Source organism: Streptomyces sp. NPDC004610 (assembly GCF_040609715.1).
Taxonomy (GTDB): Bacteria; Actinomycetota; Actinomycetes; order Streptomycetales; family Streptomycetaceae; genus Streptomyces.
The window spans coordinates 56,545-112,973 of record NZ_JBEXLA010000035.1 but is presented as its reverse complement, the minus strand read 5'-3'; the positions used below and the strand labels follow the sequence as shown (position 1 = coordinate 112,973).

The following is a 56,429-nucleotide window of genomic DNA, read 5'->3' as shown; positions in this document are numbered from 1 at the left end:
TCGTCCGAGTCGGCGATGTCGTGCTCGCGGGTGTCGGTGTTCTTGGCGGCGACCTCGATGCGGCGGTAGGCGGTCTCCATCTCGTCGCGCGCCGGGCGGCCGTCCAGGTCGCGGCCGTAGGCGTAGCCGCCCCAGAGGGTGTAGACCTCGGCGAGGTCGGCGTCGGAGCGCCAGTCGCGGGAGTCGATGAGCTGGAGGAGCCCGGCGCCGTAGGTGCCGGGGCGGGAGCCGAAGATGCGGGTGGTGGCCCGGCGTTCGTCGCCATGGGCGGCGAGGTCGGCCTGGACATGGGCGCGGACATGGTTGGCGTCGGCGGGTTCGTCCAGGGACGCGGCGAGCCGTACGGCGTCGTCCAGCAGGGCGACGGTGTGCGGGAACGCGTCGCGGAAGAAGCCCGAGATGCGCAGGGTGACATCGATGCGGGGGCGGCCGAGTTCGGCGGCCGGGATGGGTTCCAGGCCGGTGACGCGGCGGGACGCCTCGTCCCAGAGGGGGCGGATGCCGAGCAGGGCGAGGGCCTCGGCGACATCGTCGCCCGCGGTGCGCATCGCGCTGGTGCCCCACAGGGACAGACCGACGGAGGTGGGCCAGTCGCCCTGGTCGGTGCGGTAGCGCTCCAGGAGGGAGTCGGCGAGGGCCTGCCCGGTCTCCCAGGCGAGGCGGGAGGGGATGGCCTTGGGGTCGACGGAGTAGAAGTTGCGGCCGGTCGGCAGGACGTTGACCAGGCCGCGCAGCGGGGAGCCGGAGGGGCCCGCGGGGACGAAGCCGCCGTTCAGGGCGTGGACGGTGTGGTCGAGTTCGGCGGTGGTGGCGGCCAGGCGCGGGACGACCTCGCGGGCGGCGAAGTCCAGGACGGCGGCGACCTGCTCGCCGTGTTCGGCGGGGACGGCGGCCGGGTCCCAGCCGACGTCGTCCATGGCCTGGACGAGGGCGCGGGCGCGGGCCTCGGCGTCGTCGGCGGTGGTGCGGGTGGCGGCGGACTCGTCCAGGCCGAGGGCCTCGCGCAGTCCGGGCAGGGCGGTGGCGCCGCCCCAGATCTGCCGGGCGCGCAGGATGGCGAGGACGAGGTCGACGCGGGCGGTGCCGGTGGGCGGGGCTCCGAGGATGTGCAGACCGTCGCGGATCTGGGCGTCCTTGACCTCGCAGAGCCAGCCGTCGACATGGAGGAGGAAGTCGTCGAAGCCGTCGTCGTCGGGGCGGTCGTCGAGACCGAGGTCGTGGTCGAGGCGGGCGGCCTGGATGAGGGTCCAGATCTGGGCGCGGATCGCGGGGAGCTTCGCCGGGTCCATGGCGGAGATCTGCGCGTACTCGTCCAGGAGCTGTTCCAGGCGGGCGATGTCGCCGTAGGACTCGGCGCGGGCCATGGGCGGGACGAGATGGTCGACCAGGGTGGCGTGGACGCGGCGCTTGGCCTGGGTGCCCTCGCCGGGGTCGTTGACGAGGAACGGGTAGACGAGCGGGAGGTCGCCGAGGGCGGCGTCGGGCCCGCAGGCGGCGGACAGGCCCGCGTTCTTGCCGGGCAGCCACTCCAGGTTGCCGTGCTTGCCGAGGTGGACCATCGCGTCCGCGCCGAAGCCGCCGTCGGCGACGGGGGCGGCGATCCAGCGGTAGGCGGCGAGGTAGTGGTGGGAGGGCGGCAGATCGGGGTCGTGGTAGAGGGCGATGGGGTTCTCGCCGAAGCCGCGCGGCGGCTGGATGAGGATCAGGAGATTGCCGTAGCGCAGCGCCGCGAGGACGATGTCGCCGTCCCCGCCCCGGCTGCGGTCCACGAACAGCTCGCCCGGCGGCGGGCCCCAGTGCTCCTCGACCGCGTCCCGCAACTCCTGCGGCAGGGTGGCGTACCAGCGGCGGTAGTCGGCGGCGGGCACCCGCACCGGGTTGCGGGCGAGCTGCTCCTCGGTGAGCCAGTCCTGGTCGTGGCCGCCCGCGTCGATCAGCGCGCGGATCAGCTCGTCGCCGTCGCCCGAGGCGAGACCCGGGACGGGCGTATCACCGAAGTCGTAGCCCTCCTCCCGCAGCCGTCGCAGCAGGGCGACGGCGCTGGCGGGGGTGTCCAGGCCGACCGCGTTGCCGATCCGGGAGTGCTTGGTCGGGTAGGCGGACAGCACCAGGGCGAGGCGCTTGGCTCCGGCCGGGATGTGGCGCAGCCGGGCGTGGCGTACGGCGATCCCGGCGACGCGGGCGGCCCGCTCGGGGTCGGCGACATAGGCGGGCAGGCCGTCGGCGTCGATCTCCTTGAAGGAGAACGGCACGGTGATCAGCCGCCCGTCGAACTCGGGTACGGCGATCTGGCTGGCGGCGTCGAGCGGGGAGACGCCCTCGTCGTTGCCGGCCCAGGCCGCGCGCGAGCCGGTCAGGCACAGCGCCTGGAGGATCGGTACGTCCAGGGCGGTGAGCGCGCCGGCGTCCCAGGACTCGTCGTCGCCGCCCGCGGACGCCTCGGCGGGCCGGGTGCCGCCCGCCGCGAGGACCGTCGTCACGATCGCGTCGGCCGCCCGCAGTTCCTCGATCAGCTCTGCTTCGGGGGCGCGCAGGGACGCCACGTACAGGGGCAGGGGGCGGCCCCCGGCGTCCTCGACGGCCGTGCAGAGGGCGTCCACGAAGGCGGTGTTGCCGCTCATGTGGTGGGCTCGGTAGTAGAGGACGGCGACGGTCGGGGCGTCGGCCGCGGGCACCCGGGCGGCGCGTTCCAGGGGACCCCAGGAGGGGGCGGATGCCGGGGCCTCGAAACCGTGGCCGGTGAGGAGCACCGTGTCGGACAGGAAGCGCGCGAGCTGCTCCAGATTGGCGGGGCCGCCGTGCGCCAGATAGGCGTGCGCCTCGGCGGCGATCCCCACGGGCACCGTGGAGGCGGCCATGAGTTGCGCGTCCGGGGCCTGTTCCCCGGTGAGGACGACGACCGGACGGCCGTCCGCGAGCAGGGTCGCCAGCCCGTCCTCCCAGGCCCGCAACCCGCCCAGCAGCCGTACGACGACCAGTTCGGCGTCGTCGAGAAGCGCGGGCAGATCGTCCAGCGGGAGCCGGGAGGGGTTGGCGAAGCGGTACGGGACCGGGCCGGTCGCCGCGCGGGCGCTGAGCAGGTCGGTGTCGGACGTCGACAGCAGAAGGATCATGCGGCGTCGGCCTTCCTCGGGGTGTCCGCGCCCCGGGCGGTGTCGGACGGCGGGAGTTCCTGACTCGCCCGGCCAAGTGGCCGGACTCACAGTGGCGGGACCGCGCCGGAGTCGCACCGGGCTTCCTCCCCTGGTCGCCGTCATGGCGATGGTGTGGATCTGATGATCCACCGAGGAGCATAGTAAGCAGCCCAGTAAGGGGCGGGAAGCGCGGGCGGGCGATACCGCCGGAATGACGATAGGTATGCTCGCCGCCATGTCCACGGCTACCTCCCGCCCATCTCCCCAGGCCACAGCGGCGCGGGAGCGCGGCGACGCCTGTCCGGGGGCCCTGCGGCTGCACCCGGCGGACGACGGGGCGCTCGCCCGGGTACGGATTCCCGGGGGTGTGCTCACCCTCCCGCAGGCCGAGGCCCTCGCCGACGCGGCCCGGCGACTGGGCGACGGGGATCTCCATCTGACCTCGCGCGGCAATGTGCAGCTGCGCGGACTGGCCGAGGGGTGCGGGGCGGAACTGGCCGCGCTGCTGGACGCGGCCGGACTGCTGCCGTCGTCCGCGCACGAGCGGGTGCGCAATGTCGTCGCCTCCCCGCTGTCCGGCCTCGACGGGCGCGGGTGCGGTGAGGTGCGGCCCTGGCTCACCGCCCTGGACGGGGAGTTGTGCGCGAGCGGGCCCGCCCGGGAGCTGTCGGGACGGTTCCTGTTCGCGCTGGACGACGGGCGCGGGGATGTGGCCGGGCTGGGCGCGGATGTAACGCTGCGGGCGGCGGCGGACGGGGGCGCGGTGCTGTGGGCGGGGCCGCTGGACGAGGAACGGTATGTCGCTGAACGGGTGTGGGTGGCCTGGCAGGACGCGCCGAGGGCGGCACGGGTGGCTGCGGAGGCGTTCGTGGGGGTTGGCCGGGGTGGGGGCGGGGTTGGTGGGGACGGGGTTGGTGGATTCAGTGGGGACGGCGGCGGGTTCAGTAGGGCCGGGGGCGGCGGGGGCGGGGGCGGCCGGGACGCCGGCGGCGGGTTCGGGCCGGACGGGGGCGGGTCCCGCCGGGACGGCCGCGGCGCTCCGGTGTGGCGGGTGGCCGAGCTGGGGGACGCGCGTGGTGCGCTGAACCGGGCGATACGGGCCCGGCTCGCGGACGCCGGGATCGGCTTCCGGGCCGCCCACGGGGAGCCCGTCGCCACGCCGGACAGCGCGGGGCCGCCGCCCGGAATCGCCGGGTCCGCCCTGTCCGTCCATGTCCCGCTGGGCCGGATCACGCCCTCGCAGTGGCGGGCGCTCATCGGTACGGCGGGGGCCGGGGAGCTGCGGCTGACACCGTGGCGCGGGGTGATCGTCCCCACGGCGGAGACGGCGTGGTCGGACAGAGCGACGCGCACGGGGACGGAACGGGGCGCCGACTTCGCAGTCGCGTCGGCCCGGCTCTCCGCCACCGGCCTGGTCACCGCGCCCGGTTCGCCCTGGTCCCGGGTCGGCGCCTGTGTCGGACGGCCCGGCTGCGCCAGGTCCCGGGCCGATGTCCGGGCGGACGCGGAACGGGCCCTCGCCGGGGCGGCCCACGCCCCGCTGCCGGTGTACTGGTCGGGCTGCGAACGCCGCTGCGGACATCCGGCGGGCGACCACATCGACGTGGTGGCGACCGCCCCGGACGGCCACGGCCGGGGCGACGGCCAGAGCTATGACGTGTCCGTGGTCACCGGCGGCCACCGGGCGCCGCCCGTCCGGGCGACCGGCCCCACCGACCTCACCACCGCCCTCACGGCCCTCGCCCACTGAGCGCCGTACGACCATCGAGAGCAGCGAGAACACCATCGTGAGCACGCACGACCACGGCCATCCGCCCGCCTACGCGTACGAGAAGGACGGCGCGGCCATCTACCGCCAGTCCTTCGCCACCATCCGCGCGGAGGCCGATCTGACGGGACTGCCCGCCGACGTCGCCCAGGTCGCCGTCCGCATGATCCACGCCTGCGGGATGGTCAATCTGGTGGCGGATCTGGCGTACTCGCCGGAGGTGGTGGCCCGTGGCCGCGCGGCGCTGCGGGCCGGTGCGCCCATCCTCTGCGATGTGCGGATGGTGGCGAGCGGGGTGACCCGCAAGCGGCTGCCCGTGGACAACGAGGTGCTGTGCACGCTCTCCGACCCGGCCGTCCCCGCACTGGCCGCCCGGCTCGGCACCACCCGCAGCGCCGCCGCGCTGGAGCTGTGGCGGGACCGGCTGGACGGCGCGGTCGTCGCCGTCGGCAACGCCCCCACCGCTCTCTTCCGGCTGCTGGAGATGATCGACGAGGGGGCGCCCCGCCCGGCGGCGGTGATCGGTGTCCCGGTCGGTTTCATCGGTGCCGCCGAGTCCAAGGACGCGCTCGCGGCCCACCCGTCCGGCCTGGACCACCTGGTCGTGCGCGGCCGTCGCGGGGGCAGCGCGCTCGCCGCCGCCGCGCTCAACGCGATGGCGAGCGAGGAAGAATGAGCGGCGGGACGAACGACACGGGGCGGCTGTACGGCGTCGGGCTGGGGCCCGGTGATCCGTCGCTGATGACCCTGCGGGCGGTCGAGGTGATCGCGCAGGCGGATGTGGTCGCGTACCACAGCGCACGGCACGGGCGCTCCATCGCCCGCTCCATCGCGGCGGGTCATCTGCGCCCCGACCAGATCGAGGAACCTCTGATCTACCCGGTCACCACGGAGACCACCGACCACCCCGGCGGCTACCGGGGCGCGATGGAGGACTTCTACGCCGAGGCGTCGGCCCGGCTCGCCGCGCATCTGGACGCGGGGCGGACGGTCGCGGTGCTCGCGGAGGGCGATCCGCTGTTCTACGGGTCGTACATGCACATGCACAAGCGGCTGGCCGACCGGTACCCGACGGAGGTGATCCCCGGGGTGACCTCCGTGTCCGCCGCGGCGGCCCGGCTGGGGACCCCGCTCGCGGAGGGCGAGGAGGTGCTGACCGTGCTGCCGGGCACGCTCCCGGAGGAGGAGCTGACCGCCCGGCTGGCGGCGACGGACACGGCCGTGGTGATGAAACTGGGCCGCACCTTCCCCAAGGTGCGGAGGGCGCTGGAGGCTTCGGGACGGCTGGCGGAGAGCCGGTACGTGGAGCGGGCCACGATGAGCGGGGAACGGCTGGGAACGCTCGCGGAGGTGGACGCGGACTCCGTGCCGTACTTCTCGGTGGCGGTGCTGCCCAGCCGGGTGGGGGGCGGGGTGGCCGACGGTCGGGGGCAGGTCGGTGAGCCGGGGCAGGTCGGTGGGCCGGGGCAGTCCGACGGCCCGGGGCAGTCCGGTGGGGCGGGCGGAGCCGGGGTGTCAGGCGGAGCCGGGGTGTCGGGCAGAGCCGGGGTGTCGGGCGGAGCCCGTGGGGCCGGTGCCTTCGGCGCGCCGGGCGCTGAGTCGCCGGGCCGGGGGGACAGCGCGCCGCGTGCGGAAGCATCCCGTGTCGCCGGGCAGGTCGTGGTCGTCGGGACCGGGCCCGCCGGGCCCCTGTGGCTGACCCCGGAGAGCCGGGGTGCCCTCGCCGGTGCCGATGATCTGGTCGGCTACACCACCTACCTGGACCGGGTGCCGGTACGGCCCGGTCAGCGGCGGCACGGCTCGGACAACCGGGTCGAGGCGGAACGCGCGGAGTTCGCGCTCGAACTGGCCCTGCGGGGACGCCGGGTGGCCGTCGTCTCCGGCGGCGACCCCGGTGTCTTCGCGATGGCCACCGCCGTACTGGAGGCGGCCTCGCGGGAGGAGTACGCGCGGGTCCCGGTGCGGGTGCTGCCCGGGGTGACCGCCGCCAACGCCGCCGCCGCCCGCGCGGGCGCCCCCCTCGGCCACGACTACGCCACGATCTCCCTCTCCGACCGCCTCAAACCGTGGGACGTCATCGCCGGACGCCTGCGGGCGGCGGCCTCGGCGGATCTGGTGCTGGCGCTCTACAACCCCGGTTCGCGCAGCCGCGTCTGGCAGGTCGGCAAGGCCCGGGACCTGCTCCTGGAACACCGGGACCCCGGCACCCCGGTCGTCGTCGCCCGCGATGTCGGCGGCGCCGGGGAACGGGTACGGATCGTCCGGCTGGCGGACCTGGATCCGGCCGAGGTCGACATGCGGACGATCCTGCTGATCGGGTCGTCGCAGACCCGGGTCGTCCGGCGGGGGGACGGCGACGAGGTGGTGTGGACCCCGCGCCGCTATCCGGAGACATGAGGAGCACCGGGAGCACCGGACACGCCGGGCGGCTGTCCGGCGTACGCCTGCCTCACCCAGTCCACCGCCCGGCCCACCTCGGTCACGACCCGCGTCCCCTCGGGTACCGGCGGTCGGCGGACCACGACCACCGGGAGCCCGGCCTCGCGGGCGGCCGTGAGTTTGGGGGCGGTGGCCGCGCCTCCGCTGTCCTTGGTGACGACGACATCGATCCCGTACCGGCGCAGCAGTTCGCGTTCGCCGTCGAGGGTGAAGGGGCCGCGGTCCAGGAGGGTGTGCATACGGGCCGGGTGGGGCGGCTCGGGCGGGTCGACGGAGCGGACCAGGAACCACAGCGGGTCCGGTGCGTCCGCGAACGCGGCGAGGCCCATCCGGCCGGTGGTGAGGAACACCCTGCGGCCCAGGGCGGGCAGCAGTCCGGCCGCCTCCGCCAGGGAACCCGCCTCGTGCCAGTCGTCGCCCTCGACCGGCCGCCAGCCGGGGCGGCGCAGCGCGAGCAGGGGGATCCGGGTGCGGGCGGCGGCGCGGGCCGCGTTGTGGCTGATCGTGCCGGCGAAGGGGTGGGTGGCGTCGACGAGGGCCGAGACGGCGTGCTCGCGCAGCCAGACGGCCAGTCCGTCGGCGCCGCCGAACCCGCCGACGCGCAGGGCGCCGGGCGGGGTGCGGGGCGCGGCGACCCGTCCGGCCAGGGAGTTCGTCACCCGCAGCGCGGGCAGCGGTACGGCCGCCAGCGCTTCGGCGAGGAGCCGGGCCTCCGTGGTGCCGCCGAGGATGAGGACGTGCACGGCTGATGTGTTCCCTTCATAGGCGTCCCCGGCGCGGTGAGCGATGAGCGGCGAGGCCGGGGGCGGTCGCCACGCCCAACTCAAGCACACCGGTCTGCGGCCCGGCTGGACCACCGGTGCCTGTGCGACCGCCGCCACCACCGCCGCGTACACCGCGCTGCTCACCGGCCGCTTTCCCGACCCGGTGACGATCACGCTGCCCCGGGGGCAGACCCCGGCGTTCGCGCTCGCCGTCGAGGAACTGGCGGACGGGCGGGCGATGGCCGGTGTGGTGAAGGACGCGGGCGACGACCCGGATGTGACCCACGGGGCGCTGATCCGGGCCACGGTACGGCGGTTGCCCGCCGGGGCGGGGGTGGTGTTCCGGGCGGGGCCCGGGGTCGGCACGGTGACCCGGCCCGGCCTGCCGCTGCCGGTCGGCGAACCGGCCGTCAATCCCGTGCCCCGGCGGATGATGCGCGAGCACGTGGCCCTGGTGGCCGAGCGGTACGGGGGTGGCGGGCGCGGGGGCGGGGGCGGCGATGTGGAGATCACCCTCTCCGTCGACCACGGCGAGGAGATCGCCCGCTCCACCTGGAATCCCCGGCTCGGCATCCTCGGCGGACTGTCGGTCCTCGGCACGACCGGCATCGTCGTGCCCTACTCCTGCTCGGCGTGGATCGACTCGATCCGCCGCGGGGTGGACGTGGCCCGCGCGGCAGGCCGTACCCATGTCGCCGGGTGCACGGGGTCGACGTCGGAGCGGACGGTGGCCGAGGAGTACGGGCTGCCGGAGGACGCCCTCTTGGACATGGGGGACTTCGCGGGGGCCGTGCTCAAGTACCTCCGGCGTCATCCGGTGGACCGGCTGACCGTCTGCGGCGGTTTCGCCAAGCTCTCCAAGCTCGCCGCCGGACATCTCGATCTGCACTCCGCCCGCTCCCAGGTGGACAAGGGGTTCCTCGCCGCGCTGGCCCGGCGCGGGGGCGCTGACCCGGCCCTCGCCGCGCGCGTGGCGGACGCCAACACCGGGCTGGCCGCGCTCCAGCTCTGCCGGGCGGCCGGGGTGCCGCTCGGCGATCTGGTCGCGGTGAGGGCCCGTGACGAGGCCCTGGCGGTACTGCGCGGGGCACCGGTCGCGGTGGACGTCCTCTGCATCGACCGAGCGGGGGTGGTGGTGGGGCGGAGTGGGGTGGCTTGAGCGGGGGGGGCGGGGGCGGGGTGCGTGGGTCAACGGCGGGCGGGGCGGGGCATCGACCGACGGGCCCGGTCAGCGACGGGCCCGGTCACTGGTCGGCCTTGGTCATCAGCGGCCGGTCACCAGCGGGCCCGCAGCTCACCCCCGCCCACCGCCCACCGCCCACCACCCGGCACCCGGCACCCAGCACCCAGCACCCAGCACCCAGCACCCAGCACCCAGCACCCAGCACCTGTGCGGAGCACCCATCACCCCCTCAGCACAAACCCCTCTCCCGCTCCGGCGAGTACAGATGACTGTCCGCGAACTGCTCCGCCCCCAGCGTCCGGCCGACCATGATCACGGCGGTGCGCAGGATCCCTGCCTCCGTCATCCGCCCGGCGATCTCGGCGAGCGTGCCCCGGATGATCACTTCGTCGGGGCGGGAGGCGTAGGCGACGACCGCGGCCGGGCACTCGGCGCCGTAGTGGGGCAGCAGTTCGTCCACGACCCGGTCCACATAACGGGCCGCCAGATGCAGCACGATCAGCGCGCCGGCGCGGCCCAGGGTGGCCAGGTCCTCGCCCTCCGGCATGGGGGTGGCGCGCTGGGCGACGCGGGTGAGGATGACGCTCTGGCCGACGGTCGGGACGGTCAGCTCGCGCTTGAGGGCCGCCGCCGCGGCGGCGAACGCCGGGACACCGGGGACGACCTCGTACGGCACACCGGCCGTGTCCAGGCGGCGCATCTGCTCGGCCACCGCGCTGAACACGGACGGGTCGCCGGAGTGCAGCCGGGCCACGTCGTGACCCTCGCCGTGGGCGCGGAGGAGTTCGGCGGTGATCTCGTCCAGGGTGAGCCGGGCGGTGTCGATGAGCCGGGCGTCCGGGGGGCATTCCGCGAGGAGTTCGCGCGGTACCAGGCTGCCCGCGTAGAGACAGACCCGGCAGGCGGCCAGGGTCCGGGCGCCGCGCACCGTGATCAGATCGGCGGCGCCGGGGCCCGCGCCGATGAAGTACACGGTCATCCGTCTGCTCCTGGGGTGAGGGGATCGGGGGTCCGGGCGGGGGACGTGCCCGGGGCGTCGGCTGTCTTCCGGGCCGCCCACTGGGTGACCGGCATCGCCTGCCGCCACCCGGTGAAGCCGCCGACGGGCACGGCGTACGCCATCGCGAGCCGTACCAGGTCGCCGCCGAGGCGGCGGCGGGCGTCGGCGAGTACCGTCTCCGACTCCAGCGTCACGGTGTTGGCGACCAGCCGTCCGCCCACCGGCAGCGCCGCCCAGCAGGCGTCCAGCAGTCCGGGGGCGGTGAGCCCGCCGCCGATGAACACCGCGTCCGGCGACGGCAGTGCCGCCAGGGCGCCGGGCGCGTCCCCGGTCACCACCTCCAGGCCCGGGACGCCCAGCCGCCAGGCGTTGCGGCCGATCCGCGCGGCCCGCACCGGATCGCGTTCGACGCTCACCGCCCGGCAGGACGGGTGGGCGCGCATCCACTCGACGGCGATGGAGCCGGAGCCGCCCCCGATGTCCCACAGGACCTCGCCAGGGGCGGGGGCGAGGACGGCGAGGGTCGCGGCGCGGACATGCCGCTTGGTGAGCTGGCCGTCGTGTTCGTAGGCGTCGTCGGGCAGGCCGGGCACGGCGCCGAGCCGCAGCGCGTCCGGGTCCCGCAGGCAGTGCACGGCGACGATGTTGAGGGGATCGCCCGGTGGGTGCGCCCACCGCTGGGCGGGGGTCTCGGCGCCCATCCGCTCGCCGGGCCCGCCGAGTTGCTCCAGGACCCGCATGCGGCTCGGCCCGAAGCCGCTCTCCCGCAGCAGGGCGGCGACCGTGCCGGGGGTGGTGGCGTCCGCGCTGAGGACGAGGATCCGCCGCCCGTCGTGCAGCGCCGCGGCGAGCCGGGCCGCCGGACGCCCCACCAGGGTGACGACCTCGGTGTCCTCCAGCGGCCAGCCGAGCCGGGCGCAGGCGAACGACACGGACGAGGGGTGCGGCAGCACCCGCACTCCCCCGGCGCCGAGCACCTCGGTGAGGGCGCGCCCGATGCCGAAGAACAGGGGGTCGCCGCTGGCCAGTACGGCGATCCGGCGCCCGGTGTGGGCGGCGAGCAGCCCGGGTACGGCGGGTCGCAGCGGCGAGGGCCAGACGACCCGCTCCCCGGCGCAGCCGGGTGGCAGCAGGTCCAGCTGTCGCGGCCCGCCGATCAGCACCTCCGCGCCGAGCAGGGCGGCGCGGGAGGGCTCCGGCAGGCCGTCCCATCCGTCGGCCCCGATGCCGACGACGGTCACGACCGCGTCCGATGCGGCGGATTCGGCGCGTGGTTCGGACACAGCGGACACCTCGGGCTCGGATGGACAGCGGGGACGGGCAGCGCAGACGGACAGCGGAGACGGGCAGCAGGGACGGACAGCGGGGACGGATGGACGCGGCGGCGTCGCACAACCCGCACTCTACGGGCCCGTGGCCTGCGCATCCTCGCGAGGGTACCCATCCCGCCCGCTCTTATTGCACACTATGCGCAACAACATGGCTTAGGCAGAAAGGGCGGCGATGGCGGCTTCTCCGATCGTGCTCGGTATCGAGTCGTCCTGCGACGAGACAGGCGCGGGCCTGGTCCGCGACGGGACGCTGCTCGCGCACGCGGTCGCGTCGAGCATGGCCGAGCACGCCCGCTACGGAGGGGTCGTCCCGGAGATCGCGTCCCGGGCCCATCTCCACGCCCTGCGCCCGGTCATCGGGCAGGCCCTCGACAAGGCCGGGCTGCGCCTGGCGGACATCGGCGCCGTCGCGGTGACCACCGGTCCGGGCCTGTCCGGCGCCCTCCAGGTCGGTCTCGCCGGTGCGAAGAGTCTGGCGTTCGCGCTCGGGGTCCCGCTGTACGGCGTCCACCATCTGGCCGGTCATGTCGCCGCCGACGCCCTCGCGCACGGCCCGCTGCCCGACCCCTGCGTGGTGCTGATCGTGTCCGGCGGGCACACCTCCCTCCTGCTGGTGCGGGACCTGGTCAGGGACCGGATCGACCATCTCGGCGACACCCTGGACGACGCGGCCGGGGAGTGCTTCGACAAGGTCGCGCGGGTCTTCGGGCTGCCGTACCCCGGCGGTCCGGCCATCGACCGGACAGCGCGCGCGGGGGATCCGCGCGCTGTCCCCTTCCCGCGCCCGCTGCCGCGCGGCTACGACTTCTCCTTCTCGGGGCTGAAGACGGCCGCCGCGCGCTGGGCCGAGGGGCATGCGGGCGCGGGCCGGGAACTGCCGGTCGCCGACGGCGCCGCCGCGCTCCAGGAGGCGGTGGCCGACGTCCTGACCCGCAAGGCGGTGGCCGCCTGCCGGGAGCACGGGGTGGGGACGCTGGTGGTGGTCGGCGGGGTCGCCGCGAACTCGCGGGTGCGGTCGCTGGCCGAGGAGCGGTGCGCGGCGGCGGGGGTCGAACTCCGGGTGCCGCCGCTGAGCCTGTGCACGGACAACGGGGCGATGATCGCCGCCGTCGGTGATCTGCTGGTGCGCTCCGGCGCCGAACCGGCACCACTGGACGTGTCGATCGACCCGTCCGCGCCCCTGGAGCATGCGGCCCTGCATCCGACCGCGCGGGCGGTGGCCGCGTGAGGGAGGTACAGGTACAGGTCTTCGCCGGGGACGACGCCCTGCTCGCCCACACCGCCGCCCTGCGCTCGGTCTACGCGGCGGCGTTCTGCGCGCCGCCCTGGGACGAGGACGAGGAGAAGGCGACGGAGTTCGCCGACCGGCTCCCCGCCGATGCACGCCGTCCCGGATTCGCCGCCGCGCTCGCCTTCCGCGCCGGGGAGTTGCTCGGTTTCGCGATCGGCTGGACCACCCCCGACCCCTTCCCCGCCGACCGCTGCTATCCCCAGGCCGCCGCCGGGCTCGGCCCCGAGCGCGCCACCGACTGGCTGGTCGGCGCCCTGGAGATCGACGAACTCGCCCTCCGCCCCACCGCCCAGGGCACCGGAACGGCGGAGGCCCTGCTACGGGCCGTCAGCGCGACCGCCCCCGGGGGCCGTTGCTGGCTGCTGACCTCCGCCCAGGCGCCGCGCGCGATGTCCTTCTACCGGCGCCGGGGCTGGACCCAGGCCACCCACCCCTCCCCCGACGGCAAGGGCATCGTCGTCTTCCTGGGCCCCGATCACCCGTCGCGTGGCCTGGCGGCGCGGGACTTGTGAGCGACCGCCCCGGGCCGTCCCGTTCCTCCGCCCTGAGGCCAGCCGTAGGCCGTCGCCTTTCCCCCGCCCGGGGCTCTTGCCCTCGCTCCCCAAGGCCCCTTCCTCCGTTCGGGGGAACGGCTGGCCGCCTGCGCGTACCCCTCTCCCCGTAAGGAGAGCAATAGCCTCATGCCTATTACCGCTCATATCGACACGGTCCACCCGGTCACCACGCTCATCAATGTCTTCACGGTCACCCCGGACCGGCAGGCCGAGCTGATCGCCCTCCTCGCCGAGGCCACCGAGGAGACCATGAAGCATCAGCCCGGCTTCGTCTGCGCCAACTTCCACGCCTCCCAGGACGGCGAACGCGTCATCAACTACGCCCAGTGGGAGAGCGAGGAGCACTACCGCGCGATGCTCACCAACCCCGAGGCCCGCGTCCATATGGACCAGGCCGCGACCATCGCGACGGATGTCCAGCCCCGGCTGTTCCGGGTGGTGTCCTCGCACCGGCCCTGACCCGCTCCGCCCGCGCCAGGACGAAGGCCTCCCGGCGCCGGGAGGCGGTCAGACCTGGCCGCAGCCGCAGTGCCGGTGGCGGCTGCCGTGGACCGTGCTCAGGGAGGCGGTCCGGTCGACGGCCGCCGGAGCGGAGGCGCGGGAGGCCGTGGCATCCGGCGCGTCCGCGTCGTAGGCCCGCTTTCCGCCGATCAGAGTCAGACGCACCCGGGTGTCGCTGATCTCGCGCACCGGGACGCGGGTCACGTCCCGGTCCAGGACGACCAGGTCGGCGGCGAGGCCGGGGGTGAGGCTGCCGGTGAGCCGGTCCAGGCGGAGCTGGTGGGCGGAGCCCGCGGTGTGCATACGCAGGGCGGAGGCGCGGCTGAGGGCCTCACGTTCGGGGTAGAGGGCGCCCTGCTCGGAGTCGGCGCCCTCGCGGTCCACGGCTGTACGGATCTGGTTCCAGGAGTTGAGGGGGTCCACCGGCCAGTCCGAGCCGCCCGCGAGGGCCGCGCCCTGGCGTTCGAGGCTGCGGGCCGGGTAGAGGAGGCGGTGGCGGTCGGGGCCGAGATAGGGGGCGAGGGCCTCCATCGTCCAGGTGTTACGGGTCGCCCACTGGAGCTGCATGCATGCCACGACACCCAGGCGCCGGAAGCGGGGGTAGTCGTCGGGGTGGACGAGCTGGAGGTGGGCGATGGTGTGCCGGTTGCCGCGCCGCCCGTTGGCGCGCAGGGCGGTCTCGTAGCCGTCGAGGGCGGTGCGTACGGCGCGGTCGCCGATGGCGTGGGCGTGCAGTTGCCAGCCCGCGCGGTCGAACACCGTGGCCAGTCGGCCGAACTCGGCGGAGGTGGCGTACAGGTCGCCCCGGTTGTCGGTGGGTCTGCCCTGTTCGTCGAGGTAGGGGCGGAGCAGGGCCGCGGTCTGCGCCGGGTACTCGATCACCCCGTCCAGGAAGACCTTCGCCACCCCGAAGTGGAGTCCGGCCACCTGGCCGTGGCGGGCGCGCAGCTCGCGTACGTACGCCAGGGCCTCCGACGGGTTCTTGACCTGCTCCGTCTCCAGGCGCAGGGCGGGGGCGATGCGCTGGAGGAGGCGGCCGGAGCGGGACAGGGCGGCGTAGGTGTCGAGGGAGGAGGGGGTGACCAGGGCGTCCATGAAGGAGGTGATGCCCTGGGCGGCGGCCTGCTGGAGGGTGCGGGCGCAGGCGGCGAGGAGCCGGGCCTCGTCCGGGCCGGGGATGTGACGGCGGACCAGGCCCTGGGCGTCGTCCTTGAGGAGGCCGGTCGGGGAGCCGTCGGCGGCGCGGACGATCTCGCCGCCGGGCGGGTCGGGGGTGGCGGCGGTGATCCCGGCGATGTCCAGGGCGCGGCGGTTGACCCACATGTTGTGGCCGTCGTTGCCGATGAGGGCGACGGGGCGGCGGGTGGGCAGGGCGTCGAGGAGGGAGTGGTGGGGGACGGTTCCGGTGGGGAGCAGTCCGATGGGGTTCCAGTCCTCGGCGAGCAGCCAGCCGTCGGGTTCCTCGGCGGCGCTCTCGGCGAGGAACCCGCCCAGGATGTCCTGGAGTTGGGGCACGGTGAAGGACTGGTGCTGGAGGGAGGGGTTGAGGGTGCGTTCGGCGGCGCCGAGGGGGTGGGCGTGGCCGTCGACGATGCCGCTCATCACGGTGGCGCCGCGCGCGTCGAGGTGGTCGGTGTCACGGCCCGTGAAGCGGCGCACGGTATGCGCGTCGCCGGTCGCGAGGATCCGGCCGTCCCGGCCCACGGCGAGTGCGTCGGCGGGCCGCGTGGAGGTCCGGGAGCCGGTCAGGACGCGGGCGTTGTGGATGATCAGCGCGGCGGACCGGCGGGGCTTCGACCCGGCGGCGGCAGCGGTGGCGGGCGCGGCCGGGACGAGGGCCGCCGCCGCGCCCAGGCTCGCGGCGGCGACGAGCTGACGACGGGAGAGCGGAGAGGTCATGGGTGGTCCCTACGATCGGCGGTGCTCCGCGAGGCGAACGGCGGACACCGGCGGCCCGGCAGGGTGCCGGGCCCGACGACGCCGCGCCCGGCGGACGGGCAGAGAAACGGAGGTGGGCGGGAGCGGACGCTCCGGGGAGCGGTGGTGCGGGTGGTGGGGCTGTGGGGGGGCGGTGTTGTGGGTGGGTGGTGTTGTGGGTGGGCGGCGCCATGGGTAGCGGTGCCATTGGTGAGCGGCGCCGTGGGTAGCCGTGCTGCGGGTGGCGGCACTGTGGGTAGCGGTGTTGTGGGTGGGCGGCGCCATGGGTAGCGGTGCCATTCGTGAGCGGCGCCGTGGGTAGCCGTGCTGCGGGTAGGCGACACCACGGTTAGCGGTGCTGCGAGTTGGGCGGCACCACGGTTAGCGGTGCCCTTCATGACCGGCGCCACGGGTAGCGATCGGTGCCACACATGAGCGTCACCACACATGAGCGTCACCACACATGGGCGGCGCCCCGCACAGCGGTCCGCCACGGGTGGGCGGCGCTCCAGGCAGCGGCGCCACCCGCAACGGTGTGCCACGCGCAACGGAGTGCCACCCGCAACGGTCTGTCACCCGCAACGGAGTGCCACCCGCCACCCTGTCTGCCACGGTTGGCGGCGCTCCGGGTCGCGCCCCTCGCGCTGTCGAGCATCCTTCGTGGTTAAGCCCATAACCACCAGCGCCCGGCACCATCGATATCCGCAGCGCTCTCCCCGTTTCGCCACGGATTCCGTACTCTGGGGCGCGTGCGCCGAACGACCATCGCCGATGTCGCCCGCGCGGCGGAGGTGTCCACCGCGACCGTCTCCCACGCCCTCAACGGCACGGGTCGCCTCGCCCCGGCCACCCGGGTACGGGTCCGCGCGGTCGCCTCGGCGCTCGGCTACGGCGACCGCGACGGGCCGAGGCCCGTCACCTCCCGCACCCTCGCCCTCGCGGTGACGACCTACGGCCCCGACCCCTGGAACTTCGCCGGGGTCGCCTTCTTCGCCCAGGCCATCGCCGCCGCGACGGCCGCCGCCCATGAACGCGGCTACGCGCTGACCGCGCTGCCCTCCGCGCCGGCCGAGGAGTTGTGGGCGACGCTCCCGGTGGCGGGGGTCCTGCTGATGGACAGTCCGGCCGATGACCCGGTCGCCCGGATCCTGCGGGCGCGCGGGCTGCCGCTCGCCTTCGACGGACGTCCCGCCGCGCCGCGTCCCGGTGAGGCGTGGGTCGACAACGACCACCGGGCCATGACCCATCAGGTCCTCGACCATCTCGCCGAGCAGGGCGCCGCCCGTATCGCCCTGATGGACGGCCAGGGCGCCGACCACTACACGCGCACCTGCCGCGCCGCCTATCTGGAGTGGTGCGCCCGGCACGGCGTCCGGTCCCGCTCGCTGCCGATGCCTCCGCCCCTGGTGGAGGACCGGGGCCGCACCTACGACGCCGTGCTGTCCGGGCCCGACCGGCCGGAGGCGGTGTACGGGATCTACGATCCGTGCGGCTGGCGGATCCTGGCGTCGGCCGAGCGCTGCGGGCTGTCCGTCCCCGGTGATCTGCTGGTCGTCTGCGCCAGCGAGGACCCGGCCTACGCGAGGGGCGTGCCGCCCGTGTCCACGGTGACCCTCGATCCGGGGCGCAGCGCGCGGGCGGCGGTCGGCGCTCTGGTCGATCTCATCGAGCGCCCCCAGCACCGCCCGCACCCGGTGACCGTCCCGGCGCGGCTCCTGGTCAGGGCCACCTCGGTGCGGGCGGCGCGGGTCCCGTCGTCACCGCGACCCGGCTACTCCCACTGATAGGGCAGGTACTTCCCGTCCAGGGTGACGACCACCCGGTCACCGGCCGGGTCCGGCACCCGCCGTACGTCGAGCCGGAAGTTGATCGCGCTCATGATGCCGTCGCCGCACTGCTCATGGATCAGCTCCTTGATCGTCGGCCCGTAGACCTGGACGATCTCGTAGAGCCGGTAGACGGTGGGGTCGACCGGGACGGCGGCGTCCAGGGCGCCCCGGGTCGGCTGGAGCCGGAAGGCGAGGGCGGCGTCGTCGCCGAGTTCGAGGAGGGCCGCCGCGGTGGCCGCCTCCTCCTCGCCCATGGGGTGCTGCCCCAGCAGGGCGGCGGTGGTCCAGGCGAGCGGTCTGCCCACCGCTTCGGCGAGCTGGGCCCAGGTGACGCCGGTCTTCACCTTGGCCGCACGGACGGCTTCGGCGGCTTCCCGCTTGCTGAGCATGAACGTCTCCCTTGACTGACTGCGCGGGCAGGTCTCGGTGGTACGTCTCTGAAGTGTCAGGCGTCAGGACCGGCCGGCGTGCTCCGGAGGCCGTCCGGCAGGCGGGTCGTCGTGTACGCGCGGCTCAGCCATCGCTGGAGGTGCGGCGCCTGGGCCAGCAGATTGCGGTAGGTGCGGACGGCATGGTGGTGGAGGGACTCGACGACGGACGCCTCGACGGCCTCGCGGCGCCAGATCAGCAGATGGCGCTGCCACAGCGGATCTCCGGCCAGCGGCTTGACCAGCACCCCGTCGATGGGACGCAGGGTGGGCTGGACGGCGGTCACTCCCAGCCCCTTGGCGATCATCGACTGCAACTGGTCGAGCACATGGAACTCATGCGTGCCCCGGGGCAGGAATCCGGCGGCCTGGCAAGCGTCGTAGAAGGCGCCGGGCCAGCCGACCCCGTCGTCGGAGGAGACGAACCAGGTGTCCTCGGACAACTCCTCCAGCGGCACTTCCACCCGGTGCGCGAGCGGATGACCGGCGGGGATCGCGACGAAGACCGGGACGGTGCTGATGGCACGGTGGGCCAGGGCGGCGGAGTGCCGGACCGGCAGCCCGGGGTAGTCGACGCCGAGCGCGGCGTCGAGTTCGCCGGACTCCAGGAGCTTGAGGAGTTCCCCGGTGGCGTAGACGCTGGAGACGGAGACCGTGAGGTCCGGGCAGGTGTCCCGGAGGGTGTCCAGGAGCATCGGGACGACCGGGGTGTTGGTGGCACCGAGCCGCAGCGGCCCGGCCGCCGCCGTCGCACCGCCGCCCGGCTGGCGTCGTACGAGGGCGTCGGCGCGGGTCAGGATCTCGCGGGCCTGGCTGACCACGTCCGCGCCGTAGGCGGTCAGCTCCATGCCCGCGCTGCTGCGCACGAAGAGGCCCTCGCCGAGGAGCCGCTCGATCCGGCGGAGCTGGGTGCTGAGGGCGGGCTGGGTGAATCCGAGGGCGACCGCCGCCCGGCCGACGCTCCCGGAATCCGCGATGGCGCACAGCACCCGCAGATGACGCAGCTCCAGTTCCATCGGTACACCTCGACCCGGCCGTATGGGGAAACGCCGTCCATTATGCGCGCGGAAGCCGGGCCGAGTGTGTACGGGCCTCGGCCGGGATTCGGGCCGTCCTCACCGTCGTCCCGGCGCCGCGTTATGACCGCCCGGCGCGTTCTCTTATGCCTCACCCCGTTGCCACACCCCCCTGGCGCCTCCACCATCGAGAACGCTCTTCCGCACGCGGGCGCGCCCAGGGCCGCCGACGTGCCCTGGGGAGATCGGTCCATGACTCGTACGACGCAGGATTCAGGATTCAGGAGGTGCCGGTGGCCGCCGAGACGGACGAGGGCACACAGCGCAAGAACGGTCTCTATCGGGAGGTCAGCACCGAGCTGGCCGAGAACATGAAGCAGGGCTGGGCGGACACCGAGCGCCACGGCCTCGCGCCGATCGCGCAGGCGGCGTACACCGCGCACCGCAGGGCCGGGCTGTCCGCGCGCTTCCCGGGTGAGCTGCTGGTGATCCCGGCGGGCCGGGCGAAGGTCCGCGCCAATGACACGGCCTACCCCTTCCGGCCGTCCTCCGACTATGTCTATCTGACCGGCGACCAGTCGCAGGACGCCGTACTGGTCCTGGAGCCGGACCGGCACGACGGGGAGGGCGGCGGGCATCGGGCGGTCGCCTATCTGCTGCCGCGCTCCGACCGGGACAACGGCGAGTTCTGGCTCGACTACCACGGCGAGCTCTGGGACGGCCGCCGCAACAGCCTCACCGAGAACGAGCGGCTGCTCGGTCTGGACTGCGCCGATGTCCGCACCCTCGCCGACCGCCTCGCCACGGCCACCGGCCCGGTCCGGCTGCTCCGGGGCCTCGACAGCGGCATCGACACCGCCCTCGCCGGGAAGTCGGCGCCGGGGGACGACGACGAGTTCCGCAGCGCGCTTTCCGAGATGCGGCTGGTCAAGGACGCGTTCGAGATCGCCGATCTCCGTTTCGCCTGCGAGGCCACCGCCCTGGGCTTCGAGGACGTCGTCCGTGTCCTGGCCGGCTCCGGGCCCACCTCCGAGCGGCGGATCGAGGGCACCTTCTTCACCCGCGCCCGGATCGAGGGCAATGACGTCGGCTACGCGTCGATCTGCGCGGCGGGACCGCACGCCACGACCCTGCACTGGGTCCGCAACGACGGCGAGGCCCGGCCGGGCGATCTGCTGCTGCTCGACGCCGGGGTCGAGACCCGCCACCTCTACACCGCCGACATCACCCGCACCCTCCCGGTCGACGGCCGCTTCACCCCCGTCCAGCGCACGGTCTACGAGGCGGTGTACGCGGCGCAGGAGGCGGGCATCGCCGCCGTCAAACCGGGTGCCGCGTACCGGGACTTCCATGACGCGGCGCAGCGGGTGCTGACCGAGCACCTGGCCGCCTGGGGGCTGTTCGAGGGGCGGTCGGCGGAGGAGGCGTTCACCCTCGGGCTCCAGCGGCGCTGGACCCTGGCGGGCACCGGTCACATGCTCGGCCTGGACGTCCACGACTGCTCCAAGGCCCGTACCGAGCTGTATGTCGACGGGACGCTGGAGCCGGGCATGGTGCTCACGGTCGAGCCGGGCATCTACTTCCAGTCCGACGACCTGACCGTGCCGGAGGAGTTCCGGGGCATCGGCGTCCGGATCGAGGACGACCTCCTGGTGACCGAGGACGGCAACGAGAATCTCTCGGCCGCTCTGCCGAGGGAGGCGGACGAGGTGGAGCGATGGATGGCACGGCTGCGCGCCTGACGCCCGACCCGGCCCCGACCCCCACCCGGTTCCGGCCCACCCCACCCCGCTCCGCTCCACCCGTCACGACACAGGGAAACCCAGCGATGAGAGAGCACAACGGCCCACGCGACGGTGCGCAGGGCACCGACGGCCCCTTCCTGGGCGGCTGGGCGGACACCGGCCGGACGCTGCCGCCGCTGCCGGGCGCGGCGTACGCGGCGAAGCGGCGCTCGGCGGTGTCCGAGCGGTTTCCCGGTGAGCGGATCGTCGTTCCGTCGGGCGGCCCGAAGGTCAGGAGCAATGACTTCGACTACGCGTTCCGGCCGCACTCCGCGTTCGTCCATCTCACCGCCGAGCAGGGACCGGAGGCCGTTCCCGACAGCGTCCTCGTCCTCGAACCCACCACCGGCGGCCACACGGTCACCCTGTTCACCCGGCCCCGCTCCCCGCGCGACGGCGGACCGCGCGGCACGGAGTTCTACGGCGACCGGCGCCACGGCGAGTTCTGGGTCGGCCGGCGCCGGACACTCGCGGAGACCTCGGACGCCCTCGGCATCGAGGTGGCCGCCCGCGACGACCTGGACCGGGCACTGCGCCACGACGTACCGACCCGGCTGCTGCGCGGCACGGACGCCCATCTCGACGCGCAGCTGTCGACGGACCCCCGGGCCGACGCCGAACTCCTCACCTTCCTCGCCGAGTTGCGGCTGGTGAAGGACGAGTGGGAGATCGGTCGGCTGCGGACGGCCGTGGAGTGCACGGTCGCCGGTTTCGAGGACGTGGTGGGCGAACTCCCGTACGCCACCCGCCTCGCGCGCGGGGAGCGCTGGATCGAGGGCACCTTCGGCCGGCGGGCCCGGCTCGGCGGGCACGGGCTGGGCTTCGACACCATCGCGGCGGCCGGGGCGCACGCCTGTGTCCTGCACTGGATGCGCAACGACGGCCCGGTGCGGGACGGGGATCTGCTCCTGCTGGACGCGGGTGTGGAGGCCGATTCCTTCTACACCGCCGACATCACCCGCACCCTCCCGGTCGGCGGTCGCTTCGGCGAGGTCCAGCGCCGGGTGTACGACCTGGTGTTCGCCGCCCAGTCGGCGGGTATCGCGGCGCTGCGGCCCGGCGCCCGGTACGGCGCCTTCCACGAGGCCGCGATGCGGGTCCTCGCGGAGGGCCTGGACGCCTGGGGGCTGCGGCCGTACGGCAGTTCCGCCGCGACACCGGAGGCGGAGCTGTACCGGCGCTACACCGTGTGCGGGTCGGGTCATATGCTCGGCCTGGACTGCCATGACTGTGCCGCCGCCCGCAGCACCACCTATCTCGACGGGGTGCTGGAGGCGGGTCAGGTGCTGACCGTCGAACCCGGGCTGTACTTCCAGCCCGACGACCTGACCGTGCCCGAGGAACTGCGCGGGATCGGGATACGGATCGAGGACGATTTCGTCATCACGGCCGACGGGGCGGTGTGTCTGTCGGCCGGACTGCCCCGGGGCGCCGACGAGATCGAGAGCTGGATGGCCGACGCTCTGTCCTGATCACCCGGGGCGCACCGGCCTCGTCCCCGGCGCCGCGCACGGGTCGCCGACCGTCCGTCAGAGCAACGTCCATGGCAGCAGTCACGGCAGCAGGCACAGCAACGTCACATTGTATAGTCGGAGGTTAATGGGCTGATCGGATTGAGGAACCACGGAGGAACACGGATGCCTCATCTCGGACCGCAGGTGATCTCCGTCCAGGCCCATCTGCGCGACCAGGTCGCCCATGCCCTCCGTGCCGCCCTCACCGCGGGTGAACTCCGTCCCGGGGTCATCTACTCGGCGCCGACCCTGGCCGCGAAACTCAGTGTCTCCGCCACTCCGGTGCGCGAAGCCATGCTGGATCTGGTCCGGGAGGGCCTGGTGGAGGCGGTGCGCAACAAGGGGTTCCGGATCACGGAGATGACCGAGCAGGATCTCGACGAGTTCACCGAGATCCGGACGCTGATCGAGGTGCCCATGGTCGGCCGGGTCACCGCGACGGCGAGCGCCGAGCAGTTGGAGGCGTTGCGTCCGCTGGCCCGGCGGATCGTCACGGCGGCCGAGGAGCATGACGTCCTCAAGTACCTCGAAGCCGATCACCGGTTCCATCTGGAGCTGCTGGCGCTGGCCGGGAACGGTCACCTGGTCGATGTGGTCGCCGATCTGCGCAAGCGGTCCCGGCTGTTCGGGCTGGGCAGTCTCAACGAGACGGGGCGGCTGGTCGCCTCCGCGCAGGAGCATGTGGAGCTGCTCGATCTGATGGTGGCCGGTCGGGTGGAGGCGGCGGAGGAGTGCATGCGGCGCCACCTCTCACATGTCCGCACCCTGTGGGCGGACGGCCGGTAGCGGCTTCTTCGGCTGCCCTCGCCCACAACCGGTCCCCCTGTCTCAGGTGACTTGATCTCAGGTGACCTGATCAGTATCCCCTGCCGGGATGTCAACTCACCTGTCACACAAGGCAATTGGTAACCCTGGATTCCGCCGGATGACTTCCCTCTGACATGTCACCTGTGCAATGGTACATGTCACATCAGGTCGTGGTCATGTCAACTTCGCCGCACTCAGCGGTTGGCATCGGTCGTGCTCCCCCTAGGCAGACAGCACGGCCCTCCCCGATCCACGGCCCTCTCATCCCCCATAGACCACATGTCCCGTGGTCCAACCCCTCATGGGAGGCACAGTGAGAACGTCGTATGTCCGGCGCGGTCTGGGCGCGGCTCTGCCGCTGGCCCTGGCCGCCGTCATGGGCGCCGGTCTGCTCACCCAGCCGGCCGGTGCCCGCACCGGCGCGCCGATGGCCTCCGTACCGATCGCCGCCCCGAGCGACCGGCAGGACGGTCCCCCGCCCGTGGCCGAGTCCGCCCCCGGGGACTCCGAGCATGTCGGGGACGGCCGACTCAAGGCGTCGGAGCTCCCCCCGCTCGCGGCGAGCAAGGACGCGCTCAGGGAGTCGTACGGCAGCCATGCCGAACTGCCGCTGCGGCCTTCGAAGTCGGCGGAGTCGGCGCCGACGAAGACAGCGAAGTCGGCGCCCGCCGAGTCGGCTGAGTCGGCCCCGGCGAAATCAGCGGAGTCGGCACCGGCGGTGAAGGCCGCGCCCGCCGCCGCCTGTGCCGTCTCCGACTTCACCGGCCGTACCGGCAGCGCGCTGGTCCAGCAGATCAAGGCGTCCACCACCGACTGTGTGAACACCCTGTTCAGCCTGACCGGCAGCGATGCCTACGGGGCGTTCCGCGAGGCGCAGATGACCACCGTCGCCTACGCCCTGCGCGACGGCTCGGCGTCCTACCCTGGTGACTCCAGCACCGGTATGCCCCAGCTCGTACTGTTTCTGCGGGCCGGGTACTACGTCCAGTACTACAACTCCGGTGCCGTGGGCGCCTACGGCACCGGGCTCCAGACGGCCATCCGCGCCGGGCTGGACGCCTTCTTCGCCAGCTCGCACTCCCGTGATGTCACTGACGCCAACGGGGAGACCCTCGCCGAGGCCGTCACCCTGATCGACAGCGCGGAGGAGAACGCCCGCTATCTGTATGTCGTCAAGCGGCTGCTGGCCGACTACGACTCCACCTGGAACTCCTCCTGGTGGATGCTCAACGCGGTCAACAACGTCTACACGGTGACCTTCCGGGGTCATCAGGTGCCCGCGTTCGTGACGGCGGTCCAGTCCGACCCCTCTCTGATCGACGCCCTGTACTCCTTCGCGTCCGGTCATCTCTCGCTGCTGGGCACGGACCAGTCGTATCTGACCTCCAACGCGGGGCGCGAACTGGGCAGGTTCCTCCAGCACTCCGCGCTGCGGACCAAGGTCCGTCCGCTGGCCGCCGGGCTGCTGAACTCCACCTCACTCAAGGGCACCACCGCCCCGCTCTGGGTCGGCGTGGCCGAGATGACCGACTACTACGACAAGGCCAACTGCTCCTACTACGGCACCTGCGACCTCCAGGGCCAGCTGGCGCGGGCGGTGCTGCCGGTCACGTACACCTGTAGCTCCAGCATCACCATCAAGGCGCAGCAGATGGCGTCCGCCGAGCTGTCCGCGAGCTGCGACAGCCTGCGCAGCCAGGACGCCTACTTCCATGGCATAGCCCGGGACAGCGGCCCGGTCGCCGGTGACAACAACACCGACATCGAGGTCGTCGTCTTCGACTCCAGCACCGACTACCAGACCTACGCCGGTGCCCTGTACGGGATCGACACCAACAACGGCGGCATGTACCTGGAGGGCGACCCGGCCGCCGCGGGCAACCAGGCCCGCTTCATCGCCTACGAGGCCGAGTGGCTGCGTCCGGAGTTCCAGATCTGGAACCTCAACCACGAGTACACCCACTACCTCGACGGCCGCTTCGACATGTACGGCGACTTCGGCGCCAACATCACCACCCCCACCATCTGGTGGATCGAGGGCTTCGCCGAGTACGTCTCCTACTCCTACCGCGGGGTGCCCTACACCGCGGCGATGACCGAGGCGGGCCGCAAGACCTACGCCCTGAGCACCCTCTTCTCCACCACCTACAGCCATGACACCACCCGGATCTACCGGTGGGGCTACCTCGCCACCCGGTACATGCTGGAGAAGCACCGCGCCGACCTGGACACCGTGCTCGGCCACTACCGGGCCGGTAACTGGAGCGCCGCCCGTACCTATCTGACCGGCACCATCGGCACCCACTACGACAGTGACTGGTACACCTGGCTGGCGGGCTGCGCGGCCGGTGACTGCGGCGGGGGCACCAACCCGCCCGGCAACCAGGCGCCCACCGCCGCGTTCACCACCGCCGTCCAGGATCTGTCGGTCACCTTCACCGACCAGTCGGCCGACTCCGACGGCACCATCGCCGCCCGGTCCTGGAACTTCGGTGACGGCACCACCTCCACCGCCACCCACCCCACCAAGACCTACGCCGCCGCCGGCAGCTACCCGGTCACGCTGACCGTCACCGACGACAAGGGCGCCAAGGCCACCGCCACCCGGACCGTCACCGTCGGCGGCGGCGGCACCGTCACCGAGTGCACCGGCGGCGACATCCGGGAACTGGGCCAGAACTGCCGGCGCAGCAACCAGTCCGCCACCACCGGAAACTACGCCTACCTCTATCTCTATGTCCCGGCCGGCACCACCCAGCTGAGGATCACCACCTCAGGCGGCACGGGTGACGCCGACCTCTACTACAGCGGCAGCGGCTGGCCCAGCACCACCAGCAACACCCACCGCGCCACGGGCACCGGCAACAGCCACACCCTGACCGTGAGCAACCCGCCCGCGGGCGCCCAGTACATCAGCCTCCACGCGGTGAGCGGCTTCAGCGGAGTCACCGTCAGCACCGGCTACTGACCCCCACCCTGAGCGCCCGGGGCGGCGGAACGGGGGATCACCTCCGCCGCCCCGGGCCCGGCTGTGCCGTGACCGTCGCTCACTCCTGGCGCAGCACCCGGAACCGGGCGGGCTCCGCCGGGTCCCGGTCGGCGACCTGGACCGGTGGCCGGGCCCACTGCCACACCCCGGTGCCCGGCGGGCGGGAGAACCGGATCCGGCCCCGGGTGCCGTCGACGGCGGTCCGCCGCCAGGACGCGGCGAGCCGTGCCCGGTCGGTGCCATGGGCGCGGAGGGCGTCCGCGAGGACCAGGATCGTGTCGTAGCCCTCGAAGGCGACGAAGGAGGGGGCGCCGGGGAGCCGGCCGCGCAGGGCGGCCTCGACGCGGGTGCCGAGGGGGGTGAGGTGGCGGGGCAGATAGCGCAGGAAGGGGATGGCGGTGCCGTCGGCGCCGAGCAGGGTTTCCCACTCGGGCAGTTCCGGCTGACCGGCCGGGGCGCCCAGGGTGAGGCCGGTGAGACGCCGGTCGCGGCGGACGGCCCGGACGATCGGCACGGCGGGTTCCGGGTGTCCGACGAGGAGGAGCAGGGCGGTCAGGTCCTGCCCGGCGAGGGCGTCGCACAGGGCGTCGGGGGTGTGGGCGCGGGTGTCGAACGCGGTGAGCGTGCCGCCGCGCGGGGCGAGGTGTTCGCGCAGGACGCCGGTTCCGGACGCCCAGTAGAGGCCGGGGTCGGCGACCACGGCGATCCGGCGGTGGCCCGCGTCGAGGAGGTGGTCGGCGTAGCTCCGCCAGCCGTGGGACTGGGCCGGGGCGATGCGCGCCACCCAGTCGGTCGGCCGCTCGGTGAGGTCGTCGAGGACGGCCGACGAGCAGAGGAACGGCAGCCCGAGCACGTCCGCGTGGGCCGCGGCGCTCCGGGCGACCACGCTGTGGTACTCGCCGACGACCGCGGGCACACCCAGCTCCGCCAGCTCGTCCATCGCCGCCGCGGCCCGGCGCGGATCGGCCGCGGTGTCCCGGACGAGCAGCTCCAGCGGCCTGCCGTCGATGCCGCCGCCGTCGATGCCGCTCCCGTCGACGCCGCCGTCGTTGACATCCCGGACCGCCAGCTCCAGTCCGGCGAGGAGTTGCCGCCCGGCCTCGGTCCATCCGGGCCGGGTCAGCGGGGCGAGAGCGCCGATCCGGACAGGGGACGACGCCCCGCCGCCGGGCCGTGGTCCCGTACCTACGGTGTGCTCATGGTTCGGCATGGCCGCCATTGCATCCACGGCCGTCGCCGTCCGGCAACCGATTAATCACCGGCTTGATCATCGGCCGTCCAGCGCCTTGAGCCGGCCGTCCGCGCTGGCCAGCAGCATGTCCAGGGCGACCGGGTAGGCGCTGTGGTTCATCCGGGCGGCGAGCAGCGGGGCGGTCGCGGCGATGTGCGGATAGGTGTCGGCGGGCAGCCGGGCGTATGTGGACTCCCACTGGCGTTCGTCAGAGGTGCGGGAGGTCTCGGTCAGGGCGAGGGCTCCGGCGTCCAGCGCGGCGAAGGCGAGGGACTGGTCGATGAAGGCGTGGAAGATCAGGACGGCGTCGGCGTCGGGGAACCCGGCGGTGCGCAGGATGCCGAGGACGGTCTCGTCGGCGGCGATCTCCCGGGGTCTGCCGGTCACCCGGCTCGCGGTGAGGACGGCGGCCTGCGGGTGGGCCAGATAGGCGCCATGGATGCGCAGGCCGATGTCCCGCAGGTCGGTGCGCCAGTCGCCGGTGCCGGTCCAGCCGTCGAGGGCGCGGCCGATGAGCTCCTCGCCGATGGCGAGGGTGAGGCCGTCCATGCCGTCGAAGTACCGGTAGAGGGTGCTGGGGTCGGCGCCCAGCGCGGTGCCGAGGCGGCGGACGGTGAGCCCCGCGCCGCCGTGTTCGCGCAGCATGCGCAGGGCGGTGTCGATGATCAGCCGCTCCGACAGGACGGTGCCCTGCCGGGTGGGACGCCGCCGCCTGCGGGCCTCCTCGGGAACGACGGGCTTGGCCATGGCTGCCTCCGGACTCCGAACGGGCGAGGTGGGCGAGGTGAGCGGGGCGGGCAGGGCGGGCAGGGCGGGCGAGGCGGGGCCGCGCGCCCGGCCTCGCCCGCACACCAGGGAACCGATCGAACCGGTGGCATCGATCGAGCCGGTGGCACCGGTCGAATCCATGGCATTGATGGCACTGATGGCATCGTCGGCATCGCCCTTATGCCAACACCATTGACCTTACCTCCCGGGCCCGGCTTTCATCCCTCCCAGGGGCGCGGACCTGCGCGGACCCGGGGAGAGAGGGCTTCGTCATGCGTGTACTGCTTGTGGGCGCCGGTGGTGTCGGTACCGCGATCACCCGGATCGCGGCCCGCCGGGACTTCTTCGACGGCTTCGTCGTCGCCGACTACGACCTCGGCCGCGCCGAGGCGGCGGTCGCGGCGGTGGCGGCGGTGAACTCGGGGGACGGTGCCGGGGGCCGCTTCACGGCACGCCGGATCGATGCCTCCGATCAGGACGCGGTCGCCGCGCTGCTCACCGAGGAGCGGTGCGATGTGCTGCTGAACGCGACGGACCCGCGCTTTGTGATGCCGCTGTTCGAGGCCGCGCTGGCGGCCGGCAGCCACTACCTCGACATGGCGATGTCCCTGTCCCGGCCGCACCCGGAGCAGCCGTACGAGCGGTGCGGGGTCAAGCTGGGCGACGAGCAGTTCGCGCGGGCGGACGCCTGGGAGGCGTCGGGCCGGCTGGCGCTGGCCGGTATGGGGGTGGAGCCCGGTCTGTCGGATGTCTTCGCCCGGTACGCGGCGGAGGAGCTCTTCGACGAGATCGAGGAGATCGGTATCCGCGACGGCGCGAATCTGACGGTCGAGGGATACGACTTCGCCCCGTCGTTCAGCATCTGGACGACGATCGAGGAGTGCCTCAACCCGCCGGTGGTGTACGAGCGGGGGCGGGGCTGGTTCACCACCGAGCCGTTCAGCGAGCCGGAGGTCTTCGACTTCCCCGAGGGCATCGGCCCGGTCGAGTGCGTCAATGTCGAGCACGAGGAGGTGCTGCTGGTACCGCGCTGGGTGGACGCCGGGCGGGTCACCTTCAAGTACGGGCTGGGCGATGACTTCATCGGCAAGCTGAAGACCCTGCACGCCCTCGGCCTGGACGCGACGGAACCGGTCACGGTCCGGGGCGAGGACGGCACCCCGGTGCGGGTCTCCCCGCGTGACATGGTCGCCGCGTGCCTCCCCGACCCGGCCGCGCTGGGCCCCCGGATGACCGGCAAGACCTGCGCGGGGACCTGGGTGAAGGGCACCAAGGACGGCCGCCCGCGCGAGGTGTACCTGTACCACGTGGTCGACAACCAGTGGTCGATGCGGGAGTACGGTTCCCAGGCCGTGGTGTGGCAGACCGCGATCAACCCGGTCGTCGCCCTCGAACTCCTCGCCACCGGCGCATGGTCCGGGACGGGCGTACTCGGCCCGGAGGCTCTCCCTCCGCGCCCCTTCCTCGACCTGCTGACCGCGTACGGCTCACCGTGGGGAATCCGCGAGGACGGCGGACAGGTACCCTCCGCGGTGTGAGCGAGCGGCGACTGAACCAGCTGTGGGGAGCCGTCTGCGCGCTCCTCGGAGCCTTCCTGCTGCTCTGGCTGCTCTCCTGGATCAACGCCGGGGTGCTCCACGAGGATCTCCAGAACAGCTGCGCCGACCTGCGCACCGGAAGCTTCCCCTTCGAGAAGTCGTGCGCGCACGCGGACGGCAGGGTCGAGGGCGCGAACGGCCCGCTCTTCGAGAGCGCCTTCTACGTTTCGCTGATCGCCGGGCTGGCCTGCCTGGGTTGGGCGTTCCTCATCGAGGCGGCCCGTCGGCGGAAGTAGGCCCTGTGCGTTCACGGGCTGTCGCCGGTCCAGTCGAAGCGGCGGGGGTCACCGGGGCGCGGGTCGTATATCGCCCGGCCGCCGACGCCGTGTCGCCCCAGGTCGGTGCGCAGGGCGGCGCCGCCCGCGATCTCGCCGGGTGTCCACCCGGCGCCGCCCGCGATCTCGCCGGGTGTCCACCCGGTGATGTCCAGCAGCAGGCCGTCCAGCGGGCCGCCGATCAGATGGACGTAGCGCTGCCCCGGCCGGGCCCCCGGGTGGTCGGGGTCCGTACCGTAGACGCGCCCGCGCAGCAGTCGCTCCTCATCGCTGTTCATCTCTCCAGCGTCGCAGCCACCACTGACAATCGCCCCCGGGGGCGGCCCCGGCCGGACTGCGGCGGGAACTCGCCTGAACCCCCCGGAACGCACCGGAACTCCCCGGCACCCGAGCGCATCCAACCCCTCCCGGTGTGGGTCTCACAGGGCAAGGCAAGCCCGCTCGCCCTGGAGGAACCGATGCACCGACGCCTCGTCACCTCAGCCGTCCTCACCGCCCTGTGCGGCGGAACCCTGATCGGCACCGCAGCGCCCGCCTCAGCCGCCGCCGTCGACTGCCGCAAGGTGAAGTGCGTGGCACTCACCTTCGACGACGGCCCGGCCGCCGACACCACCCGACTGCTGACGATCCTCAAGGAGCGGAACGTCAAGGCGACGTTCTACCTGGTCGGCAAGAACGTCCAGCGCTACCCGGCCACCGCGCGCAACGCGTCCCGCGCCGGACACCAGATAGGCAACCACAGCTGGGACCACCCCGACCTCACCCGCCTCACCACCGCGCAGATCCGCTCCCAGCTCTCCCGCACGGACACCGCGATCAAGCAGGCCACCGGCATCGAGCCCACGACCATGCGCGCCCCGTACGGCGCCCACAACACCGCCGTCCGCCAGGCGTCCGACCGTCCGCTGGTCCACTGGAGCGTCGACACCCTGGACTGGAAGTACCGGGACCCGGCCCGCATCGTGCGGACCGTCAGGGACCAGACCAGGCCGGGGGACATCGTCCTGCTGCACGACATCCACAGGACGACCGTCAACGCCGTACCGGACATCATCAAGACCCTCAAGGCGAAGGGCTTCCATTTCGTCACGGTCGACCAGCTCTTCGCACCGGCGAAGCTACCGGCGGAGCAGGTGTCCTACCACAACCGGGCGGCGTACCGCCCGTAGGGCGCGCCCCGGGTGGGCCGTCAGTCCGCCCCGGCCCGGTCCTCCCCCAGCACCAGCCACACCTCCGAGAACGCCAGCCCGTGTTCCCGTGTCACCGTCCCGCACCCGCAGCCCAGTGTGAAGGCACGCCAGTCGCAGCGCACCGTCCACGGACCGGCCCTGCCCCCGCACGCCGGGCAGACGAAGGTGTCGGCGGTCCAGACGGAGGGGGAGGGTCTGCCGTAGTGACGGAAGCGGCCCTCGTGGACGACCGTCCAGGGCTGCGTGCGCGGGGTGAGCGGGACGGTCCCGGGCGGCAGGGGTGCCGCCAGTGTCCCGAACAGGTCGGCCAGCGGGCCGAGCAGGGCCTCGCCCGTCGCGGTCGGCGGGGTGGACGTACCCCCCGGATATCTGGGAGCCGCCGCCGCGCGGGGTGGGTTGGGAAAGGCATGCCAGGGCCGGAACGCCCGCGCCACCGCTGCCAGCAGGGCCGTCGTGGGCGGGCTGAGCGCGCCGGCGTCGAGATGGTGCAGCGTCGTGCGCAGGACCCGCTGGAGCCGTCGGTCGCGGTCCGTGGTGGCGAGCGTCGACGTCTGCGCGCGGATCGGGAGGCGGGCCGTCAGCCGGGTGCGGACGGCCGCCGCCGCGTCGGCGTCGGCCTCGGCGGGACGCCACTCCCCGGCAGCCAGGAGCCGCCGGGCCATGTCGACCGTCCGGCCGACACCGGGCAGGGAACCCACTTCGCGCGCCCCAGGACCGCTGCCGCTCACCACTGCGCCCATCTCGCCGCTCCCCTCCCCTGAACACGCTGATGAACACCGCCCACGAACACCACCCCTGAACACCGCTCCGACCAGGGCCCCGGCCGCACTTTCTGGCCAGCTACGCCCGTCCACCTGGCGTATTAGGCATTTTGTCAGTGGATTACCCATCCATCGTGCTCAACTGGTGAGCGGTCGCGCACACAGGGTACGCGCATGCGCGGAAAGCGAGCTAAGGAACAGGATCGAGCAGCACGGCCGGGGCGGCACGCCCCGGGACGGCCCGCACGACCGGCGGTGCCGTCACCGACGTACCGAGCGGAGGAGTTCTCCATGACGACCGTTCTTCTGGTCCACGCGGTGCCCCTGTGGCGGGCTTCTCTGGCCTGTCTGCTCAGTACGGATCCACGGATCAAGGTACGGACCACGGACCAGGGCGGACTGCGGGGCTGTATGACGGAGTGTCCGGCGGATGTGCTGCTGGCCGATCTTGAGTGTCCGGACTCCATGGAGGTGCTGACCTTCATGGAGTCGCTCAGTCCCGCTTCCGATCACTCCCCCGCGCTGGTCGTGCTGGCGCGGGGCGACCGCGCCGGTGATCTGCGGCGGGCCGGTGACGCCGGGGCCATCGGCTATGTCGACAAGCTCGGTGCCGTGGACCAGCTGCCCGCCATAGTCCACAAGGTGGCCGGTGGCGGGCGGCACATCGACGAGTCCCTCGCCTTCGGCCTGCTGCGCGCCACGGAAGTGCCGCTCTCGCCCCGCGAGTTACGGGTCCTCGCCCTGGCCGCCGAGGGCGAGTCGGTCAACTCGATAGCGAACGCGCTGCACCTGGCGAGCGGCACGGTGCGGAACTATCTCGCGGCGGCGATCCGCAAGACCGGCGCACGCAATCGGATGGACGCGATCCGGCTGTCCCGGGACTTCGGCTGGCTGTAGGCCGGGGTCCGTGTCCTCCAGGCATATCGCGGCGACCCCTCAGGGTCCCTCCCAGTGGCCCGCCAGCTCGCGGAACAGGGGCGAGCGGGTCAGGAGTTCACCGGCGGTGCCCAGGTCGGTCCGCTCGCCGTCCACGACCAAGACGCGGGGGGCGCGGCGGGCCGAGGTCAGGCGGTGGGCGATGACGACCAGCGTTCCGGCGCGGGCGGCGAGCGCGTCCTCCGCGCGGGCCTCGGCGGCCGGGTCCAGGTGGCTGGTGGCCTCGTCGAGGATCAGCAGCGGCGCGGTCGCGACATGGGCCCGTGCCAGTGCGACGAGCTGGCCCTCGCCCCGGGACAGCCGACGCGGGTCGAAGGGGGTGTCGAGGCCGCCGAGGCGGTCCACCACTGCCTCCAGGCCGATCGCCGTCACCGCCGCCGCGATGTCGGCGAGCGGGACGGTGGGGCGCAGATAACGCAGGTTGTCGCGGAGGGTGCCGGTGAAGACGTACGGCTGCTGCGGGAGCAGGGTGCGCAGGGTGGGGGCCTCGTGGGGGAGGGCGAGCGCGGGGCGGTCGTTCCAGCGGACCTCGCCCGCCGTGGGCGCGAGGACACCCGCCAGGACCGCCGCGAGCGTGGACTTGCCGCTGCCGCTCGGTCCGACGACCGCGAGCTGGTCGCCCGGCCGCAGGACCAGGTCCAGCCGATCGAGGACGGGGCGGGCGCGCGGGCCGTACGCGAAGGAGACCCCGCGGAGTTCGGCCCGGAGGGCGGGGCTCCGGCCTGGGGCGGGGCGAGGTGGCGGGGGTAGTTCGGGGGCGGGGCTAGGCGGCGGGGGCAGTTCGGGTGCGGCGCAAGACGGCAGGGGCAGTTCGGGGGCGGGGCGAGGCGGCGAGGGCGCTTCGGGCGCCGGGCAAGACGGCGGAGGCAGCTCGGACGCCGGGCAAGGCGGCAGGGGCAGTTCGGGCACGGCGCAAGGCACCGGGGGCGCTTCGGGCGCCGGGCAAGACGGCGGAGGCTCGGGCGCGGAACAAGGCGGCGAGGGCGCTTCGGGCACGGAACAAGGCGGCGAGGCCAGTTCAGGCGCCGGAGGTGTGAAGCGGTCCAGGACGACGATCAACCGGCCGCCCGCCGCGCCCACCGCCGTCAGGAGGGCGTTCAGGGCGGGGGCCAGGGATGCCGTCAGATAGGTGAAGGCGCCCAGGAGTTCGCCGGTGGTGACTCCGGTGCGGGTCAGCCAGGGGGCGGCGGCGAGGAGGGTCAGGGGTGGGAGGCGTTCGGCTACGGCGAGGGCGATGACGCGGGCCGCCGACCAGCGGGCGAGGGCGTGGGCCGCGCGGGTCTGCCGGGCGGTGAGGTCGGCCGCCCGTCCGGCCGTCGGTCCGGCCGCGCCCGCCGCCGCGATGTCCCGCAGGGCCCCGGCGGTCTGCCCGGCGTGGGCCGCGTACTCCTCGTCCAGGTCGAGACAGGCCCGCTGGCGGGCGCCCATCGGGGCCAGGGTCGCCAGGAAGAGGGCCGCGCCCAGCAGCAGCGGGGGCAGGACGGCCAGCAGGAGGCTCGGCGCGAGGGCCGCCATTCCGGCCAGCGCCCCGGCGGCGGTGAACACGAAGCCCCGGGCGGCCAGCACCAGTCCCGCCCAGCCGTCCCGGGCGATCTCGCTCTGCTGGGTGACCTGCGCGAGCGCGCGGGCCGCGGTCGCCGGACCGCCCGTGCCGCCCTCGCCGACGGCCCGGCGCACCGCCCTGCGCACCAGCCCGTCCCGCAACGGCTCCACCAGATCGGCGAGCCGGGCGAAGACGCCCCGGGTGGCGAGGAAGGCCGGCACCAGGGCGAGGGCGGCGACGCCCAGCCAGAGCAGGCCGGTTGCGGGGTCGGCGGCGAGGAAGCCGTCGTCGAGGGAGCGGGCGATGGCGTATCCGCCCGCGAAGGTCTGCCCGGCCTCCAGCAGGGACCAGCCGCCGAGCCGGACCAGTGCGCGTCTGCGGGCCCGGAGGTAGGGGCGGCCCTCCCGGAACACCCGGCGCAGCGCCCCGGTCTCACTCACGGACCGCCGCCTCGCGCTCCGCCGCCGCCCCGAACAGCGCCCGGTACTCCGGGTCCCGCCACAGCTCCCGGTGCCGCCCGGCCGCCCGTACTCCCCCGTCCGCCAGCCAGATCACCAGGTCGGCCGCGGCGGCGGTGGAGGCGCGGTGGGTGACGATCAGGCGGGTGCAGGTTCCGGCGCGGCGGGCGAGGGCCCGGTGGACGCGGTGTTCGGTGACGGTGTCCAGGCTGGAGGTCGCGTCGTCCAGGACGAGCAGCCGCGCGCCCCGCGCGAACGCCCGTGCCAGTCCCAGGCGCTGGTGCTCGCCGCCGGAGAGCGGGGCGTCGGCGAGGGGCGTGGCGAGGCCGAGGGGGAGGCGGTCGAGGTAGTCGGCGGCAGAGGCGTCCCGCAGCGCCGCCGCGAGCCGTTCGTGGCCGGGGCGGGTCGGGCCCGCCGTGACGGTGTCCGCCACCGTCGTGCCGAGCGGCGCGGGGCGGGCGAAGGCGTAGGCGACGGCCTGGCGCAGGGGTTCGGGGGCGACGGCGGTGAGGGGGACGCCGTCCAGGAGCACCGTCCCGGCGTCCGGGTCGGCCAGCCGCCCGGCGACGGCGGCCACCAGTGACTTCCCGGCGCCGGAGCGGCCGACGAGGGCGGCCGAGGTCCCGCCCGGCACGGTGAAGGACACCCCGGTCAGCAGCCGTCGCCCCTCCCCCCGTACCTCCACGTCCCGCAGTTCCAGCGTCCCCGTCCCGCCCGGCGGCAGCGCGCGCCCGCGATGCGGGACGGCGGGCAGGGCGAGCAGCGGCTCCAGGCGGCGGGCGGCGCTGCGGCCCCGGGCGATCCCGCTGAGGGCGCCGGTGAGGACGCCGACCCCGACGGCGAGGACGGCGTACCGGGCAACGGCGAGCAGGTCGCCGACGCTCAACGCGCCCGCGGCGGTGCGGAGTCCGGCGACGGCCAGGACGAGCAGGCTGAGCAGCGGCAGCAGAACGGCGGCGCCCGCGGCGGCGCGGCCGTGGATGTCCCAGGTGCGGCGGCCGTGGTCGGCGAGCCGGCCGAGGGGTTCGGTGATCCGGGCGTGTTCGCGGGCGGCGGTCCCGGCGGCCCGTACGGTCGCCGCGCCGTCCAGGACCTCGGTGAGGCGGGTGGCGATGAGGGCCTGTTCGCGCTGGTAGTCGGCGGCGGTGACCGAGGTGCGGCGGACCAGGAGCCGCAGCAGGACCAGCAGGGCCGGGAAACCGGCGAACAGCGCGAGGCCGGTCCAGGGGTCGACGGCGAACAGGGCGACGGTCGCGCCGGCCGGCACCAGCACTCCGGCGACGGTCTGGGCGACGGCGACCGGCACGGCGGCGGCCTCGGCGGCGTTCGCGGTGAGGCGGGTGGTGAGGTCGCCGGGCGCGTGGGCGCTCGCGCGGCGGGCCTCGGCCCGCAGCAGCCGGTCCAGCAGCACCCCCCGCAGCCGGGCGGCGCCCCGGGCGGTGCCGGAGGCGCCGAGCAGGGCGGCCAGTGCGTCGAATCCGGCCTCGGCGGCGGTCAGGGCGGCGCAGAGGGCCAGCGCGGACCAGGGGAGGCGGCCGTCGGCCACGATCCGGTCCAGTGTGGTGCCGAGGGCGGCGGGCAGGGCGAGCGCGGCAAGGGCGCCGCCGGTGGCGCAGAGGATCAGCAGCGCGGACAGGCGCGAGGGCGGGCGGGGTGGAGGTGACGGGACCGGCCCCGGAGGGTGTCCGGGACCGGTCCGTACCGCCTGGTGGGTCAGCGGTCGAGTCACTCGGCGCGTCGTGAGCGGGCGGTCGCGCTCAGAAGCACTGGATGAGGCTGACGGAGCTGCCCTGGCAGAGCAGCAGGCTCGCGCTGCTGACGCTCTCCAGGTCACCCATCGTCTGCTCCTCGGCGGACTCGGCGATCTCCAGGCTCTGCAGGTCGAGAAGGGCCATGATGTGCTCCTTTGTGAGGGGGACGGTTCGCGGACGGATTTGGTGCGGTGGTGGCACCTGGGTGGTGCCCCCGGGTGGTGCGGTGGTGCTCGACCCCCGACAGGTCGGGGGCGTTCAGGGGGCGCCGGGCGGCGCGGGTGGTGACGGCAGCGGTGGGAGCGGCGGCAGGAAGGGCAGGCCGACGGGGGTGGCGGCGAGGGCGGCGCCGAGGGCGAGGAGACAGCCCGCGGTGCCGGTGGCCAGATCCATCGAGCGGCGCATCAACTGTTCGCCGGGAAAGGCGAGTTCACCGGCGTACGGGGTCGCTTCGAGGCCCATCAGCCGGATGTGGCGGTCGAGGACGCGGCGGCGTTCGCCGGGGTCGCCCGCGCGGGTGCGGGCGAGGTGCAGGACGAGTCCGCCGATGCCCCGGTACAGCGCGGGCTGGATGTAGAACGCCGATCTGAGGGCGGGGTCGATGGCACGGCGGGCGGCGGCGAGCGGGGCGTCGTCGGGGCGGTGGGCGAGATAGTCGTCCAGGACCAGGGCCACTCCCGCGCTGCCCGCGCCGAGGTAGGGCATCAGCCGCCGCCCCTCCACCACATGCAGTCCGCCGCCGGGCGCCGGCTTGCAGCGGTCCAGGTCGCGGCGGAGGGCGGTCGCCGCGTGATCGAGGAGTACGGGATCGCCGGTGGCCTCGTGGCGGCGCACGCACATCAGGGCGATGCCGGTGGCGCCGTGCAGGAGGCCGGTGCGCGGGGAGGGCGGGCCGTCGGTGAGGGTGTGGGCGGCGCGTGCGGCGCAGCGGTCGGCGGCGGCGGTCAGTGCGGGGTCGCCGGTGGCCTCGCCCAGGTCGTACAGGGCGAGGGCGATTCCGGCCAGCCCGCCGTGCAGATCGGGACCGAGCCGGTCCAGGGGCTGACGGATCAGCAATTGGGCCAGTTCGGCGGCCTGCGCGGGGTGGCCGAGGCGGTGCAGGGTCCAGGCGATGCCGGCGAGTCCGTCGTGGAAGCCGGGCGGGGTGCCGGGGGCGGGTGACTTCACCCGGTCGAGGAGCCATTCGACGGCCTCGGGGATGCCGGGCGCGCCGGTCTCGTGCAGGGCGTAGAGCACTCCGGCCGCGCCATGGCCGAAGCACTGTCCACCGGCCGGGTTGGCGAACTGGGCGATGTCGCCGGGGAAGCAGCGGTCGGGGCGGTCGGGGGTGGCGGAGGCGGCGAGGGCGCGGGCCATGGAGTCCCGGCTGCGCGGCCAGTCACCGGCTTCGGGCAGGGACTCGGGCCCCGGCGGCCGGGGAATGGCCCCGGGCTCCGCACCCCGGTGGCCGGTGCCGCGCAGGATCTCCCGTACGGCGGGTGCCAGGGCGGCCGGGGGCACCGGGAAGGTCTCGGCCGCGTACTGGGCGAGGCGGGGCGCGCGGTCGCGGTCGACCATGAAGAGCGTGGTCAGCGGCAGGAACAGGGCGAGCCGCAGGCAGGCCAGGGCGTAGGCGTCGATGGCCCGGCCGGTGTGGTCGGCGGGGGCGACGAACGCCGGGTTGGCGACGACCTGGGTGCGCTGCTCCTCCTCGATGGGGAAGGCGGCCTCGAAGTCGAGCAGGACGACCCGCCCGGTGTCCTCGTCGACCATGATGTTGCTCATGTGGAGGTCGCTGAAGACCAGGCCGCGGGCGTGCACCTGGGCGACGGCGGCCTCGACCCGCGCGTGGACGTCCTCGGCCCAGGCGGTGTAGTCGGCGAGCGCGTCCTGGGTGACCGGCGCGGGCCGGGAGAGCGGGAAGCGGCGGACCATCGCGGTGTTGAGGGTGCGGCCGGGGATGTGCTCCAGGGCGAGGAAGCGGTGGTCGCCGACGCCGAAGCTGTCCAGGACGCGCGGGACGCAGTCCAGTCCCGCGAGCTGTTCCAGCGCCGTCCGTTCCCGGTCCAGGCGGGTGACGGCGTCCGCTCCGTCGGTGCCGAGCCCGGCGTGGGGGCGGGCCTCCTTGAGGACGACGGTGTCGCCGGTGCGGGTGTCGCGGGCGAGGTAGACGCCGCCGCCGTTGGAGAAGTGCAGGGCGCCCTGGAGGTCGTAGGGCAGGTCGTGGACGGCGACGGCGGCGCGGGCGTCGAGGTGCGGGCGCAGGAACGCGGGCGGGGTGACCCAGTCGGGGAGGGTGAAGCTCGGGCCGCGCGGGTCGGGGACCAGGGTGCCGCCGGGTTCCTGGACGGCGGGGACGGGCCGCCCGTCGGCGCCCAGGCAGTAGCGGGCGGCGAAGGCCCCGTACCGGACGTGGACGGGTCCGGCGCCGATCCGCAGATCGCTGAGGATGTACGGGCCGTGCTCGCCGTCGAGCAGGGCGGCCAGGTCCTGGCACAGCCGCTCGAAGGACTCCTCGTCGGCCGGGTAGACGGTGATGAACTTGCCGCTTCCGGCGCGCTCCGCGTACTTGGCGTTGCGCAGCTTCAGCAGCCGGGGCCCGGGGACGAACTTGTGCGGGACGCGGTGGGCCAGGCAGTGGGCGTGCACCCGGCCGAGGACGGAGGCGGCGTTGTCGGTGGCGGCGGCGACATGGATCTTCCAGCCCTGTTCGGGGAGGGTGACACCGGCCGGCACCCAGGACAGCCAGTCACCGGAGCCGGTGGTGAGCCAGCCGTCCGGGACGGGGGTGCGGGCGGGCTCGTAGCGGTCGCTGTCCGGGGCGCCGGCGTCGGCGGTGCGGGACGGGGTGTCGTAGAAGTCACCGTCGGTCTGGCAGTACGCGGCGTACTCCGGATTCAACTGGCCCTCCTCCAGGTCGTGTCGGGGGTGACAGCGACCTGAACGAGGCTGGCAGCACGGCGCGGGACGGCACAGTCCCCGTTGTCACGTCCCGGCCGTGGCGTTCGCACATGACGGACGCGGCCGGGGACCGTGACGTTCAGGAGGTGTACGGCGGTTGACCTGGGGCTACGCCCTCAGGGCGGGCAGGACCGTCTCGGCGACCCGGTACGCCTCCTCCAGCAACGGGTTGGCGGAGAGGATGAAGGTGTCGACGCCGAGCGCCTCGTACTCCTTCAGCCGGTCCACGACCTGGGCGGTGGAGCCGACCACGGCGGTACCGGGGCCGGGGCGGAACAGGCTCATGCCGGGCCAGAGGTTGGGATGGGTCTCCAGTTCGCGGGCGCGGGCGGGGACCCGGCCGCCGTGCTGGCGGAACTGGCGCTGCCAGCCCACCCCGTCCTCACCGGCCCGGCCGCCGAGCTGACGGGCGTAGGTGGCGTCGCTGGTGACATCGAGGAGCCGGTCGGCCGCCGCCCACGCCTGCTCCTCGGTGTCCCGGACGATCAGATGCAGCCGCAGCCCGATCCGCAGCTCACGGCCGTGCGCGGCGGCCCGTTCGCGTACCCGGTCGAGTTTCTCCTTCAGCAGGTGGGGCGGTTCGCCCCAGGTGAGATAGACATCCACGTGCTGGGCGGCCATCTCGATCCCGGCCGCCGAGGAGCCGCCGAACCAGAGGGGGACGTGCGGGGTCTGCACGGGCTTGAGGTCGCCGAAGGAGGCGCCCGCGTCCTGGAGGTCGTAGAAGCGGCCCTTGTGGTCGAAGACCTCACCGGCGGTGAGGCGTTTGACGAGGGACCAGTACTCGGCGCTCAGCTCGTAGCGTTCGTCGTGCTCGACGTTCAGCCCGTACTCGCGCAGGGTGCGGGTGGAGCCGTTGACGACGTTGAAGCGCAGCCTGCCGCCGAAGAGGGTGTCGAAGGTGAGGGCCATCTTGGCCAGCAGGGTGGGTGCGATCAGCCCGGGGTGGACGGCCAGCAGGGGCTGGAAGCCGGGGCCGGTGGCGGCGGCCAGGGCGCTGCCGAGCGGCCAGACGTCGTGCAGGTCGGTGGCGAGGAGCGCGCCGCTGAACCCCAGGCGTTCGACGGTGCCGGCGAGTTGCTGGAGGTAGCCGAGGTCGACCGGGCGGCGGCCCTCGGGCTCCCAGGGGTAGGCGCCTTCGCGCGGGATGATGTACCAGAGGACTTCGGAGGGCATGGGTGCGTTCTCCCCGCTCAGCGCTGCCGGGCGATGGCGTCGGCGACCGTGACGGACCGGTCGATGAAGCCGGTCCGGGCGAAGATGTCGGCGGCCTGCTGCTGTTCGGCGAGGAACGCGTCGCTGACGTCCTCGATCCGCCAGGGCAGGGCGCGCAGGGCGTGCTCCCAGTCGTCGGCGGTGCCGCCCTGGTGGTCGGCGGCGATGGCGGCGGCCTCGCGGGGGTGGGCCTTCGCCCAGGCGTCGGCCCGGCGCAGTGCGCGTACCAGGGCCTCGACCACCTCGGGCCGCCGCTCGGCGAGTTCGCGCCGGGTGAAGAACACCGACCGGTCGGTGATGACCTCGCCGGTGCGGACCAGGACGCGCAGTCCGCCGGTGCGCAGGGCGGCGGCGAGCTGCGGGCCCTGGGCGACCCAGGCGGTGATCGTCCCGTCGCGCAGCAGCCGCTCGCTGTCCGCGCCGCCGCGGACGGGGGTGATGTCGGTGGCGTAGGACAGCCCGGCGTCGTCGAGGGCCTTGGCGACCAGATGGGTCTGCCAGGAGCCGACCGCCAGATGCACGGTGCCGCCCTTGAGGTCGGCGACGGTGGTGACCGGGCTGTCCTCGGTGACGAGGAGCGCGCCGTGGTCGGGGCGCGGGGCGGAGACGGCGGTGTAGACGAGGTCGTGTCCGGCGGCCTGGGCGGTGACCGGCGGGGTGGAGCCGGTGCCGCCGAAGTCGATGACCCCGTCGGTGAGGAGCTGTCCGGTGCGGACGCCGTCGGTGTAGGTGTGGAAGGCGGCGGTCTCCCCCACCGCGGCGAGTTCCTCGGCGGCGTGGTCGAGGCGGGAGAGGTAGTAGAGGGTGGGGTTGCTGCTGTGGACGCCGATGGTGATGGTCATGGGGTCACTCCTTGGGTGGGGTGGTGGGTTCGCCGGTGGCGGCGGGGACGCCGAGGTCGGCGAGGAGACGGCGGCGCAGGGCGGCGAAACCGGGGTCGCCGGGGTCGCGGGGGCCGGGGAGGTCGACGCTCTCGTCGGTGATGAGCCGTCCGTCGCGCAGGACGCACACCCGGTCGGCGAGGCGGACGGCCTCCTCCACATCGTGGGTGACCAGCAGGACGGCAGGACGGTGGATCCGGCACAGCTCCCCGACGAGGTCCTGCATCCGCAGCCGGGTCAGGGCGTCGAGGGCGGCGAACGGCTCGTCCAGGAGCAGCAGTTCGGGTTCCCGGACCAGGGCGCGGGCGAGCGCCACGCGCTGTGCCTCACCGCCGGAGAGGGTCCCGGGCCAGGCGCGGGCATGGCCTTCGAGGCCGACCTCGGCGAGGGCGCGGCGGCCCCGCCCGGCCTCCGACCGGGGCAGGGCGACGGTCACATTGGCCAGGACCCGCTTGGACGGTACGAGCCTCGGCTCCTGAAAGACGATGGTCCGGGCCTTCGGCACCCACACGTCTCCGGCGTCGGCGTCGTCCAGGGCGCCCAGGATGCGCAGCAGGGTGGTCTTGCCGCTGCCGCTGGCACCGAGCAGGGCGACGAACTCGCCGCGCCGGATGGTGAGATCGAGCCCGGCGAGGACGGCCCGCTCCCCGAAGGTCTTGCGCAGCCCGCGCACCTCGACGGCGCTGGTGGTGGCGTTCACAGCGGTACTCATCGGCCCGCCCTCCGCCATGGCATCAGGGCCCGCTCCAGGAGCCGGACGAACGCGTCGGCGAGGAGTCCGAGCAGGCCGTAGACGAGGATGCAGACCATGAGGATGTCGGTGCGGGCGAAGCTCTGCGCCTGGGACATCAGATAGCCGATCCCGGCGGTGGCGTTGATCTCCTCGGCGGCGATCAGCGCGATCACACTGAGGGTCATCGACAGCCGCAGCCCCGCGAGCAGCGAGGGCAGTGCGCCGGGCACCACCACTTCGCGCACGATCGCGATCCGGCTCATCCCGAAGCTGCGCATGGCCTCCACCAGCCGGGCGTCGGTGCTGCGGACCCCGCTGGTGGTGGAGACATACATCGGGAAGGTGGTGGCGACGGCGATGAGCAGGATCTTGGCGATCTCGTTGATGCCGAACCACACCATGAACAGCGGGACCAGGGAGAGGAAGGGGATGGTGCGCAGGGTCTGGAGGGAGGAGTCGAGGAGTTCGTCGCCGAGCCGGGTGAAGCCGGTGATCACCCCGAGGGTGAGTCCGGCGGTGAGCCCGATGAGCAGTCCGATGCCGGAGCGGGTCAGGGAGGTGGCCAGGGCGTCGGAGAGCTGGCCGTTGCCCCAGAGTTCACCGACCGCGCGCAGCACGTCGGAGGGCGGGGCGAGGACATCGGGGGTGAGCAGGCCGGTGGCGGAGGCCGCCCACCACAGGGCGATCAGGGTGATCGGGCCGAGGGCCCGGACGAGGGCGGCGAAGCGGCGGGGGCGGTGGCGGGTGACGACGGGGCGGGGGGTGACCAGGCCGCCGGGGGAAGGGGTGGGTGGCTTGGTGAGGGTGACGGTCGCCGTCCGGTCGAGGGCCGTCATGACAGCCCGGTCACATCGAGCAGATGGTCCGCGATGTCGATCTGCTCGGGGGTCACCTGCTGCTCGGCGTAGAAGCGGGCGACGGCCTCGAAGCGGGTGATGTCCGCGTCGGTGATCGGCTCGACGGTGGCGCCCTTGCCGGTGAACTCGATCTGGATGCGCCGGGCCTCACCGCTGAGTGCCTGGGGTCCGGCGTCGGTGTTCACATTGAGATAGGCGGCCGGGTCCTGCTTCTCCTTGGCACTGCCCTCGTGGAGGTAGTCGTAGAGGGCGGTGACGATCTCGGGGTGCTCCTCGGCGAAGTCGGTGCGGACGGCGGTGAGGCTGTAGTTGTCGGAGCCGATGCTCTGGCCGTCGACCAGGAAGCGGGATTCACCGAGGCCGAGTTCGGCGACGGAGTAGGTGGCCCAGACCGCCCAGGCGTCGACCTGGCCCGCGTTGAAGACGGCGGCGGTCTGATCGGCGCGCAGATACACCCGCTCCACCTCATCGGCCGGGATGCCCTCCTCGGCGAGGGCCTTGAGCAGCAGATACTCGCCGGTGCCGCCCTTGTTGACGGCGACCTTCTTGCCGACGAGCCCGGCGACGGAGTCGATCCCGGAGTCCTTCTTGACGAGGATGCCCTCGCCGACCGGGTCGGGAGCGGTCGCGGTGAAGAACTTGAAGCCGGGGTTCTGGGAGAGCGAGGTGATGCCGGAGGTGATGGAGCCGGTGGCGATGTCGAGCTGATCGGCGTTGAGGGCCTGGGCGGCGGGGGCGAAGGGTCCGGCGCTGCCGGTCCAGGCGACCTCGGCGTTCACCTTGGCGAGGGCCTTGTCGAGCGAGCCGTCCTTCTTGCCGACGGCGAGCACTCCGCTGTTGCCGGGGTCGGGGATCCGGACGGTGACGGTGGGTCCGGAACCGGAGCCGGAGCCTGCGGCAGCGGCGTCGGTGCTGCCGTCGTCGTCCGCCGTGCCGCAGGCGGTGAGGGTGGCGAGGGCGGTGAGCAGGGTCAGGGCGGCGGGAAGCCGGGCGGGGATGCGCATGATCTCTTCCTAGGGGGCGGGAGCGGAGGGGGCGGTCGTGGTGAGGGCGAGACGCAGGGGTGCGGGGTCGGCCCAGGCGTGGACGTCGACCGGTTCGGGCAGGAAGCCGTGCGTGTGCAGGGCCGCCGACTGCCGGGCCAGCAGGGCGAGGCGCTCCTCGGAGAGGTCGGGGTGGAGCGTGCGGTGGGTGCCGGGGCGGTAGGCGCCGCGGACCCCTTCGGCTCCGGCCCCGGTCTCGGCGCCGAGGATGCGGGCGACGTCCTCGGGCTGGGCGGCGGCCCAGTCGGCGGCGCGCAGCAGCACGGCGAGGAAGCGGGTGACCAGGTCGGGGTGCTCGTCCAGCAGACGCTGGTGGACGGTGATGGGGCGGGGGGTGCCGTTGTTGATCCGGTGGGTGCGGTCGGGCAGGTCGTCGAGTTCGACGGCGGCCTCGGCGCCGGCCCGCCGGGCGGCCTCGACGGCGAGGGCACCCTTGACGTAGATGGCGTCGACGTCTCCCCGGACGAGGGCCGCGAGTTCGGCGGACCACTGCGCGCCGGACCGCCCGCCGCCGCCGTCATCGGCGGGTACGTCGATCAGTTCGGCGTCCTCCAGCCCGTACCCGGCGGAGGCCAGGGCGCCTTCGAAGCCGCGCAGGGCCATGGCCCGCCAGAAGTCGATGGGCAGCGGGTGCCGGGGCAGGGCCAGCCGACGGCCGCGCAGGGCGGCGGCGCCGCGGATGCCGGAGCCGGGTGCGACCAGGATGGTCTGCCGCTCCTCGATCCAGGTCAGCCCGATCAGCCGGGTCGCCTCGCCCCGGGACCGGGCCCACAGCGCCGGGACGTTGCCGCCCTCGCGGAAGAGGCCGGGCAGGGCGTGGGTGTAGTGGGTGCCGCGGAGGCCGGGGGTCAGGTCGGACGCGTGGTCCTGGAGGGAGCGGACGGCGATCCCGTCCGGGGCGAACTCCTCCGCGAGCCAGTGCCGGTCGGCGGCGATCCCGGTCGCGGTGGGGACGGGACAGCGGGTGAACCACAGGGTGTCGGGGAGTGCGTGGCGGGGCGCGGGGGCCTCCGGCGTGGGCGCGGGGTGGTGCGGCATGGGCTCTTCCCTTGGCTGCCGTCCTTGCTGGACGGGGTGGGGTGGAGGACGCGGGTGGACCGCGGAGGGGGGTGGCGGGGCGTGGTGGGGCCGGTCGCCGGTGAGGGACGCGTTCGAGGACGCGGGAGGGCAGGGGCTCATACGGCGTGCCGCCTCGGTGACGGGGGTCTGAGCCGTACGCGAGGGGATCCGGCCGAGCCGGTGGAGCGGTGGGCGGCGGCCCGGTGGGTCAGCGACAGGTGGCGCTGGAGACGCGGCCGAGGTCGACATGGCGGCGAGCGGTCAGCAGGAGGACGGCGGTCAGGGACATCGCGTCGCTCCTTCCGATGGCTCGCGCCGGACCCGTTCCGGCGGCGTGACCGCAGCGTGGCACGGTCACCGAGGGCACGGCAAGCCGCTTCCCACGATGTGGGAGCGAACGTGAACAGGCTGTTTCAGCAGATGGGTGAGCCGGGTCGGGCATGCCGCCATATGGGAATCTGCTGGCGCGCGAAGAGCGCGAAGAGCGCGCAGAGCACGGAGAACTCGGAGAACTCGGCGGAGCAGCCCGAGGAACGGCACGCAGAGCGGCGCGGAGATCGGCACGTAGATCGGCACGGCGAAGAAGCACGGAAAGAGGCGCGGAGAGCAGACGCGCCGATGAGCAGCGCGCGGAAGAAGCGCGCGGAAGAGAGCGGAGCGGAATCGCGGTGGCACAGACACCCGTCGCCGGGGCGCAGGCGGTGCAGCGGGCGCTCGACGTCCTGCACTGCTTCCATGACAACGCGCCCGATCTGAGCGCGTCGGAGATCTCCCGCAGGCTCGGCCTCTCGGCGTCGACGGCGCACCGGCTGGCCCGTACGTTGCAGAGCGCCGGGTTTCTGGAGCAGGACCCCCGGACGGCCCGCTTCCGGCTCGGTCCCGCGGTCACGGAGCTGGGCAGGCTCTCGTACCACCAGCGGGGTCTGCATCTGGCGTCGCCCGAGCTGACGGATCTGGCGCGGCGGACCGGCGCGACCGCGGACCTGGCGCTGCGCAGCGGCCCGCACGCGGTGATCGTGGCGGGCGGTTCGGTCACCCCGAAGGTGGGGCTGCGCCGCCCGCTGCACTCGACGGCGCTGGGGAAGGTGCTGCTGGCCTGGCCACGGCCCGGGGAGAGCGGGGCGGAGGCGCTGCCGCCGCTGGTGGCGTTCACCGAGCGGACCATCGTCGACCGGGAGCGGCTGACGGCGGAGCTGGAGCGGGTGCGGGAGCAGCGGTACGCGGTCAATGACGGGGAGTCGGCGCAGGGGGTCCGTACCCTCGCGGTGCCGGTGCTGGACCATCTGGGGTCGGCCCGGTTCGCGGTGGCGCTGCGGGGCACGCCGGAGCTGATCACGGCGGACCGGTTCGACTGGTTCCTCACCCAGGCGACGACCTGCGCGCACGCGCTGGCGGTGCTGCTGCTGCCGCCGTCGCAGCGGGGCGGCGGCCTGGCCGGGCCCTGACGTCCGTCCACCGGGAACTGATCCCCGCCGATCACCCGTCCTCGACAGCGAGGTTGATCGTCGGAGGGACACGATGGCGCAGGAGAAGACGACGGCGGTGGCGGCGACGACGAGGACAGAGACAACTCGATGGGCGCGGGACCGTCCGGGCCGGTGGACGGCCGGTGAGTCCTGGGGGACGCGGGGCCGGGTGACCGCCGTCGCGGCGGTACTGACCGCGGGGCTGCTGGCCTTCCACCGGGCGGTGCCGAACACGGTGGGCGGACTGGGCAGTGTGCTGGAGTCGTTCCTTCCCTGGCTCGGGCTGCTGATCGTCGTACTGATCCTGGTGGCGGCGCTGCGCCGGTCGGTGCCGGCGTTGGTGGCGGTGCTGCTGCCGGTGGCGGTGTGGACGGACCGGTTCGGTGGGCTGCTACTGCCGGAACCGGAGGCCGCTCCGGGCGAGTTGGTGGTCGTCCAGCACAATGTCAGCGACGAGAACCCCGACCCGGCGGGCACCGCCCGTGCGCTGGCGGACGCGGAACCCGATCTGATCGCGCTGGAGGAACTGGTGCCCCCGGCGCTGGAGGTGTACCGGCGGACCCTCGCCGCGGACTATCCGCATCACGCGGTCAGCGGCACGGTCGGCCTGTGGTCGAGGCACCCGCTGAGCGAGGTGCGGCCCCTGGACATCAAGCCCGAGGGGATCACCGAGCCGTGGAACCGCGGGCTGCGCGCGCTGGTCAGCACCCCGCGGGGCGAACTCGCGGCGTATGTCGCCCATCTCCCGTCGATCCGCGTGGGCGCGAGCGGGCTGGCCTCGGCCTGGCGGGACGAGAGCGCCCGTCGGCTGGGCGCGGCGATCAGCGCCGAGCGGCAGGAGAGGGTGCTGCTCCTCGGCGATCTCAACGGCACGGTGGACGATCGCGGAATGTCCCCGCTCACCGCCCGCCTCGACACCCCGGAACGGGGCTTCGCCTTCAGCTTCCCGGCCTCCTTCCCGGTGGCGCGGATCGACCAGGTGCTGACCCGCTCGGCGACCGTCACCCACATCGGCACCCTGCCGCCCACGGCCAGTGACCATCTGCCGGTCGTGGCCCGGATCGACCCGGAGTGAGCGCTGGCCCCGGGGCGAGGGCGGATAGGGTGCCCCGATGGAGCGGATCCTGGTGGTGGGTGCCACGGGAGCGGGCAAGTCGACGCTGGCCCGCGCCCTGAGCGCGCGCACGGGTGTGCCGTACCACGAGATGGACGCGCTGTACTTCGACGGCCCCGGCTGGTCCGTCAACCCGGACTTCGCCGAGCAGGTGCGGGGCCTGACCGCCGGGCCGCGCTGGATCATCGACTCCCTGGGCTATCCGGAGGTCCGCGAGCTGCTGTGGACGCGGGCCGACACGGTGATCTGGCTGGACCATCCCCGCCGGGTCGTCATGCCGCGCGTCCTGCGCCGCTCCCTCCGTCGCTCCGCCACCCGCGAGCCCCTCTTCGGCGGCAACCGGGAGACCTGGTCGGACTGGCTGAGCCGGGAGCACCCGGCATGGTGGTCCTGGTCCCAGCACGCCCCGCGCCGCCGCGAGATCCAACGCCGCCTGACCGACCCCCGGTTCGCCCCTCTGGACACGGTCCATCTGCGGGGGCGACGGGCTGCGGAGGGGTGGCTTGCGGCGGTTTGAGTCGGGGTGACCCGGTGGTCGCGCGCACCGGGCGATCCGACGCAGACTCCGCTGAGTCACCCTCCCCCAACCCCCGCCCGGCGGCGCGGATCGATCACATCCCGGTACGTGGAACCGCCGAGCGCGGGCCTACTGCCGGCCACCGGCAGCGGCCATCTGCCGGTGGTGGCGGCGGAGGTCGGCCGGTGGTGGCGGAAGTCGGCCGGTGGTGGCGACGGAGGTCGGCCAGTGGTGGCGACGGAGGTCGACCGGTGGGCGTCCCGTCGGCGGCCTCGCTCAGCCGCCGGTGATCTCCACGGCGAGATCGTTGTCGACGGTGTAGTAGGGCCGGGCCGCCAGGTCCCCCGAGGCGTCCGGCAGCGGGGAGGACGACGGGTACACGAACACCTTCTTCCGGTCGGCGACATCGTCCAGCAGCCGCGCGGCCCGCACCAGGGGCGCGTCCGCCGACGGCCTCACGAACACGTCCCACACCCCGGGGCCCGCCGTGCCGCCGGACGACGCTTCGAGCAGGTCGCGATAGGCGGCGGTGAAGGTGAACGCGTGGGTGTCCTGGGCTGTCACCGCCGTCTCCCGCACCGGGCTCCCCTTCCCCCTGCGGCGCAGCACCGCCGCCGCCCCGGCGCCCAGCCCGGTGCCGAAGACCCGGCCGTGGACGGTCATCGCGGCATCGGCCACCCGTACCCGGTCCACCTCCGCGTGCGCCGCGCGCAGCCAGGTCCGTACGGCGAGGTAGCCGTCCAGGGTGACGTACGGGACGCGGACGGCCAGCGGGGTCGGGGAGGTGCCGGGGGTGCGGCCGGTGACCAGGGCGCGGAGGTCGCGGACGCCGGGCTGGAGCCGCGTACGGGAGTCGTCGTCGGGCGTGGGCAGCAGGTAGAGGTCCCAGCGGCCCTCGTCCAGGGCGGGGTCCGGGCCGAGGGTCGTCCGCCACTCACCGGGGCCGGATCCGGGTTCGAGGCCGAGGACCCGGGTGATCCGCTCCGGCCTGCCCTTCGGTGGGCGCAGCCGCAGCAGCAAGCGGGGCCGGGAAGCGGTGTCGGCGGTGGGCCCGGTGATCCGCAGGGCCATACGGCCGTCGGCGTCCACCGTGCAGTGCGCGCGCGGCTGCCCGCTCGCGCCGGGTTCGGGGCTGCTCATCGCTTCGCCTTCCGTACGGTCCTGAGGAGGGTGCTGGCGGCCGAGTAGGCGGCGTCACGGGCCGCGTAGCCACCGGAGACGAAGGCGGCGTCGAGGCCGGAGGAGCGGGTGGCGGCGGGGCGGCCGGCCGCGCGTGCGGAGGCGAGCGCGGCGAAGAGTTCCTCGGCCTGGGCGACGACCGGGGCGGGGGCGTAGCGGGCGGAGTTCTTGAGGGCCGCGTGTCCCATCCTGCGGCGGGTCTCGTCGTCCCGGACGAGGTCGAGGAGGGCGGCGGAGAGGGCCGCGCGGTCGTTCACGGGGACGAGACGGCCGTCCTCGCCGTCCGCGATGATCTCGGCCGGGCCGTGCGGGCAGTTCGTGCTGACGACGGGGAGGCCGCAGCGCATCGCCTCCACGATGGTCATGCCGAACGGCTCGAAGTTCGAGGTGGCGGCGGCGATGGACGCCTTGGCCCACTCGGCCTCCATGGGGATCGCGGCGCCCATGAGGAAGACGTTGTTGTAGAGGCCGAGGTCTTCGATCAGCTGCCTGAGCCGGTCGTGTTCCTCGCCCTTGCCGTAGATCCGCAGCTGCCAGTCGGGGTGTTCGGCCGCCACCGCCGCGAACGCCTCGATCAGCAGGTCGTACCGCTTCACCGGGACCAGTCGGCCCGCGGCCACCACCACGCGGGCCGTGCCGTCCGAGGGCGGGAGGGAGGGGTCGGGGACGCTGTTGGGGAGCGCCTCCACGCGGACCCCCGGCAGGCGCATCTTCCGGCGGTACGCGGCGGCGTCGGCGTGGGTGACCGTCGTCAGGGCGTCCAGGCGCGGATACACCCGGCGCAGCACCCGGCGCAGTCGGGGCGGGTGGTTGTCCAGGGTGAGGTGCTCCTGCCCGACCCGCAGTGTGCCGGTGCGCGCCTGGAGCGCGAGATGCACATTGAGGCCCGGCCGGGTCCCGACCACGACATCGGCGTCCGTCCCGGCCAGGAACTCCCCGATCCGCTCATCGGTCAGGGCGCTGTACTGCCGGTAGCGGTACTCGTAGGTGGGGAACACCTTGGCCGGTGTCAGATGCAGCGGATGCTCCCCCTCGGTCCGCAGGTCCACCAGCGGGCGCAGCCGGACTCCGGGGTGTGTGGGGACGTTGGGGCTCTCCCGGTGGCGGAGTGCCGAGACGATTTCCACCTCATGCCGTTCGGCCAGCGCGCCGGCCAGGTTGTTCGTGGTGGTGATGGTCCCTCCGATCCCATAGGCGTTGTGGATGAGGAAAGAAATCTTCATATGAGTACAGACTGTGTGGTTCACCGAGGCGTTGCCTCGACTGCACCGCTGATTCCGCGTGCGGTTGCGTGCCGCGCACCCTGCCTTGCCCTTGCCCTGCTTGCCGAGCCATACCGAGCCATGCCGTGCCGTCGGCATCCCGCGCTGCGGCGGGCGGCTCCGCCGATGTCGGACCGCCGTGATATCCACTCCCCGTGGCCGAGTTCGAGGACTTCAACGATGTCCGGTCGCCGACGACCGTGGCATCGCGGGGAGGTGAGGGTGCGTCATGCGCGATGGGTCCCTGAGGTGCGTTCACTGCGGGCGGGACATCGGATGCGGGCCGCCTGCGGCGGGCGGGCCGGGGTGTCTCGGGCAGTTCCATGTCGACAGCGGTGAGGTCGCGTGCTTCCCGGAGCGGGGGGCGGCGAGTCCTCGTGCCCTGCCGGAGGGGCCGTGCGGCTGCGCGCCGCCGAGAGATCTCCTGCCGTCCGGGCCCGGGATGCCGCCGCCCGTCCCGGCCGGGGTCGCCGAGGTGGAGAGACTGGCCGGGGTCGGCAGGGCGTTCCTCGACCGGGCCGCGCCGCCGGGGACGGGGGCGCACGTCATCGAGTTGGCCGACGGGGCGGGTGTCTGTGTCGTGCAGCCGGTGCGCGGGGGCGGCAAGGTGTTTGTCGCCCCCGACGAGACGCTACTGTTCGTGCCTTCCTCGGCGGACTTCGCGACCGGGCTGGCGTCGTTCCTGGGAGGTGCGCGGACGGCCTGACGGTTCTTCCAGGCGAGGTCAGGGAGGGTCAGTGCAGGGCCAGGACGCAGAACTCATGGCCCTCCGGATCGGCCAGGCAGGTCCAGGGGACATCGCCCTGGCCGATGTCGAGATCGGTGGCGCCGAGCGCCCGCAGCCGGGCCACCTCCGCCGCCTTGTCGTCACCGGGACGGGGCAGCAGGTCGAGATGGACGCGGTCCGGCACGGTCCTGAGGTCGGGCCCGCGCAGGAATTCGAGGTAGGGCCCGGTGCCGTTGGCGGAGCGCCACACCGCGCTGCCGTCGGTCTCCCTGTGCGGGGTCCAGTCGATCGCCTCGCCCCAGAACCGGGCCATGGCACGCGGATCCCGGCAGTCGACGACCACCGCGGCGATCGGCCCGGTGTCCCGGTAGACCTCCCGAGGCTCCAGCACGCAGAACTCGTTGCCCTCGGGGTCCGCGAGAACCGTCCAGGGCACCTCGCCCTGGCCCACGTCGACGGGCGTGGCACCGAGGTCCCGGAGCCGGGCCACCAGGTCCGCCTGATGGGCCGCGGAGGTGGTGGCGAGATCGAGGTGCACCCGGTTCTTCACGGCCGACTTGGGTTCCGGGACGGGGACGACATCGATGCCCAGGGTGACCGGGTCCGGCCAGACGAGGTCACCTGGGGGGCCGACGTAGGTGGTGGTGCCGCCGGGGCTGTGGGCACTCCAGCCGAGCGCCTCCGCCCAGAACCGGCCGATCGCCGGGGCGTCGAGGGCCTTGATGTTCACCTGCACGGGTCGTAGGGCCATGCCGGGATCCTACGAGAGCGCCGGAGGCGCTCACGCCCGACAGTCACTTGAGGACGCGGGGCGTGAGCGCGAGCGGCGGTCACTTGAGGGCGCCGGGCCGCAGGAACACGAGCGGCGGTCACTTGAGCGCACCGGGCCACAGGAACACGAGCGGCAGCCACTTGAGCACGCCCGGCGGTCACTCGAACACCGGGTCCCCGCAGAGCCCTCGGCGCGAACGCCCGTCACTCAGGCACAGGGTCCTGGAATCCGCGGCGCCGCGCCGCCCCCGGTCGGCAGCGCAGCAGTCGGCCCAGGGTGAGCCCGGCGCCGCGCAGTGCGCCATGCCGGTGCAGGGCCTGGACGGCGTAGGTGGAGCAGGTCGGGGTGTACGGGCAGCAGGCGGGCCGCGTGGGGCTGACCCGGGTGCGGTACTGGCGGACGCCGTCGTACAGGGCTCCGGCGACCCGGCCACCGGGGCGCGGCGCGGCGTGATCGTCGGCGCCGGGGACCGGGCCGCCGCCGCGGGTCTTCGCGCCGGGCATGACGAGCATGAGCAGGGAGACGAGCATCAGATCGGGGCAGCAGACCCGCCCGAAGCTGCACCCGTCGGCACAGCCCTCGGCCTTGTCCATACGGCTGGTCTTCTGCCTGCGTCGATCGTCCCTGCGGTCGTTGTGGTTCTCCCGGCGCCATGCCATGTGGTGTTCCCCCTTGTGCGGTCGAGCCATGATCGTACTGAGTATCGGCACCGACGACCCACCGAGGTGCCGAAGGTAACGCGCGTCACGACAGGGGCCGCCGGAGCGGATGACTCCGTTCCGCGCGAAGCTCCGGGTGCCGCTCCGGTTGCCGCCCTCGGCCTGCTGCCGCACCCCGGCCCGCGCCGGAGCAGAACGCCTTCGCGGTGCGGTTCCCCCGGGGCAGGAGCCTGCGTGACAGTCGCCGACCAGGAACGGTCATGGTCCGGTCACATTCCCCGCGCGGGGCGGTCACGGGTCGCTGTGAGCATCCTGCCCGGCCATGCCGCCCGGCTGGCCGCAGGACCACGGCCGGAAGGCGGCACACTGTGTCAGCGCTGCTAGTGACGGACCCGGGCGAGCGGGAGCGGGACGCGGGAGCGCCGGGTACCCGGCTCGAAGCCATCGGCGCGGGTACGCACCGCGCGTTCCTCGCGTCCCCGCGCGGCGCCGCGCTCGGCGCCGGTTTCCTCCAGTGCCCTTCCTGGGCCGAGGTCAAGCGGGGATGGCGGCCGTTGCTGCTGGGCTGGGGACCGGACCCGGCGGCGGGGGCACCGGGACTGACCGGTGTGGCGCTGGCGCTGCTGCGCCAGTTCCCCGGCACCCGGCGGTACTTCGCCTATCTGCCGGAGGGACCCGTGGCCGACTGGTCCGACCCCGGCATCGACACCTGGCTCGATCCCCTGCTGGCCCGGCTGCGCGAGGCGGGCGCCTTCGCGGTGCGGATCGGTCCCACGCCCCCGTACCGGAGCTGGCCCGCGCGGGTGCTGAAGTCGGCGGCGGGGCCGGGGCGCCGACTGGCCGATGTGCTGGACTGCGCGGTCGACCCGCTGGGCGCCGCCGTCTCCGACCGGCTGCACGCGCGCGGCTGGCGGCGCTGCGGCAGCGGCGAGGGGGAGACGGAGGGCGGGGGTGACGCCCAGCCGCGTCATGTGTTCCAGGTGCCGTTGTCCGGGCGGGGCGGCGAGGAGCTGTGGGGCGGGCTGAACCAGGAGTGGCGGCGCAATGTGCGGCGGGCCCGCAAGGAGGGCGTCGAGGTGGTCGTCGGCAGCGCGGCCGAGCTGCCCGAGTTCTTCCGGCTGCTGGAGATCACCGAGCGCCGGGACGGGTTCCGGCTGGGCCGCTCCCTGGCGTACTACCAGCGTCAGTACGCGGCGCTCAACGCGGAGGAGCCCGGCCGGATGAAGCTGTATCTGGCCCGGCACCGGGGCGAGATCCTCGCCGCGCACACCATGGTGACGGTGGGCCGGCGCGTCTGGTACCAGACGGGCGCCTCGGCCGATCACCGGCGCGAGGTGCGACCGTCCAACGCGTTGCAGTGGCGGATGCTGCTGGACGCCCAGGCGTCCGGCGCACAGGTGTACGACATGCGCGGGGTACCCTCCACACTCGACCCCGCGGACCGCTCGTACGGGCTTCTGCGCTGGAAGCTCGGCACCGGGGGGAGCGTCGTGGAGACGCTGGGGGAATGGGAGAGACCGTTGGGCGGGACCACCAACCAGGCGCTCTACCGCGCCTTCCGGGCCTACCTGGCCCGCCGGTGAGCCAGGTACCCGCGGTGGCACCGACCGGTCGGAGACGACGGCCCGAACGACCCCGTCCACCGCAGGGCCCGGCGGACCCGGCGCGCCCCCCGGAGCCCCCCTCGCCCGCACCGCCGAAGTCATCCGTACCCCCGCAGTCATCCGGGCCGCCCCAGCAACGTCAGCTGGGTCAGCCCCCGTCGAAGTCACCCTCCGTCGCCCGGAGCGGCATGCTCATGGCCGCCGGGTCCCTGGTGTCCCGCGCCACTGGTTTCGCCCGGTCGGCGATCGTGGCGGCGGCCCTCGGCATCGGGCTGACCGCCGACGGCTACGCGGTCGCCAACGCCCTCCCGACCGTGGTCTACATGCTCCTGGTCGGCGGCGCGCTCAACGCGGTGTTCGTGCCGGAGCTGGTGCGGGCCGCGAAGGAGCACGCGGACGGCGGCGAGGCGTACACACAGCGGCTGCTGACGGTGTGCGCGGTGGCGCTGCTGGCGCTGACCGGGGCGGCGGTCGCGGCGGCGCCGCAGATCATCGCCGTGTACACCGGTTACAGCGGGGCGCAGGCGGAGCTGACCGTCGCGTTCGCCCGGTACTGCCTGCCGCAGATCTTCTTCCTGGGGCTGTTCACCGTGCTCGGCCAGGTGCTGAACGCGCGGGGCCGGTTCGGGGCGATGATGTGGACGCCGGTCCTCAACAATGTCGTCGTCATCGCGGTGTTCGGGCTGTATCTCGCGGTCGGTGACGGGGGCGCGCTGAGCGCCGGGGAGCGGGCGCTGCTGGGGTGGGGCACCACCGCCGGGATCGCGGTGCAGGCGCTGGCGCTGGTGCCGTCGCTGCGGCGGGCGGGGTTCTCCTGGTGGCCCCGGTTCGACTGGCGCGGCAGCGGGCTGACCCGGCCGCTGCGGGCGGCGGGCTGGCTGGTGCTGATGGTGCTGTCCAACCAGGCGGCGTACTGGGTCGTCACCCGGCTGGCGACCATGGCCGGTGAGCGGGCGGCGCGGCTGGGTATCGACGGCGGGGCGGGCTTCAGCGCGTACACCAACGCGTACACGCTGTGGGCGGTGCCGCACGGCATCGTCACCGTCTCCCTGATGACCGCGCTGCTGCCGCGGATGAGCCGGGCCGCGGCCGATGACGATCCGATGGCGGTCCGCCGCGATGTGTCGTCGGCGCTGCGGACCAGTTCCTCGATGATCGTGCCCGCGGCCTGTGTCCTGCTGGCGGTGGCGCAGCCGCTGATGGCGCTGGTGTACGGGTACGGCCGGACCGGTGCGGACGATGTGGCCCTGATGGCGGGCATCCTGATGGCGTTCGCGCCGGGGCTGGTGGCCTTCTCGGGGCAGTATGTGCTCTCCCGGGCGTTCTACGCGCTGGGTGACACCCGGACGCCGTTTCTGCTGAATCTGGTGATCGTCGTGCTGAACGCCGGGCTGGCGGTGGCCTCGTATGTGCTGCTGCCGGTGCGGTGGGCGGTGACCGGGATGGCGGGGGCGTACTCGGTGGCGCTGCTGGTGGGCTGGGTGGTGACGGCGTCGGCGCTGCGCCGGAGGCTGCTGCCGCCGCCGTCCCGGGCGGTTCCGGGCGGGCGTGCCCGGCACTCCCGGCGGGCCGGGCCCCGCCACCGCCGTGAGCCGCTGTGGCGCTCGGCGTCGGCGGGGACGATCGCGCGGCTGCTGCTGG

General features: G+C 73.9%; 48 protein-coding genes and 1 riboswitch (2 of these 49 only partly in view). Of the genes, 22 read left to right on the top strand and 26 right to left on the bottom strand.

Annotation, left to right across the window (positions count from 1 at the left end):
• Positions 1-3,113 carry the 5' portion of a cobaltochelatase subunit CobN gene (gene cobN, locus ABZX40_RS32020; RefSeq protein ID WP_355733388.1) on the bottom strand. It extends 487 nt beyond the left edge of the window, so the window shows 3,113 of its 3,600 coding nt (coding positions 1-3,113); the start codon lies at positions 3,111-3,113; the stop codon falls past the left edge of the window.
• A 32-nt stretch (positions 3,114-3,145) separates the two neighbouring features.
• Positions 3,146-3,301: riboswitch (cobalamin riboswitch) on the bottom strand.
• A 68-nt stretch (positions 3,302-3,369) separates the two neighbouring features.
• On the opposite strand from cobN, the gene ABZX40_RS32015 reads away from it, so the two are divergent.
• Genes ABZX40_RS32015 through ABZX40_RS32005 form a run of 3 tightly spaced genes read left to right on the top strand, consistent with a single transcriptional unit; the run spans position 3,370 to position 7,299 of the window.
• Positions 3,370-4,884 carry a cobalamin biosynthesis protein CobG gene (locus ABZX40_RS32015; RefSeq protein WP_355733391.1) on the top strand — a complete coding sequence of 505 codons (1,515 nt, stop codon included), beginning with the start codon at positions 3,370-3,372 and terminating at the stop codon, positions 4,882-4,884.
• Between the two features lie 37 nt (positions 4,885-4,921).
• Positions 4,922-5,578, top strand: coding sequence for a precorrin-8X methylmutase (locus tag ABZX40_RS32010; RefSeq protein ID WP_355733394.1), 657 nt, complete (start codon positions 4,922-4,924; stop codon positions 5,576-5,578).
• Positions 5,575-7,299, top strand: coding sequence for a precorrin-2 C(20)-methyltransferase (locus tag ABZX40_RS32005; RefSeq protein WP_355733396.1), 1,725 nt, complete (start codon positions 5,575-5,577; stop codon positions 7,297-7,299). The genes ABZX40_RS32010 and ABZX40_RS32005 overlap by 4 nt, the downstream gene beginning before the upstream one ends.
• On the opposite strand, the gene ABZX40_RS32000 is transcribed toward ABZX40_RS32005, so the two are convergent.
• Positions 7,284-8,084, bottom strand: a complete 801-nt coding sequence (locus ABZX40_RS32000) for a cobalt-precorrin-6A reductase (protein WP_355733399.1) — start codon at positions 8,082-8,084, stop codon at positions 7,284-7,286. The two genes, ABZX40_RS32005 and ABZX40_RS32000, sit on opposite strands and share 16 nt — an antisense overlap.
• A gap of 43 nt (positions 8,085-8,127) precedes the next feature.
• On the opposite strand from ABZX40_RS32000, the gene ABZX40_RS31995 reads away from it, so the two are divergent.
• Positions 8,128-9,264 carry a cobalt-precorrin-5B (C(1))-methyltransferase gene (locus tag ABZX40_RS31995; RefSeq protein ID WP_355733401.1) on the top strand — a complete coding sequence of 379 codons (1,137 nt, stop codon included), beginning with the start codon at positions 8,128-8,130 and terminating at the stop codon, positions 9,262-9,264.
• Positions 9,265-9,517: 253 nt separating this feature from the next.
• On the opposite strand, the gene cobM is transcribed toward ABZX40_RS31995, so the two are convergent.
• On the bottom strand, positions 9,518-10,267 hold the full coding sequence (gene cobM, locus ABZX40_RS31990; protein WP_355733404.1) for a precorrin-4 C(11)-methyltransferase: 750 nt from the start codon (positions 10,265-10,267) through the stop codon (positions 9,518-9,520).
• On the bottom strand, positions 10,264-11,529 hold the full coding sequence (gene cbiE, locus ABZX40_RS31985; RefSeq protein ID WP_355733909.1) for a precorrin-6y C5,15-methyltransferase (decarboxylating) subunit CbiE: 1,266 nt from the start codon (positions 11,527-11,529) through the stop codon (positions 10,264-10,266). The genes cobM and cbiE overlap by 4 nt, the downstream gene beginning before the upstream one ends.
• A gap of 262 nt (positions 11,530-11,791) precedes the next feature.
• Between cbiE and tsaD the strand changes: the two genes are divergently transcribed.
• From tsaD to ABZX40_RS31970, 3 genes are all read left to right on the top strand, one after another.
• The gene (gene tsaD, locus ABZX40_RS31980; RefSeq protein ID WP_355733407.1) at positions 11,792-12,847 is read left to right on the top strand and encodes a tRNA (adenosine(37)-N6)-threonylcarbamoyltransferase complex transferase subunit TsaD; all 1,056 of its coding nucleotides are present in this window, start codon (positions 11,792-11,794) and stop codon (positions 12,845-12,847) included.
• Complete coding sequence (locus ABZX40_RS31975; RefSeq protein WP_355733410.1) at positions 12,844-13,422, top strand: GNAT family N-acetyltransferase; 579 nt, start codon at positions 12,844-12,846, stop codon at positions 13,420-13,422. The genes tsaD and ABZX40_RS31975 overlap by 4 nt, the downstream gene beginning before the upstream one ends.
• Positions 13,423-13,590: 168 nt before the next feature.
• On the top strand, positions 13,591-13,923 hold the full coding sequence (locus ABZX40_RS31970; RefSeq protein ID WP_355733413.1) for an antibiotic biosynthesis monooxygenase family protein: 333 nt from the start codon (positions 13,591-13,593) through the stop codon (positions 13,921-13,923).
• A 48-nt stretch (positions 13,924-13,971) separates the two neighbouring features.
• Here the strand turns inward: ABZX40_RS31970 and ABZX40_RS31965 are convergent, their stop codons facing one another.
• On the bottom strand, positions 13,972-15,864 hold the full coding sequence (locus ABZX40_RS31965) for an amidohydrolase (RefSeq protein ID WP_355733416.1): 1,893 nt from the start codon (positions 15,862-15,864) through the stop codon (positions 13,972-13,974).
• Positions 15,865-16,631: 767 nt separating this feature from the next.
• Between ABZX40_RS31965 and ABZX40_RS31960 the strand changes: the two genes are divergently transcribed.
• Positions 16,632-17,666 (top strand): LacI family DNA-binding transcriptional regulator, encoded by a 1,035-nt coding sequence (locus ABZX40_RS31960; RefSeq protein WP_355733419.1) that lies wholly within the window; start codon positions 16,632-16,634, stop codon positions 17,664-17,666.
• Here ABZX40_RS31960 and cynS read toward each other — a convergent pair.
• Both cynS and ABZX40_RS31950 read right to left on the bottom strand, forming a co-directional pair.
• Entirely contained in the window at positions 17,654-18,100 is a 447-nt protein-coding gene (gene cynS, locus ABZX40_RS31955) for a cyanase (protein ID WP_355733422.1), read from the bottom strand. The genes ABZX40_RS31960 and cynS overlap by 13 nt on opposite strands.
• A 56-nt stretch (positions 18,101-18,156) precedes the next feature.
• Positions 18,157-19,155, bottom strand: a complete 999-nt coding sequence (locus ABZX40_RS31950; protein WP_355733425.1) for a LysR family transcriptional regulator — start codon at positions 19,153-19,155, stop codon at positions 18,157-18,159.
• Between the two features lie 293 nt (positions 19,156-19,448).
• Between ABZX40_RS31950 and ABZX40_RS31945 the strand changes: the two genes are divergently transcribed.
• The 4 genes from ABZX40_RS31945 (at position 19,449) to ABZX40_RS31930 (ending at position 26,228) form a co-directional block, all read left to right on the top strand.
• Positions 19,449-20,897 carry an aminopeptidase P family protein gene (locus ABZX40_RS31945; protein ID WP_355733428.1) on the top strand — a complete coding sequence of 483 codons (1,449 nt, stop codon included), beginning with the start codon at positions 19,449-19,451 and terminating at the stop codon, positions 20,895-20,897.
• An 86-nt stretch (positions 20,898-20,983) separates the two neighbouring features.
• Positions 20,984-22,411 (top strand): aminopeptidase P family protein, encoded by a 1,428-nt coding sequence (locus ABZX40_RS31940; RefSeq protein WP_355733431.1) that lies wholly within the window; start codon positions 20,984-20,986, stop codon positions 22,409-22,411.
• 165 nt (positions 22,412-22,576) lie between these two features.
• Entirely contained in the window at positions 22,577-23,239 is a 663-nt protein-coding gene (locus ABZX40_RS31935) for a GntR family transcriptional regulator (protein WP_355733434.1), read from the top strand.
• A gap of 322 nt (positions 23,240-23,561) precedes the next feature.
• A complete protein-coding gene (locus ABZX40_RS31930; RefSeq protein ID WP_355733437.1) occupies positions 23,562-26,228 on the top strand; it encodes a collagenase in 2,667 nt (888 codons plus the stop codon).
• A gap of 79 nt (positions 26,229-26,307) precedes the next feature.
• On the opposite strand, the gene ABZX40_RS31925 is transcribed toward ABZX40_RS31930, so the two are convergent.
• Together ABZX40_RS31925 and ABZX40_RS31920 are read right to left on the bottom strand one after the other, a co-directional pair.
• Complete coding sequence (locus tag ABZX40_RS31925; protein WP_355733440.1) at positions 26,308-27,459, bottom strand: ABC transporter substrate-binding protein; 1,152 nt, start codon at positions 27,457-27,459, stop codon at positions 26,308-26,310.
• A gap of 57 nt (positions 27,460-27,516) precedes the next feature.
• The gene (locus ABZX40_RS31920; protein ID WP_355733912.1) at positions 27,517-28,227 is read right to left on the bottom strand and encodes a TetR/AcrR family transcriptional regulator; all 711 of its coding nucleotides are present in this window, start codon (positions 28,225-28,227) and stop codon (positions 27,517-27,519) included.
• A 293-nt stretch (positions 28,228-28,520) separates the two neighbouring features.
• Between ABZX40_RS31920 and ABZX40_RS31915 the strand changes: the two genes are divergently transcribed.
• A complete protein-coding gene (locus tag ABZX40_RS31915) occupies positions 28,521-29,786 on the top strand; it encodes a saccharopine dehydrogenase C-terminal domain-containing protein (RefSeq protein WP_355733442.1) in 1,266 nt (421 codons plus the stop codon).
• Positions 29,783-30,082 carry a hypothetical protein gene (locus ABZX40_RS31910; RefSeq protein ID WP_355733444.1) on the top strand — a complete coding sequence of 100 codons (300 nt, stop codon included), beginning with the start codon at positions 29,783-29,785 and terminating at the stop codon, positions 30,080-30,082. The genes ABZX40_RS31915 and ABZX40_RS31910 overlap by 4 nt, the downstream gene beginning before the upstream one ends.
• An 11-nt stretch (positions 30,083-30,093) precedes the next feature.
• On the opposite strand, the gene ABZX40_RS31905 is transcribed toward ABZX40_RS31910, so the two are convergent.
• A complete protein-coding gene (locus ABZX40_RS31905; RefSeq protein ID WP_356162761.1) occupies positions 30,094-30,399 on the bottom strand; it encodes a hypothetical protein in 306 nt (101 codons plus the stop codon).
• Between the two features lie 180 nt (positions 30,400-30,579).
• Between ABZX40_RS31905 and ABZX40_RS31900 the strand changes: the two genes are divergently transcribed.
• Positions 30,580-31,290: a polysaccharide deacetylase family protein gene (locus ABZX40_RS31900; protein ID WP_355733450.1), complete on the top strand. Its 711-nt coding sequence runs from the start codon at positions 30,580-30,582 to the stop codon at positions 31,288-31,290.
• A gap of 20 nt (positions 31,291-31,310) precedes the next feature.
• Here the strand turns inward: ABZX40_RS31900 and ABZX40_RS31895 are convergent, their stop codons facing one another.
• Positions 31,311-32,051: a hypothetical protein gene (locus tag ABZX40_RS31895; protein ID WP_355733452.1), complete on the bottom strand. Its 741-nt coding sequence runs from the start codon at positions 32,049-32,051 to the stop codon at positions 31,311-31,313.
• Between the two features lie 312 nt (positions 32,052-32,363).
• Between ABZX40_RS31895 and ABZX40_RS31890 the strand changes: the two genes are divergently transcribed.
• Positions 32,364-32,969, top strand: a complete 606-nt coding sequence (locus ABZX40_RS31890) for a response regulator transcription factor (protein WP_355733455.1) — start codon at positions 32,364-32,366, stop codon at positions 32,967-32,969.
• 39 nt (positions 32,970-33,008) lie between these two features.
• On the opposite strand, the gene ABZX40_RS31885 is transcribed toward ABZX40_RS31890, so the two are convergent.
• The 11 genes from ABZX40_RS31885 to ABZX40_RS31835 form a co-directional block, all read right to left on the bottom strand.
• Positions 33,009-34,991, bottom strand: coding sequence for an ABC transporter ATP-binding protein (locus tag ABZX40_RS31885; RefSeq protein WP_355733458.1), 1,983 nt, complete (start codon positions 34,989-34,991; stop codon positions 33,009-33,011).
• Positions 34,984-36,738 (bottom strand): ABC transporter ATP-binding protein, encoded by a 1,755-nt coding sequence (locus ABZX40_RS31880; RefSeq protein WP_355733461.1) that lies wholly within the window; start codon positions 36,736-36,738, stop codon positions 34,984-34,986. Before ABZX40_RS31880 ends, ABZX40_RS31885 begins: the two co-directional genes overlap by 8 nt.
• 28 nt (positions 36,739-36,766) lie before the next feature.
• Positions 36,767-36,904 carry a SapB/AmfS family lanthipeptide gene (locus ABZX40_RS31875; protein WP_355733463.1) on the bottom strand — a complete coding sequence of 46 codons (138 nt, stop codon included), beginning with the start codon at positions 36,902-36,904 and terminating at the stop codon, positions 36,767-36,769.
• Positions 36,905-37,018: 114 nt separating this feature from the next.
• Positions 37,019-39,640 (bottom strand): class III lanthionine synthetase LanKC, encoded by a 2,622-nt coding sequence (gene lanKC / locus ABZX40_RS31870; protein ID WP_355733466.1) that lies wholly within the window; start codon positions 39,638-39,640, stop codon positions 37,019-37,021.
• Positions 39,641-39,808: 168 nt separating this feature from the next.
• On the bottom strand, positions 39,809-40,876 hold the full coding sequence (locus tag ABZX40_RS31865) for an LLM class flavin-dependent oxidoreductase (RefSeq protein ID WP_355733469.1): 1,068 nt from the start codon (positions 40,874-40,876) through the stop codon (positions 39,809-39,811).
• Between the two features lie 17 nt (positions 40,877-40,893).
• A complete protein-coding gene (locus ABZX40_RS31860; protein ID WP_355733472.1) occupies positions 40,894-41,757 on the bottom strand; it encodes an ABC transporter substrate-binding protein in 864 nt (287 codons plus the stop codon).
• 4 nt (positions 41,758-41,761) lie between these two features.
• Positions 41,762-42,508, bottom strand: coding sequence for an ABC transporter ATP-binding protein (locus ABZX40_RS31855; protein WP_355733475.1), 747 nt, complete (start codon positions 42,506-42,508; stop codon positions 41,762-41,764).
• Positions 42,505-43,365: an ABC transporter permease gene (locus tag ABZX40_RS31850; RefSeq protein ID WP_355733477.1), complete on the bottom strand. Its 861-nt coding sequence runs from the start codon at positions 43,363-43,365 to the stop codon at positions 42,505-42,507. Before ABZX40_RS31850 ends, ABZX40_RS31855 begins: the two co-directional genes overlap by 4 nt.
• Positions 43,362-44,390, bottom strand: coding sequence for an ABC transporter substrate-binding protein (locus tag ABZX40_RS31845; RefSeq protein WP_355733480.1), 1,029 nt, complete (start codon positions 44,388-44,390; stop codon positions 43,362-43,364). Before ABZX40_RS31845 ends, ABZX40_RS31850 begins: the two co-directional genes overlap by 4 nt.
• 9 nt (positions 44,391-44,399) lie before the next feature.
• Complete coding sequence (locus ABZX40_RS31840; RefSeq protein WP_355733484.1) at positions 44,400-45,467, bottom strand: ABC transporter substrate-binding protein; 1,068 nt, start codon at positions 45,465-45,467, stop codon at positions 44,400-44,402.
• Positions 45,468-45,696: 229 nt separating this feature from the next.
• Entirely contained in the window at positions 45,697-45,777 is an 81-nt protein-coding gene (locus ABZX40_RS31835; RefSeq protein WP_356162764.1) for a putative leader peptide, read from the bottom strand.
• Positions 45,778-46,156: 379 nt separating this feature from the next.
• Between ABZX40_RS31835 and ABZX40_RS31830 the strand changes: the two genes are divergently transcribed.
• The 3 genes from ABZX40_RS31830 to ABZX40_RS31820 all read left to right on the top strand — a co-directional run bounded on the left by ABZX40_RS31830 (position 46,157) and on the right by ABZX40_RS31820 (position 48,585).
• Positions 46,157-46,933, top strand: a complete 777-nt coding sequence (locus ABZX40_RS31830; RefSeq protein ID WP_355733490.1) for an IclR family transcriptional regulator — start codon at positions 46,157-46,159, stop codon at positions 46,931-46,933.
• A 73-nt stretch (positions 46,934-47,006) separates the two neighbouring features.
• Entirely contained in the window at positions 47,007-48,029 is a 1,023-nt protein-coding gene (locus tag ABZX40_RS31825; RefSeq protein ID WP_355733493.1) for an endonuclease/exonuclease/phosphatase family protein, read from the top strand.
• A gap of 37 nt (positions 48,030-48,066) precedes the next feature.
• On the top strand, positions 48,067-48,585 hold the full coding sequence (locus ABZX40_RS31820) for an adenylate kinase (RefSeq protein WP_355733496.1): 519 nt from the start codon (positions 48,067-48,069) through the stop codon (positions 48,583-48,585).
• 276 nt (positions 48,586-48,861) lie between these two features.
• On the opposite strand, the gene ABZX40_RS31815 is transcribed toward ABZX40_RS31820, so the two are convergent.
• Complete coding sequence (locus ABZX40_RS31815; RefSeq protein WP_355733498.1) at positions 48,862-49,725, bottom strand: transferase; 864 nt, start codon at positions 49,723-49,725, stop codon at positions 48,862-48,864.
• Positions 49,722-50,987: a glycosyltransferase family 4 protein gene (locus tag ABZX40_RS31810; protein WP_355733500.1), complete on the bottom strand. Its 1,266-nt coding sequence runs from the start codon at positions 50,985-50,987 to the stop codon at positions 49,722-49,724. Before ABZX40_RS31810 ends, ABZX40_RS31815 begins: the two co-directional genes overlap by 4 nt.
• A gap of 481 nt (positions 50,988-51,468) precedes the next feature.
• Between ABZX40_RS31810 and ABZX40_RS31805 the strand changes: the two genes are divergently transcribed.
• Positions 51,469-51,732: a hypothetical protein gene (locus ABZX40_RS31805; protein WP_355733503.1), complete on the top strand. Its 264-nt coding sequence runs from the start codon at positions 51,469-51,471 to the stop codon at positions 51,730-51,732.
• A gap of 28 nt (positions 51,733-51,760) precedes the next feature.
• Here ABZX40_RS31805 and ABZX40_RS31800 read toward each other — a convergent pair whose 3' ends face one another.
• Positions 51,761-52,504: a VOC family protein gene (locus ABZX40_RS31800; RefSeq protein ID WP_355733506.1), complete on the bottom strand. Its 744-nt coding sequence runs from the start codon at positions 52,502-52,504 to the stop codon at positions 51,761-51,763.
• A 224-nt stretch (positions 52,505-52,728) separates the two neighbouring features.
• On the bottom strand, positions 52,729-53,184 hold the full coding sequence (gene yidD, locus ABZX40_RS31795; RefSeq protein WP_355733508.1) for a membrane protein insertion efficiency factor YidD: 456 nt from the start codon (positions 53,182-53,184) through the stop codon (positions 52,729-52,731).
• Positions 53,185-53,627: 443 nt separating this feature from the next.
• Between yidD and ABZX40_RS31790 the strand changes: the two genes are divergently transcribed.
• Both ABZX40_RS31790 and murJ read left to right on the top strand, forming a co-directional pair.
• Positions 53,628-54,767: a peptidoglycan bridge formation glycyltransferase FemA/FemB family protein gene (locus tag ABZX40_RS31790; protein ID WP_355733914.1), complete on the top strand. Its 1,140-nt coding sequence runs from the start codon at positions 53,628-53,630 to the stop codon at positions 54,765-54,767.
• Positions 54,692-56,429: the 5' portion of a murein biosynthesis integral membrane protein MurJ gene (murJ, locus tag ABZX40_RS31785; protein WP_355733510.1), read on the top strand. The gene runs 200 nt beyond the window's last position; 1,738 of the gene's 1,938 nt are visible here — the first part of the coding sequence; its start codon is at positions 54,692-54,694; its stop codon lies beyond the right edge, outside the window. Before ABZX40_RS31790 ends, murJ begins: the two co-directional genes overlap by 76 nt.

Excerpts from the sequence above, each read along its gene's own strand:
- ABZX40_RS31835 (WP_356162764.1), bottom strand. The coding sequence starts at position 45,777 with ATGTCCCTGACCGCCGTCCTCCTGCTGACCGCTCGCCGCCATGTCGAC.
- tsaD (WP_355733407.1), top strand. The coding sequence starts at position 11,792 with ATGGCGGCTTCTCCGATCGTGCTCGGTATCGAGTCGTCCTGCGACGAG.
- ABZX40_RS31860 (WP_355733472.1), bottom strand. The coding sequence starts at position 41,757 with ATGACCATCACCATCGGCGTCCACAGCAGCAACCCCACCCTCTACTAC.
- ABZX40_RS31810 (WP_355733500.1), bottom strand. The coding sequence starts at position 50,987 with ATGAAGATTTCTTTCCTCATCCACAACGCCTATGGGATCGGAGGGACC.
- ABZX40_RS31970 (WP_355733413.1), top strand. The coding sequence starts at position 13,591 with ATGCCTATTACCGCTCATATCGACACGGTCCACCCGGTCACCACGCTC.
- ABZX40_RS31925 (WP_355733440.1), bottom strand. The coding sequence starts at position 27,459 with ATGCCGAACCATGAGCACACCGTAGGTACGGGACCACGGCCCGGCGGC.
- ABZX40_RS31825 (WP_355733493.1), top strand. The coding sequence starts at position 47,007 with ATGGCGCAGGAGAAGACGACGGCGGTGGCGGCGACGACGAGGACAGAG.
- ABZX40_RS31820 (WP_355733496.1), top strand. The coding sequence starts at position 48,067 with ATGGAGCGGATCCTGGTGGTGGGTGCCACGGGAGCGGGCAAGTCGACG.
- ABZX40_RS31905 (WP_356162761.1), bottom strand. The coding sequence starts at position 30,399 with ATGAACAGCGATGAGGAGCGACTGCTGCGCGGGCGCGTCTACGGTACG.
- ABZX40_RS31855 (WP_355733475.1), bottom strand. The coding sequence starts at position 42,508 with ATGAGTACCGCTGTGAACGCCACCACCAGCGCCGTCGAGGTGCGCGGG.
- ABZX40_RS32005 (WP_355733396.1), top strand. The coding sequence starts at position 5,575 with ATGAGCGGCGGGACGAACGACACGGGGCGGCTGTACGGCGTCGGGCTG.
- ABZX40_RS31800 (WP_355733506.1), bottom strand. The coding sequence starts at position 52,504 with ATGGCCCTACGACCCGTGCAGGTGAACATCAAGGCCCTCGACGCCCCG.
- ABZX40_RS31950 (WP_355733425.1), bottom strand. The coding sequence starts at position 19,155 with ATGGAACTGGAGCTGCGTCATCTGCGGGTGCTGTGCGCCATCGCGGAT.
- ABZX40_RS31875 (WP_355733463.1), bottom strand. The coding sequence starts at position 36,904 with ATGGCCCTTCTCGACCTGCAGAGCCTGGAGATCGCCGAGTCCGCCGAG.
- ABZX40_RS31850 (WP_355733477.1), bottom strand. The coding sequence starts at position 43,365 with ATGACGGCCCTCGACCGGACGGCGACCGTCACCCTCACCAAGCCACCC.
- ABZX40_RS31890 (WP_355733455.1), top strand. The coding sequence starts at position 32,364 with ATGACGACCGTTCTTCTGGTCCACGCGGTGCCCCTGTGGCGGGCTTCT.
- yidD (WP_355733508.1), bottom strand. The coding sequence starts at position 53,184 with ATGGCATGGCGCCGGGAGAACCACAACGACCGCAGGGACGATCGACGC.
- ABZX40_RS31900 (WP_355733450.1), top strand. The coding sequence starts at position 30,580 with ATGCACCGACGCCTCGTCACCTCAGCCGTCCTCACCGCCCTGTGCGGC.
- cynS (WP_355733422.1), bottom strand. The coding sequence starts at position 18,100 with ATGCTCAGCAAGCGGGAAGCCGCCGAAGCCGTCCGTGCGGCCAAGGTG.
- cobM (WP_355733404.1), bottom strand. The coding sequence starts at position 10,267 with ATGACCGTGTACTTCATCGGCGCGGGCCCCGGCGCCGCCGATCTGATC.
- ABZX40_RS31930 (WP_355733437.1), top strand. The coding sequence starts at position 23,562 with ATGGGAGGCACAGTGAGAACGTCGTATGTCCGGCGCGGTCTGGGCGCG.
- ABZX40_RS31865 (WP_355733469.1), bottom strand. The coding sequence starts at position 40,876 with ATGCCCTCCGAAGTCCTCTGGTACATCATCCCGCGCGAAGGCGCCTAC.
- ABZX40_RS31840 (WP_355733484.1), bottom strand. The coding sequence starts at position 45,467 with ATGCCGCACCACCCCGCGCCCACGCCGGAGGCCCCCGCGCCCCGCCAC.
- ABZX40_RS31940 (WP_355733431.1), top strand. The coding sequence starts at position 20,984 with ATGAGAGAGCACAACGGCCCACGCGACGGTGCGCAGGGCACCGACGGC.
- ABZX40_RS31965 (WP_355733416.1), bottom strand. The coding sequence starts at position 15,864 with ATGACCTCTCCGCTCTCCCGTCGTCAGCTCGTCGCCGCCGCGAGCCTG.
- ABZX40_RS31805 (WP_355733503.1), top strand. The coding sequence starts at position 51,469 with ATGCCGCCGCCCGTCCCGGCCGGGGTCGCCGAGGTGGAGAGACTGGCC.
- ABZX40_RS32015 (WP_355733391.1), top strand. The coding sequence starts at position 3,370 with ATGTCCACGGCTACCTCCCGCCCATCTCCCCAGGCCACAGCGGCGCGG.
- ABZX40_RS31995 (WP_355733401.1), top strand. The coding sequence starts at position 8,128 with ATGAGCGGCGAGGCCGGGGGCGGTCGCCACGCCCAACTCAAGCACACC.
- ABZX40_RS31815 (WP_355733498.1), bottom strand. The coding sequence starts at position 49,725 with ATGAGCAGCCCCGAACCCGGCGCGAGCGGGCAGCCGCGCGCGCACTGC.
- ABZX40_RS31895 (WP_355733452.1), bottom strand. The coding sequence starts at position 32,051 with ATGGGCGCAGTGGTGAGCGGCAGCGGTCCTGGGGCGCGCGAAGTGGGT.
- ABZX40_RS31915 (WP_355733442.1), top strand. The coding sequence starts at position 28,521 with ATGCGTGTACTGCTTGTGGGCGCCGGTGGTGTCGGTACCGCGATCACC.
- ABZX40_RS31935 (WP_355733434.1), top strand. The coding sequence starts at position 22,577 with ATGCCTCATCTCGGACCGCAGGTGATCTCCGTCCAGGCCCATCTGCGC.
- ABZX40_RS31845 (WP_355733480.1), bottom strand. The coding sequence starts at position 44,390 with ATGCGCATCCCCGCCCGGCTTCCCGCCGCCCTGACCCTGCTCACCGCC.
- ABZX40_RS31920 (WP_355733912.1), bottom strand. The coding sequence starts at position 28,227 with ATGGCCAAGCCCGTCGTTCCCGAGGAGGCCCGCAGGCGGCGGCGTCCC.